This window comes from Micromonospora sp. NPDC005215 (assembly GCF_040607915.1).
GTDB lineage: Bacteria > Actinomycetota > Actinomycetes > Mycobacteriales > Micromonosporaceae > Micromonospora.
Map to the genome: position 1 here is coordinate 1 of NZ_JBEXHQ010000054.1, position 50,889 is coordinate 50,889.

Consider the following 50,889-nt stretch of genomic DNA (forward strand, 5'->3'; position numbering starts at 1 on the left):
TATGAATATGACTCAGAGGTATACCGCTCACTACCGCATCCGCCCCCGTGGAGGTGACCGACAGTCACCGCCCGCCGCCGGCTGCGTCCACAGCCTGAGCCAGGCCCAGGTGTCCCTGGGCAGCACAGTGAGGACTTACTCGTCTAGCCGGCGGGAGGTCGCCAGTCGGCGTACCGGGCCATGCGCGGGCGCCGCTTGTCGTCGTACGCCGCCAGGGCGGCCGGCACCCCGCCGGGCGCGGCCCCACCCCGGCGCACGGCCGGGCCGAGGCCGAGGGCGTCCAGCCCGCGCAGTGCGTTGGCCATCAGGGTCAGGCCGGCGCCGACCTCGCGCGGTTCGGTGGCACGTTCCAGCACTGCGGACCACCGGAAGGAGGGAGTGCCGTGACGGCCCGCACGAACCGGATCGCGCTGCTGACCGACGCGGCCATCGAGTTGATCGCCGAGGGCGGCATGCGAGCGCTTACCCACCGGGCGGTCGACGGCCGGGCCGCGGTGCCGCCCGGCACCACCTCCGCGTACCTGCGCACCCGACAGGCGCTGATCGAGGCCGTGGTGGGACGGCTCGCCGAACGGGACCGAGCCGACCTGGCGCAACACGACCTGCCGACCGGCCCGCGGCCCCCGACAGCCGCCCCCCGGCTCGACGGAAACGACCTCGCCGCCGGCGTCGCCGAGGTGCTCGACCGCTGGTTGAGCACCGGGCGCAGTCGGACCCTGGCCCGATACGCCTGCCTGCTGGAGGCGGTGCACCGGCCCGAGCTGCGCGGAATCCTGCAACACGGCACCGGCCTGCGGGCGCAGGCCCGGGACCTGCTGACCCGGGCCGGGGCCGCCGACCCCGATCGGCAGGGCGACCAGTTCGTCGCGTTCGTGGACGGGCTGCTCTTCGACCGGTTGGTCGGCGCGGGCGTGCTCAGCGCCCCGCAGCCCGGCAGCGCGGCCAGCCGTGCCGACCTGAGCGCCGCGGTCCGTACGCTGCTGCGTGCCCTCGCCGGGAAGTGACCCGCCGTCCCGGTCGGCGATAGCGCCCCGGCGGGTGAGAAGGAGGGTGGCGATGGTGCGGTTCAGTGGGCTGCGGACGGCCGGTGGGCGGCTGCGGCACGGTTGGCGGCCGGTGCTGGAGGCGACCGTCGCGGCGACCGTGGCGTGGCTGCTGGCCACCCGGTTGCTCGGGCACCCGCAGCCCTTCTTCGCGCCGGCCGCGGCGCTGATCGTTCTCGGTCAGGCCCGCGGTCAACGTATCCGCCGGGCCGTCGAGGTCGTGCTCGGGGTCGCCGCCGGGGTGCTCGTCGCGGACCTGGTGGTGCAGGCACTCGGCCCGGGCAGCACCTGGACGGTCGGCACCGTCATCCTGCTCACCGTCCTCCTCGCGGTGGCCTTCGGCGCCACCGGCGTGACGCTGGTGCAGGCCGCGGTCTCCGCCCTCTACCTGGTGGTGGTCGCACCGCCGGACGGGTCGTTGGTGCCGTTCCGCTTCGTCGACGCGCTGATCGGCGGCGCGGTCGCGCTCGCGACCAGCCTGCTCGTCGACGCCCGGCACCCCCTCGCGCCGCTGGTCGCCGAGGTGCGGCGGACCTTCGACGAACTCGCCGGGCTGCTGGGCGAGATCGCCGACGCGCTGGACCACGGCGACGAGGCCGCCGCCTTCGCGGCGCTGACGCAGGCCCGGGGGATGGACGCCCGGGTGGACGGGCTGCGGGACGGGGTGCTGGCCGCCGGTGAGGCACTGCGGCTCAACGTACGTCGACGCCGGCACATCGGTCGGCTGAGGTCGGTGGACGAGTCGATCCGGCAGATCGACTACGCGGTGCGCAACGTCCGGGTGCTGGCCCGCGCCGGCGTGACGCTCAGCCGGCTGCACACCCCGGCGCCGCCCGAGCTGGGTGCCGCCCTGCGGTCGCTGGCCGAGGCCGTCCGCCAGGCCGGTGCCGCCCTCGCCGCCGACCTCGACGGCCAGGACGAGCCCGCCGATCGGCACGGCACCCGGGCCGACGAGGCGGCGTTGGCCGCCGTGCACACCGCCGGGCAGCTGTTCGGCGCCACGCCGACCCTCCCCCTAGCCATGATCATCGGTCAGGTTCGGGCCACGGCCATCGACCTGTTGCGGGGCGTCAACCCGGAGGACGACGCCGCCGTCCTCGCCCGCGTCGACGAAGCCCTCGGCCTCCCCGCCGTCTGACGTCTCCACCAGCGTGCCCGCGGCGCGGGGTGTGCTGGTGAGCCAGGTGGTGGCGGAGTCGCGGATCGAGGCGGGGATCTCGTGGCCGCCGGGAAACTCCTCGTAGGCGACGTCGTAGCCGAGGCCGTGCAGGTGGGGAACGAGGCGGCGGCTGCACACGTCGATGGGCAGCACCCGGTCGTCGACACCGTGCGACACGAAGATCCGTGGTCGGCCGTGGGTGGTCGGTGGCGCGGCGAAACCGGGGGAGAAGGCCAGCACCCGGTCGACCAGATCCCCGTTGGCCAGGCCGAGCGAGAGCGCGTACGAGGCGCCGTCGGAGAAACCACCGAACGTCACGTCCCGCACCGGGTAGCCATCGAATACGGTCGCCAACAGTCCGTCGATACGCCGGACGTCCGCCCCGAAACCGCCGGCGATCAGGTCCCAACTGGCCGCCGACGACTCCGGGGCGACAAGCAGCAGGTGCTGCGCGTCCGCCACCGGCGACAGCAGGTCCAGCCCCTGTCGCGCGGAGCCGCCCGCGCCGTGCAGGAGCAGCACCAGCCGGTACGCCGAACCGTCGGGTGCCGGATCCGGGACGTACGCCAGCGCCAGCCGTTCCCCGTCGGGGCCGGTCAACCGCAGCAGCCCGGTGGGCCCCGGCGTCACCGGCGGGTGGGGGCGCGCGGTCAGCCGCCCGTGCCGGGGATCCGGGTACGGCGGCGCGGGGTCGGACACGGCCTGCGCTCCTCGCGGTCGACGCAACGTCCGACGCGGTTACCCGGGCGGCCGGGGCTTAACCGTCGGCGTCGGGCGGGAGGCGCAGCGACCCGCTGACGGTCGGGGCTCAGGCGCTGGACCGGGCCACCAGGGTGGACGGGAAGAGGGTCACCCGAGCGGCCGGACGCCCGTCCAGCAGGGCGGTGGCCGCGGCCACGGCGATCCGCCCGACCGGGTGGCTCGCCGTGGTCAGCGCCGGGGCGGTCATCCCGGCCAGCGGGATGTCGTCGAAGCCGGCCACCGCGACGTCGCTGGGCACCTGTACACCGGCGTCGCGCAGCCCCGCGATCACTCCGAGCGCGGTGTCGTCGCTGATCGCGTAGATCGCGTCGACGTCCGCCCAGCGGCGCAGTGCCTCGCCGGCCGCCACCCGGCCGCGCGCCGCAGTGAAGTCCCCGGTGATCTCCCACTCCGGCAGGCCGGCCTGGCGCATCAGCCGGCGGTACGTCTGCACGGGGCGTTGCGCGCAGGGCAGCCACCGGGGGCCGGTCACCATGGCGATCCGGCGGCGACCCGCGGCGTACAGGTGGCGCAGCACCGCGTCCGAGCCGGCGGCGTTGTCGACGTCGAACGACGGCACGGTCGCCGAGCCGACTCCGATCGAGACCACCCGGCCGCGCAGCGACCCGGGAACCACCGCCAGCAGGTCCTCGGTGGTGTTGACCAGGATCACCCCGCACACGGTGCGGTCCCACTCGAGCTGGTGCAGGCCGCGGGGGTCGCCGAGCGGCAGCCAGTGCAGCGCCACCCCGACACCGGCGGGTGTGCACACCCGGGCGGCCGAGCCGACCACCTGGTGGACGTACGGGTCGTCCAGCACCGCCGCGCTGGCCCCCTGCGCGGCCACGACCAGTCGTAAGCCGCCGCCGCCGCGCACCAGCGCCCGGGCGGCCGGATTCGGCACGTAACCGAGCTGGTCGACGGCTGCCGTGACCTGTTCCCGAGCTGCCGGCGAGGCGAACCCCGTGCCGGCGATCACCCGCGACGCGGTGGACCGCGACACCCCGGCCATCCGGGCGACGTCCTCGAGAGTGGCCGGTCGCTGTGCCGCTGCCGTCATCATCGCCTCCCCGCGGCAGCCCGTCCGGTCGGACAAACGCCTGTTCACATCATGCCCCGGCCGGTCCAACGGCGGTAAGGGGCGGTTGCCGGTTGTGGTGGTAGCGCTCTCAGGTGTGCGATCGTGCCAGGAGATCACCCCGAGAAAGAGGACCTGACCCCGTGAGCGCCCCCACCAGCAGACCCGTAGCCCCGGACACCGCACCGCCCTCGCGGGCGGTGCTGATCGCCCGCAACGGCGTCGCTGTCACCTTCACCCTCAACGGGCTGGCCGTCGGCAGCTGGTTCTCCCGCGTGCCGGCGGTCCGCGAGGCGTTGGACCTCTCCGCCGGCCGCCTCGGCCTGCTGCTGCTGGCGATGAGCGTCGGCGCGCTGCTCGCCATGCCCACCTCCGGCCTGCTCGCCCAGCGACTCGGCGCGGCCCGCACCGTGACCCTGGCCACCGTGCTGGTCGCGCTCGGCCTGACCGTGGCGGGGCTCGGCGCCACGATGACCGGGTCGTTCGCCGTCGTGGCCCTGGGGTTGGTCGCCTTCGGCTACGGCTCCGGTGCCTGCGACGTGGCGATGAACGTCGAGGGCGCGGCGGTGGAGCGGCGCCTGGGTCGGACGATCATGCCCCGTTTCCACGCGGGGTGGAGCCTCGGTTCGGTGGCCGGAGCGGCACTCGGCGCCGGCGCGGCCCGGTTCGACGTGGCGGTCGGCGCGCACCTCGTCGCGGTGGCGGTGGTCGTGTTGACCGGCACCGTGCTCGCCTCCCGGACGTTCCTGCCCGTCGCCAGCGATCACACCGGCGACCCGGCGGACGCCACCCCGGCGGGCCGCCGCCGTGCGCAGCTCGCCGCCTGGCGGGAGCCACGCACCCTGCTGATCGGGCTGTTCGTGCTGGTGGCGGCGTTCACCGAGGGTGCCGCCAACGACTGGCTGGCCGTCGCGTTCATCGACGGACGGGACCTGAGCGAGGCAGCCGGCGCGGCGGTCTTCGGCGTCTTCGTCGTGGGCATGACCGCCGGGCGCACCGCGGGCACCGTCGCGCTGGACCGGTGGGGTCGGGTGCCGGTGCTCACCGGCACCATCGGGCTCGCCGTGGTCGGCGCCGGCCTGGCCGTGCTGGCCGGTTCGGGGCCGCTGGCCATCGTCGGCGTCGCGCTGTGGGGCCTCGGCGCGTCGCTGGGCTTCCCGGTCGGGATGAGCGCTGCCGCCGACGAGGAGGCCCACGCGCCGGTACGGGTGAGCGTGGTCGCGGTGATCGGCTACACCGCGTTCCTGGGTGGGCCGCCGCTGCTGGGGCTGCTCGGTGACGAGGTCGGCACGCTGCGCGCGCTGCTGGTGGTGCCGCTGCTGCTGCTGCCGACCCTGCTGCTGGTGCGGGTGCTGCGCCCGCCGCACACCGCCGAGCCGGCTCCGGCAGCACACAAAAACTAACCCACTCCGCCGCCGAGCGGTATCGGGTGCGCGGCGGACTGCGCCGCGTACCCGCGCTGGTTAGGGTCGCCCGATGCCAACCGACGAGATCACCGCCGCCGCGGCGGGCACCTGGACCCTGGGCGACCGCACCGTACGCCGGATGGGCTTCGGCTCCATGCGGATCACCGCGAACCCGGACCGGGACCGGGCGGTCGCCCTGCTGCGCCGCGCCGTGGAACTGGGTGTCAACCACATCGACACCGCCGCGTTCTACGTCTCGCCCGGCGGGGCCCTCCGGGTCGGCACCGGCCCGGCCCGCTATGCCACCGAGCTGATCCGCGCGGCGCTCGCCCCGTACCCGGACGACCTGGTGATCGCGACCAAGGTCGGCTTCGGGTACGACCCGGAGGCGGGCTTCACCGAGGCGCTCACCCCGGCGCAGTTGCGCGCCCAGGTGGAGGAGAACCTGCGTCGGCTCGGCCGCGACCAGCTCGACGTGGTGAACCTGCGCCTCGGCCGGGGGCCGGGCGCGGTGCCGCTTGTCGATCGGTTCGGCGCCCTCGCCGAGTTGCGCGCCGCCGGGCTGATCCGGCACCTCGGGCTCTCCAACGTCCGGCCCGAGCAGGTGGACGAGGTGGCCGACATCGCGCCGGTGGTCTGCGTGCAGAACAACTACGGGGTGGACGCCTACCGGGAGCAGGACGAGTTCGTCCGGACCTGCGGCGAGCGGCGGATCGCCTACGTGCCGTTCTTCGCGTTGGCCGGCACCGGGCGGGAGGCGGGCGCGGGCGCCACGCAGAGCGAGGCCGTCGTGGCCGTCGCGCGCGCCCACGGCGTCACACCGCAGCAGGTACGCCTGGCCTGGACGCTGCACCGGGGCCCCCACGTGCTCGCCATCCCCGGCACCGCGGACCCCGACCACCTGGCGCAGAACGTGGCCGCCGGAGCCCTACGCCTGACGCCGCAGGACCTGACCCGGCTGCCGTGATCGGCCACCTCGGCACCGCTCAGGCCCGCACGACGTGCACCACGATCTCCTGACCGTCGCCCACGGTGCCGGAGAAACCCTCCGACAACGCGTCCACCACCGTTAACGTGAGCGCCAGGGTTTCGTGCGCGATGAGCATCCGATGCGCGGAGATCGCCGCCGCGACCGCCGCGGGCGCGGCGATCGACACCGTGATCCGGTCGGAGACCTCGAAGTCAGCGTCGCGGCGGGCCTGCTGGACGATGCGTACGACGTCGCGTGCGACGCCCTCGGCGGCCAGTTCGGGGGTGATCTCGGTGTCCACCGCGATCGTCACCCCGCGCTGGGACTCCACGACCCAGCCGGTCCGCGGCACCTCCGTGATCAGGATGTCGTCCAGGCCCACCTCGACCTGCGCCCCGTCGACAGTCAGCGGGAACGCCCCGTTCGCCCGGACACCGTCGACCAACTCCCGCGCGGCCACGGCGGCGATGGCCTTCGCGACGTGCTGCGTACGGTTGCCGAACCGGCGGCCCAGGGTCCGGAAGTTCGCCTTGACCCGCACGTCGATGACCCCGCTCTGCGCATCGAGCGGCTGGAGGTCCTTGACGTTCAACTCGTCGGCGATGTCGTCGAGCAACGCCGACGGGAGCACGGTGCCGGCCGGTAGCCCCACCAGCGCCCGGCTCAACGGCTGACGGATCCGCAGGCTGCTCGTCTTACGCGCCGACCGGCCGGCCTCGGCCAACGCCCGCGCCGTGGCCACCTGGGCCGACAACTCGGCGTTGATCACTGTGGTGTCGGGCGTGGGCCAGGTCGCCAGGTGCACCGACTCCGGGGCCGACCCGGCGCCACGCCGGATGACCTGCTGCCACACCTCCTCCGTCAGGAAGGGGATGAACGGCGCGAGCAGCCGGGTGAGGATGTCGAGGCACTCGTACAGGGTGGTGAGGGCGTCGGGGTCGCCCTCCCAGAAACGCTGCCGCGAGCGCCGCACGTACCAGTTCGACAGGTCGTCGATGAAGTCGGCGAGCAGCCGGCCGGCGCGGGCCGTGTCGTAGTTCTGCAAGCGTTCGTCCACGGCGGCGGCGAGGGCATGGACCTCGCCGACGATCCACCGGTCCAGCACCGGTCGTTTGGCGACCGGCTGCGCCAGCTGCGGCGCCCACGTCGAGTTCGCCGCGTAGAGCGAGAAGAACGCCGCGGTGTTCCAGTAGGTCATCAACACCTTGCGGACGATCTCGTCGAGGGGACCGGGCCCGATCCGGCGCGGCGACCACGGTGAGCCGGAGCAGGCCATGAACCAGCGCACCGCGTCGGCGCCGTGCGTGTCCATCAACGGGATCGGCAGCAGGATGTTGCCCAGGTGTTTGCTCATCTTGCGGCCGTCCTCGGCCAGGATGTGCCCGAGGCAGACGACGTTCTCGTACGGGGACCGGTCGAAGACCAGGGTGCCCACCGCCATCAGCGTGTAGAACCACCCCCGCGTCTGATCGATCGCCTCGCAGATGTACTGGGCCGGGTAGGTGCGCTCGAAGATCTCCTTGCTGCCCGGCACGTGGGGGTAGCCCAACGACGCGAACGGCATCGCTCCGGAGTCGTACCAGGCGTCGATCACCTCGGGTACCCGGGTGGCGATCCGGCCGCAGTCCGGGCAGGCGAAGGTGATCTCGTCGACGTACGGGCGGTGCGGGTCCAGCTCGGACAGATCGGCGCCGGCCAGCTCTCCGAGCTCCGTACGGGAGCCGACAGCTGTCACGTGGTTGTCCGGGCAGCGCCACAGCGGCAGCGGGGTGCCCCAGTACCGGGAGCGGGACACCGCCCAGTCGATGTTGTTCTTCAGCCAGTCGCCGTACCGGCCGTGTTTGATGTGCTCCGGGAACCAGTTCGTGTTCTCGTTCTCCCGGGTCAGCTCGTCGCGTACCTCGGTGGTCCGGATGTACCAGGACGGCTGCGCGTAGTACATCAGCGGGGTGTGGCACCGCCAGCAGTGCGGGTAGGGGTGCTCGAACGGCTCGTGCCGGAACAACCGACCGGACGTCCTGAGGCGGTCGATGAGCAACCCGTCGGCGTCCTTGAAGAACACCCCTCCGACCAGGTCGATGTCGTCGTTGAACCGCCCGTTCGGGGCCACCGGGTTCACCAGCGGCAACCCGTAGGCGCGGCAGACGGCGAGGTCGTCCGCGCCGAAGGCCGGCGCCTGGTGCACCAGGCCGGTGCCGTCCTCGGTCGTGACGTAGTCCGCGAGGACCACCCGATGCGCGTCCGGGATGTCCACCAGGTCGAACGGCCGCTCGTACCGCAACCCCTCCAGGGCCGACCCCGGTACGGTCGCCAGGATCTCCGCCTCGTCACCGAGCACCCGCCGGGTCAGCGGTTCGGCGACGACGAACGTGCCCTGCCCGGTGCGGGCGAGGGTGTACGTCACAGTGGGATGGACGGCGACGGCGGTGTTGGACACCAGGGTCCACGGGGTGGTGGTCCAGATCAGCAGCTCGACGCCGTGGTGTCCGGCCACCGCCCCGGGCACCGGAAACCGCACGTACACGGACGGGTCGGTGACGGTCTCGTACCCCTGCGCCACCTCGTGGTCGGACAGGGTCGTGCCGTCGCGGGTGCAGTACGGCGCGACCCGGAAGTCCTCCACCAGGCGTCCGCCGTCGTGGATCTGCTTCAGTGACCACCAGACACTGTCCACGTACTCCGGTGACATCGTCTGGTACGGGTGCTCCAGGTCGATCCAGTAACCCATCCGCTGGCTGAGCTGGACGAACTCGTCCACGTGCCGCAGCACGGAGGTGCGGCACAGGGCGTTGAACTCGGCGATGCCCATCTTCTCGATGTCGGGCTTGCCGCTGAGCCCCAGTTCCTTCTCGACCGCGAGCTCAACAGGCAGGCCGTGGCAGTCCCAGCCGGCACGGCGGGGCACCGAGAAGCCCCGCATCGTCCGGTACCGGGGAAAGAGGTCCTTGAAGACCCGCGCCTCGATGTGGTGGGTGCCCGGCGTGCCGTTGGCGGTCGGCGGCCCCTCGTAGAACACCCACGGCGGACCGTCGGCCGTCCGTTCCAGGCTCCGGTCGAACACGTTGTTGGTCTGCCACCACTCGATGACCGCACGGTCCATCCCACCAAGGTCGATCTTGGTGGGCAGTGGCACGAATGGCGACTTCGACGAACCGTCCGGCACCGAGGTTCTCCCTACACTCCACATCCGCTCACGCGGGCATCGGACTACTGCCCACGCGGGGACGAAGTGTCAGGCGTATGGCCAGGACTCCGCGGTACCACCCCGCTTGCGCCCCGGCAGTGCGGGCGCCGCTCCATTTCGCGACGTGACGTGCCGCTACGTCCGGTTCTACTGGGGCAGTCGAACTGCCCGTTCTTCCGGAGGCTCCCCGGTGATGGCCGGATCGGTGCCGATGCCGTGCAGCATAGCTGTCCGTGCGCGGAGCCGGTGGCCGGAGTGCTAGGCGCGCAGCCAGACGCGCAGCGGGCCGGTGGTGGTGAATCCGGCGGCGAGGGCCGCCGCCAGGTCCGGGGTGGTTTCGTAGCCGACAAGCGGCGCGTCGGGCGCGGTGGCGCACACCGCGCGCCAGATGTCGCGGGAGTCGTCGGTGCGGCTGAACAGGTTGGAGACGCCGTACGGGCCGTCGCCGCTGAGCACCGCTCCGCCGGTGAGCACACCCCGGTCGTCGTGGCGGGCGAGCACCCGTACCCGGGGGTCGGCCAGGAGCGCGGGGCGGAACAGCTCCCCACCGCCGTGGGCCGCCGCCCAGGCCGCCAGGTCGTCGGGGGTGGCGACCGGGGTGAGGGGTTCGCCGGCCGGTGGCGACGCCGGTTGCCGGTGGATCCACTGCGCGTCGAAGAGCACCCGGAACCCGTACCCGGACAGGTCGAGGTCGGCGAAGCTGTCCTTCACCGACGCGCCGGGTCCGGCGTCGATCCGGGCCAGCAGGGCCACGGCGTCGACGCCCGGCCGCAGGGTGACCGCGTCCGGATACCACGGAGGCGAGCGGTGGGGGACCGACCAGGCGTCGGCACCGGTACGGCCGGCCAGCCCGTGGCTGCCGCAGACGATGTCGCACCATTCGGCGTTGTTGCGGGCCGCCGTCCGCACGTCCTCCCACACGTCGGGCAGCCTAGCCAGGGTCAGCGGAGTCGAGTGAGCAGGATCCGGCCGCCCTCGTAGACGCCGCCGTCGATGGCGATGACTCTGTCGTCGGCGTACACCAGCGCGACTGTGACATCCTGCGGCGCCACGCCGAAGTGCTTGGTGAGGGTGCTGTGGCCGTGGACGAGTACGTTGCCCCCGAGCGTGCGCAGCATCATCGACACCCGGTCGTCGGGGTTCGCCAGCACGGCATCGCGAAAGGCACCCCGATCGCTCATCCGGCCACAGAAGTCCAGCCACGCCGCGGGGTCGCTGGAGCCGAGAGCCAGTGTGACCGCCGTGTTCACTGTGGCCACACTGGATCCCACGAACCGGGCCCAGCCACCTCGAAACCCGCCGGGCTCGTCCCACCCGGCACCGCCTGAACCCAATCGGGGGCTGGCTGCAGCATCGGATCCGCGAACACTGTCGCGCGGACCGCTCGCACCGCGAACGACCACGCGCTCAACTCTGCGGCCAGGTCGTCTGGCAACTCACCGAGGACCCGCTGCGCCCCACTCCGCCCGCTCCGGGTGATGCTCGGTGCCGACCAGCACATGCCACGCCCAGGCCAACTCCACAATTGGCGACACCGCGAACGTCACCGCCGCGGCCCGATCTGCGGAAAGCTGAAAGGTGATCGGCACGACCACACCATAGGCGGCGGTGGTGGCGAGGGCGGGCCAGGACGCAGCCGACCCCGCGTTGCTCGAGGTCATCGCGTAGACCGGGGTACCTCAGGGGGCGTAGACCAGGTCCACCGTGTCGGTGTGCCCGGACCAGCGCAGGTCGAGATGCCAGCACCCGGCCTGGGGCATGTCGATGATCGACGGACCCGGACCGCCGGCGACCTCCCGGGTCACCCGCGTGTCGGTGCCGTCCAGCGTCGCGGTGATCACCAGGGTCGCCGGTGCCGTCGGGTCGGGCGAGGTCGTGGCGGCGCGGGCCACCCATAGGATCTTGTTGTTGGAGCCGTCCTCGCGGACCTGCCGCAGCGGATGGGCGAACAGCACTGCCACGATGCCCCCCTGCGCGCCGAAGACGTGCGGAACCCGCGCGTCCCCGCTGAATCCGGCGTCCGCCCAGTCGGGCAGCGACGTCGTCTCGACCCGTGAGTCGCAGCCCGTCGCGGCGCTCGCCGTGGTGGCGGTGGTGGCGGGCGGCGGAGCCGACCCGCCGCTGGTCGCGGTCGTGCATCCCGCCAGCAGAACCACCGATGCTGCCAGCAGCAACCTGCCCGATGAACCCATCTCGACCCCTCCGGTACGCGTCGGCGACTCGTCGTACTCAGGACACCGGCCGCGCCCGTCAGGTTCCTACTGCAGTGAGCGGGCGATCTCGATCGCCTCGGCCCTGGTGACGGCGCCCTCAAGCCGGTAGCTCACGTCGGCGTCCTGCCAGATCAGGGTCGAGGCGGCAAGTCGGGCGCTCTCCTTGTGGACCTCTCCCGACCGGTCCACATACGACAGCACGTGCGGGCGGTCGACCCACACCGCGAAGTCGCCGTTGACCTGGACCCAGTCCACTCCCGGCGGCGTGACCTCCTTGTGGAAGGACAGGTTGAGGCGACCGTCGAACGCGTCGACGCGCAGCGCGCCGCCGTCGTAGAGCAGGGTCGCGACCCGGTAGATGCCCGTGGGATCGGGGTCGGCGACCAGCACCCGCTCGGGTGGACCCAGCTTCGCCGGTAGGCGGATCGGGAACCGCACCGCCCGTTGTGCCTCTTCCAGACCGGCGGCCCGCTGCGCGGGCAATGGCGACGCGACGCCACTGGGCACCGTCGGCGCGGGCGATACGGCGATGCTGACGCCGGCAAAGCGCAGCAGCCCGGTAACCGCGTCGGCGACGGCGGCACGGGTCGGCGGCAACACCGCCACGAGCAGGGCGACGAGCGCCGCCGCGGCGAGCGGACGCCACCGCCGCACCGGGCGGTGTAGCCGTCCGCGGACCTGGGCGCGCACGTCGGGCGGCTCGGGCGTCTCCAGCCAGGCGGACAGGTCGCGCAGTTCCCGTTCGAGGTCACCCATGCCGGACCTCCTCCCGGTCGAGCAGGCCGCGAAGCTTCGCCAGCGCCCGGGACGTGCGCGACTTCACCGTTCCCCGGGGCCAGCCCAGTGCCGCCACCGTCTCCTCCTCGCTGAGATCGAGGAAGAACCGGCAGACGATCACCTCGCGGTCCCGCACCGGGAGTTGCCGCAGGGCCCGCACCAGCGCGGCGCGGCGCTCCCCGGCGAGGACCGCACCCACCGCCGCGTCCTCGGCGATCTCCGACGTCGGGTTCGCCGCCGCGGCGCGCAGGACGAGCCCGTCGCGCCGGCCGCGGGACCGGTGCAGGTTGCGGGTCTCGTTGGCGACGATCGCGAGCAACCATGATCGAAAGGACGAATCACCCCGATAACGGGACAACTTGCGGTACGCCTTCACGAACGCCTCCTGGATGACGTCCTCGGAGTCCGAGCCCGCGCCGAGCAGCACCGCCGTCCGGTACGCGGACGCGGTGTGCCGAGCGACCAGGAGGTCGTACGCCTCCAGGTCGCCGGAGCGGGCGCGGGTGACGAGCACGTCGTCGTCCAGGGAAACCTCCGTTCGGGTCACACTCATGACACCGCCCACGCTTGGCGGGTTCCAGCCCTCGTCGGGTCAGCTTCCTCCCACCCGGCGTGCAGCGTATTGCCAGGATTCGGTGCTGCACTGGAGGGGCGTCGAGGGAAGGAGTGGGGCATGAGCTGGTTCAGTCGCCGGTCCCGGGGTGCCGAGGCGACCCCGACGAAGCTGGATCGGGAGGCGACCCGGGACGACCTCGCCGCGCTGGAGGCGTTCGTCCTGAGCCGGCGCGGGGTGGAGTTCTACCTGGAGCCGGAGACCACCGCGACGGACACCACCGTGGTGGCGATCGCCCACGACGGGGAGTGGATCCGTCGCCGTACCGGCACGCCCCGCGCGGCGGGGTCCATCGCCCGCAAGCACGCGGTGCCGCTGTACGAGGCGGGCCGCACCGGCTACCCGGAACGGATGCGGGTGTGGAACCGGGCGCACCCGGAACGGCACGCCCGCTGAGGCTCGTCTGCTCAGGCGTTCTCGACGGCCGAGCGGGCCTGCTGAACTTTGCGCCTGCCGGACCCGGCCTGTCCCTGCGGGTCAGGTTGCTGCGCGTGCGAGTGCTCGCTGAACGAGCGTGAGGATGGGCGGAAGGAGCAGGTCGTTGCCGGCGACGGTAGCGACAGCATCCACACTGTGGCGCGTGCCGTCGATGTCGACCACCAGCGCGCCAGCCTCTCGGGCGATCACGACGCCCGCGACAGTGTCCCAGGGCTTGTTGTTGAGCATGATGAACGCGTCAATCCTGCCGTGGGCCAACCAGGCGAGGTCGATCGCGGCGGAACCATGCATGCGTATCCGTTGGACGTGCTGGGCGAGCTGCTCAGTGACGGCAAGTCGTTCGGTGTTCTTCCGGCTGGCCTCGGTCCCGACCGCGTAGTCGCCGATGGCGACGACGGCGTCCTTGAGGTCGGTGACCCCGCTGGCGTGGATGCGTCGGTTGTTGGCGTAGGCACCGTGTCCCGTGGCGGCGTGGTATCGGGTGCCGAGGAACGGGAGGTCGATGACGCCGAGGACGGAATGGGTCCTGTGGATGAGGCCGAGGGAGATCGCGCACAGGGGTGAGCCGTGGATGAAGTTGACGGTGCCGTCGACCGGATCGAGTGCCCAGGTGAGTGTGCTGGCGTCGCCGCTACTGCCGTACTCCTCGCCGAGGAACCCGATGTGGGGCGCCTTGGCGGCCAGATGCTCGCGGACCGCTCGCTCGATGGCGTAGTCCAACTCGGAGGCCATGTCGCGGTCACCCTTGAAGGTCAGCGCACCGGGCTGGAGCGTCCGCATCAGGTCGCGCGCCAGGTCCACGGCCTCCTGTGCGAGGGGAAGAAGGCGGGCATAGTCGGTCATAGCTGGCGGCTGCGCTCCCACAGTGAGCTGAACATCCCGTCGAATATTGGGTAGAGGCCGGAGGGGGCAGCGTTGCGCTCGATGACCATCGTCGGGCAGTCGACCCCTCGCATCTGCGGTAGATAGTGCTGAACAACGCAGAGCCGGTCGTCGACCAGAAGGATGTTGGCCCGGACGGATTCGTCGTACACCCGAACGGCGAGGCGGTCACGCGCTTCCGCCGGGAGCCGGTTGCTGATTCGGCAAGCCAGGTTCTGGATGTTGAGTTCGGTGAGTGCGCTGAGATGTCCCTCTGGATAGTCGTCTTCGCGCTCCAGCTGCCGTATCGTCGCGCCGTCCGGATCAAGGAACAGGCAGCGGAGGCGACCGCCGGCGGCGAGGAGCTTCAGGAGGTGATTGTCGGCGTATTGCTGACAGATGAGGTTGAGTGACAAGCCCGCCGCGCGGATGTCCCTGGCCTGGTTGAAGAGGACATGCGGCGGCAACGCCGCGGTGAAGTCAGATCGGTTGGAATAGATCGCGGTGACGTCGCCCAGCCGGTCGCGATCAACCCTGCCGAGCTGGGGGTGCCTGAGGTCCTGTTCTGTTGAGGCCGAATGACGTTCGCCGAGGAGAAGCGTCATGCGTGCGTGGCTCGGCATGGACAGGCCGGCGCAGATGCGGGAGAGGACGTGGATGCTGCTGACCCGTCGGGCGCCGCTGGTGATCTCGCTGACCTGGGCCTGGCTGAGACCGGTGGCGATACCGAGATTGGTCTGGCTGGCGCGGGTGGCTCGTTGCACAAGCCGGAACACCTGAGCGATGTCCCGAGCGGTCAGGGCGTCGAGCATGTCGGAGGTCTCCCACAGCAGGTGCGGGATGGTGAACGGTGGGGCGGTTCGAATGCTCACGCCACGCGCCCTTCCCGCCTCTGGGGTGAGGGTCAGCTTATCCAGTGGGCAACCGGCGCGGCCCGGACGACATCCGGAGAGCGGGTAGAAAATATCCCCCGAGGAACCACCCGCCGTGATGGATGCCGGCGATTGCGGCGATCAGGCTCGGTACGTGAGACCTTCGTGCCGCCCGCACCTGCCGATGCGCCCAGCCTGGCTGTGCCGAAACTGCGCCGCCCCATGGCCGTGCTCCCGCGCGCAACTCGATCTCGTCGCCGAGTTCTACGGTCACTCCCTGGCCCTGGCGCTCTACCTGGCGTCCTGCATGAACGAGGCGATTCACGACCTGCTCAGCCTCGGCGGTCGCCCTGACCTTGCCAAGATGCACGCGCGCTTCCTCGGCTGGTTGTCGCTGACTCGTCGCCCTCGACGCGATGGAGCCGACTGATGCGCCTCGGCGGCGGGGCGTCGGTCGGGCGGCTTCGGCGCGCAGCAGTAGCACGGTCGTCTCGTGCCCGATGATCTCGACCCCGGGCCAGGCGCAGGCGCCCCAGACGTGGTCCCAGTGGTGGTGGGTGTAGACGAGCCAGCGCGGCTGCGGTAGCCCGGCGGCGGTCAGCGCGGCCTGGACCTCGCGGGCGTGCGCGGGGCTCTGCCCGGCGTCGATCATCACACTGCCGCGCTCGTCGGCCACGACGGCGACACCAGCCTGGACCGCCGCCGGGTCGGGATCGCCGGGAGAGAGTCAGACGCGGCCCGCCAGGTGGTGAAACTGCGGGGCGACCACCGTGATCGAACTCCGATATTGACCGCGGACACTGCCGGGGTGTCTGCCGATCCTAGGCGCGGGTGCCGCGTGTCACCGCCCCATCCGGCGATCGGCGCAGGCCAGAGTATGTGCGCCCAGCCTTTGCTCTGCTTACCTATGCGCACCGGGCACGGAGCGTCACTGGTGCACATAGGTAAGCAAAGCAAAGGGGGCGCGGCATTGATGTTGGGGGTATGCGAAGTGCGGGTTCGCGGTCACCGAAATCGGTCAAAGTCGATGGGTTGCGTTCGGCTGGCGGGGCCGGGCCTGCGTTGACCGGCGGCGCGGCGGTGTGGCAGCATTCGCGGCCTGACGGCAGTGAAGGAAGTCGGTGCGAATCCGACGCGGTCCCGCCACTGTCACCGGGGAGCGATCCCCCCTCGTGAGTCACGGCCGTGTGTCTGCGGCTGGAAGGCCGGGGGAGAGCGTCGATCCGGAAGCCAGGATACTTCGGCCGTCGGGATGTACCCCAGGGCGTGGACACCCGAGGAGGACCCGATGACGCACGGCGTCGCATGCACCGACGAACATCGCCATGACAGGTGTCGTGGGCGCCGCACCGCGCCCACGACCGGCCGCGCCCGCGTGCTCCGGGCCGGCCTCGTCGGCGTGCTCCAGGTCGACGCGGCCGGCCGCCGGTCCCGCTGAGCTGAGCGCCCGGCGCTGACCGGCCCGACGTCCGCGTCGGCGAGTCGGCCGCGCCGTCGTACCGGCTGACGCCGCACCCACCCGCTTCGTCCAGGTCGCCTCCGTGGCCGCCCGGGCGTCACTCTCCGGAGCCTGCCGTGCGCATCCTGCTGCTCTCCACCGCCGACACCGACCTGCTGGCCGCCCGCGCCAGCGGGGCCGACTACCGGCTCGCCAACCCCGCGCGGGTCGCCGCCGACGAGGTGCCCGCCCTGCTCGACGTGGTCGCCCTCGTCGTCGTACGCCTGCTCGGCGGTCGGCAGGCGTGGCCGGACGGCCTCGCTGCGGTGCTCGCCACCGGTGTGCCGACGGTCGTGCTCGGCGGCGAGGCGCTGCCCGACGCGGAGCTGATGGCGATCTCCACAGTGCCGTCCGGGGTCGTCACCCAGGCGCTGGCCTACCTGGTCGAGGGTGGGCCGGACAACCTCGGGCAGTTGGCCCGCTTCCTCTCCGACACGGTGCTGCTCACCGGCGAGGGGTTCGCCCCGCCCGCGCCCACCGCCGCGTACGGCGTGCACGGCCAGCACCCGACCGACCCGGAGCGGCCCACCGTGGGGATCGTCTTCTACCGGGCGCACGCCCTGGCCGGCAACACCGGCTTCGTCGACGTGTTGGCCGAGGCGGTGCGGGCGGCCGGCGGCAACCCGCTGCCGATCTTCTGCGGCTCGCTGCGGGGGCTGACCACTGGCGCGGGCCCGCTCGGGCTCTTCGCCCGCTGCGACGCGCTGCTGGTCACCGTGCTCGCGGCCGGCGGCGCGGTCGCCGCGGACGCCTCCGGGGGCGGCGACGAGGACGCCTGGGACGTCGGCGCCCTGGCCGCCCTGGACGTGCCGATCATCCAGGCGCTCTGCCTCACCAGCACCCGCGCGCAGTGGGCCGGCAGCGACGCCGGGCTGTCCCCGTTGGACGCGGCGATGCAGGTGGCCATCCCCGAGTTCGACGGCCGGATCGTCAGCGTGCCGTTCTCGTTCAAGCAGATCGACGCCGACGGGCTGTCGGTCTACGCCGCCGACGCCGACCGGGCCGCCCGGGTCGCCGGGATCGCCGTGCGCCACGCCCGGCTGCGGTACGTGCCCAACGCCGACAAGCGGATCGCCGTGGTGCTCAGCTCGTACCCCACCAAACACTCCCGGGTCGGCAACGCCGTCGGGCTGGACACCCCGGTCTCGGCGGTCCGGCTGCTCGCCGCGCTCGCCGAGGCCGGCTACCACCTGGGCGACGCGCCGGTGCCCGACGACGGTGACGCGCTGATCCACGCGCTGATCGCCGCCGGTGGTCACGACGTGGAATGGCTCACCCCGGAGCAGCTGGCCGCCGCCGAGGCCCGGATACCGGGGCCGACGTACCGGCGGTGGTTCGACAAGGTCCCCGCCGAGCTGCGCGAGCGGATGCGCGAACACTGGGGTGAGCCGCCCGGCCAGCTCTACACCGAGGGCGGGGACATCGTCCTCGCCGGGCTGCGCTTCGGCAACGTGGTGCTGCTGATCCAGCCGCCGCGCGGCTTCGGGGAGAACCCGATCGCCATCTACCACGACCCGGACCTGCCGCCCAGTCACCACTACCTGGCCGCGTACCGCTGGCTGGCCGCGCCGAGCGCGGACGGTGGCTTCGGCGCGGACGCCGTGGTGCACCTGGGCAAGCACGGCACCCTGGAGTGGCTGCCCGGCAAGGGCCTCGGCCTGGCCGCCGACTGCGCGCCGGACGCGGTCCTCGGCGACCTGCCGCTGGTCTACCCGTTCATCGTCAACGACCCCGGCGAGGGCACCCAGGCCAAGCGCCGCGCGCACGCCGTGGTGATCGACCACCTGGTGCCGCCGATGGCCCGCGCTGAAACCTACGGCGACCTGGCCAAACTGGAGCAACTGCTCGACGAGTACGCCACCGTGCAGGCCCTCGACCCGGCGAAGGTGCCCACCGTGCGGGCGCAGATCTGGGACCTCGTACGCGCCGCGGAACTGCACCACGACCTGCACGCCGAGGCGATGCCCGACGCGGACGACTTCGACGACTTCGTGCTGCACCTCGACGGGTACCTCTGCGAGGTCAAGGACGTGCAGATCCGCGACGGGCTGCACATCCTCGCCGACGCGCCGACCGGTGAGCCCCGGGTCAACCTGGTCCTCGCGGTGCTGCGCGCACCCCAGATCTGGGGCGGCGCCTACGCCCTGCCCGGCCTGCGGCAGGCCCTCGCCGTCGCGTACTCCCTCGACGAGCAGGCGCTGCTCGCCGCACCGGGAGAACGACTGACGGTGCCCACGACGCTGACCGACGTGGTGGACGGGCCGGCCGGCACCGCCGCCGACGCCGTCGACCTGATCGAGGCGCTCGCCCGGCGGTTGGTCCTCGGCATGGAGACGCTCGGCTGGGACGCCGGGGCCGTCGACGCGGTGGTCGCGGAGGTGACCGGCCAGCCGATGCCGGACGTCGCCGCCGTGCTGCTCTTCGCCGCCACCGAGCTGGTGCCCCGGCTGGATCGCACCACCGACGAGCTGACAAACACCCTCGGCGCGCTCGACGGCCGGTTCGTGCCGCCCGGCCCGTCCGGCTCACCCACCCGGGGCCTGGTCAACGTGCTGCCCACCGGCCGCAACTTCTACTCCGTCGACCCGAAGGCCATCCCCAGCCGCAACGCCTGGGACGTCGGGGTGGCCCTCGCGGACTCGCTGCTGGCCCGGCACCTCGCCGACACCGGCGCGTACCCCCGCTCGGTGGGGTTGACAGTGTGGGGCACCAGCGCCATGCGCACCCAGGGCGACGACATCGCCGAGGTGCTCGCCCTGCTGGGTTGCCGGCCGGTGTGGGACGAGCGGTCCCGGCGGGTCACCGGCATCGAGGTGGTGCCGACCGCCGAGCTGGGTCGACCGCGCGTCGATGTGACAGTGCGGATCTCCGGCTTCTTCCGGGACGCGTTTCCGCACGTGGTGGCGCTGCTCGACGACGCCGTCCGGCGCATCGCCGCCCTGGACGAGCCGGACGAGGAGAACTACCTGCGCGCGCACGTCGCCGCCGACCTCGCCGAGCACGGCGACGAGCGGCGGGCCACCGCCCGAATCTTCGGCTCGAAGCCCGGGGCGTACGGCGCGGGCCTGCTGCCCCTCATCGACGCCCGGACCTGGCGCAGCGACGCCGACCTGGCCGAGGTGTACGCGGTGTGGGGCGGCTACGCCTACGGCCGGGGCCTGGACGGGCGGGAGGCGCGCGCCGACATGGAACGCTCCTTCGCCCGGATCGCGGTGGCGGTGAAGAACCAGGACACCCGCGAGCACGACATCGTCGACTCCGACGACTACTTCCAGTACCACGGCGGGATGGTGGCGATGGTCCGCCACCTCACCGGCACCGCACCGCAGGCGTACGTGGGTGACTCGGCGATGCCGCACGACGTGCGTACCCGCACGCTGGGCGAGGAGACCCGGCGGGTGTTCCGGGCCCGGGTGGTCAACCCGAAGTGGATCGCCGCGATGCGCCGGCACGGCTACAAGGGCGCGTTCGAGCTGGCCGCCACAGTGGACTACCTGTTCGGCTACGACGCCACCGCCGGAGTGGTCGACGACTGGATGTACGAGCACCTGGCCGCCGCGTACCTCTTCGACGACACCACCCGCGAGTTCCTGGAGCAGTCCAACCCGTGGGCGCTGCGCGGCATCACCGAGCGGCTGTTGGAGGCCGCCGACCGAGGGCTGTGGGCCAAACCCGAGCCGGCCACCCTGGACCGGCTGCGCGACACGTACCTGGCCAGCGAGGGCGACCTGGAGGACCGGGCATGACAGTCACCTATCCGTTCAGCGCGGTGCTCGGCATGGCCGACATGCGGTTGGCGCTGCTGCTCAACGCGGTCTCCCCGGCGATCGGCGGCGTGCTGGTCCGGGGCGAGAAGGGCACCGCGAAGTCCACCGCCGTGCGGGCGCTCGCCGCGCTGCTGCCCCCGGTGCGCCGGGTCGCCGGCTGCCGCTTCGGCTGTGACCCGGCCGAGCCGGACCCGGCCTGCCCGGACGGGCCGCATCCGGTCGACGCCACCGCCGAGACCCGCCCCGCCCGCCTCGTCGAGCTGCCGGTCGGCGCCGCCGAGGACCGGGTGGTCGGCTCCCTGGACCTGGAGAAGGCCCTGGGCGAGGGGGTACGCGCCTTCGAGCCGGGTCTGCTCGCCGCCGCCCACCGGGGGGTGCTCTACGTCGACGAGGTCAACCTGCTGCACGACCACCTCGTCGACCTGTTGCTCGACGCGGCGGCAATGGGCCGTAGCCACGTCGAGCGGGAGGGCGTCTCGGTCAGCCACGCGGCCCGGTTCCTGCTGGTCGGCACGATGAACCCGGAGGAGGGGGAGCTGCGCCCGCAGTTGCTCGACCGGTTCGGGCTCACCGTCGAGGTGGGTGCCAGCCGGGACCCGGCGGTCCGCGTCGAGGTGGTCCGCCGTCGGCTCGACGCCGACGCCGACCCGGCCGGGTTCGCCGCCCGGTGGGCCGACGCCGACGCGGAGATCGCCGGCCAGGTGGCCGCCGCCCGCCGCCGGCTGCCCGGGGTACGCCTGCCGGACGCCGCGCTGCGGCAGATCGCCGAGGTGTGCGCCGCGTTCGACGTGGACGGCATGCGCGCCGACATCGTCACCGCCCGGACCGCCCTCGCCCACGCCGCCTGGCACGGTCGGGACCGGGTCAGCATCGACGACGTCCGGGTGGCCGCCCGGCTGGCCCTGCCGCATCGCCGCCGCCGCGACCCGTTCGACACCCCCGGGCTGGACGAGAAGCGCCTGGACGAGGCGTTGCAGCGCGCCCAGGACGCCCACCCCGACGACCCGGACGACAGTGGCCCGGACGACAGTGGCCCAGACGACCGTGGGCCGGACGGCGGTCCGGACGACGGCGGTCCGGACGACGACGGCGGATCCGACCGGCGTGGCCGGGACGGCGGTGGCCCGTCTGGCGGTGGCCCGTCTGGCGGTGGTGGCCCGCAGGGCGGTGCCGGCAGCGGCGTCGACCGCAGCGGCCCCGACGGTGGTGGCCGCTCCGACGGCAGCGGCGATGGAGTCGACAGCGGCGCATCCGGCTCGGTCGATCACCCGGCGTCCCGTGCCGACGCCGGCCCGGACGGGCGTACCGACGGGTCGCCCGGAATCGACGACGGGTGGCCGCAGCGCCCGACCGACGACCGGGGCGGACAGGGTCAGCACCCGGGGGCACACAGCGGTCGGGACGCGGCGGCCGGTGGTGACGACCCGGCCCGGAAGCGGGGCAGCGGCGGGGAAGGTCAGCCGGTGGCCGTACCCCGGGGTGGGTTGCGGGCGCGGGTGCTCACCGCGCCCGGGGTGGGTGACGGGGTGCCCGGCCGGCGTTCCCGGGCCCGCACCGGGCGGGGGCGCACCACCGGGGCGCGGGTGCCGACGGGCCGGGTCGCGGCCCTGCACCTGCCGGCGACGGTTCGTGCCGCCGCGCCACACCAGGCCTCCCGGGGGCGGCTGACCGGGCCGCTGCGGTTGCGGCCCGACGACGTGCGCGAGGCGGTCCGGGAGGGACGGGAGGGCAACCTGGTGCTGTTCGTTGTGGACGCGAGCGGCTCGATGGGAGCCCGGCAGCGGATGACCGCCGTGAAGGACGCGGTGCTCGCCCTGCTCACCGACGCCTACCAGCGGCGGGACAAGGTCGCGGTGATCGCCTTTCGGGGGGCCGCCGCTCGGACGTTGTTGCCGGCCACCTCGTCGGTGCTGGCCGCCTCGACCCGGCTGGCGGAGTTGCCCACCGGTGGGCGTACGCCGCTGGCCGAGGGGCTGCTCGCGGCCGCCGGCCTGCTGCGGGTGGAGCGTCTGCGCGACCCGTTGCGGCGAGCTCTGGTCCTCGTCGTCACCGACGGCCGAGCCACGGCGGGCACCCGCCCGCTGGACCGCGCCGCGGCAGCCGCCCAGGTGCTCGCGGCGACCGGCGCGCACTGCGTGGTCGTCGACTGCGAAACCGGCCCGGTCCGCCTGCACCTGGCCCGCCGACTGGCCACCCAGTTGGGTGCCTCGCACCACCCCCTGGCCGCCCTCACCCACCCCCACGGTTCCGCGCTTCCCGTCGCGGTGTGAGGGACGACCGGCACCGATGACAGACCGAGACCGCACGATCGCGCGAAGGGGAGACCGCTGATGCCGCAGGGACAACCGAGCGTGGTGCCCGCCGACGGGTTGACGACCCGGCAGCGGCGGCACCGGCCACTACTGATCGTCCACACCGGACAGATGAAGGGCAAGTCGACAGCGGCCTTCGGGCTGGCGTTGCGGGCCTGGACGGCCGGCCTGCCGATCGGCGTGTTCCAGTTCGTCAAGAGCGCCAAGTGGCGGGTGGGCGAGGAGAACGCCTTCCGGGCGCTCGGCGAGGTGCACGAGCGCACCGGCCAGGGCGCGCCGGTGGCCTGGCACAAGATGGGCGAGGGCTGGTCGTGGATTCAGCGCGGCGGCGAGGCCGACCACGCCGCCGACGCGCTGGAGGGTTGGCGGCAGATCCAACGTGACCTGGCCGCCGAGCGCTACGGGCTGTACGTGCTTGACGAGTTCACCTACCCGATGAAGTGGGGCTGGGTGGACGTCGACGAGGTGGTCGCCACCCTGGCCGACCGGCCCGGCTTCCAACACGTGGTCATCACCGGCCGGGACGCCGACCCCCGCCTGGTCGCCGCCGCCGACCTGGTGGCCGAGCTGACAAAGGTCAAGCACCCGATGGACGCCGGCCAGAAGGGCCAGAAGGGCATCGAGTGGTGAGCACATCCTGGGCGCTGCCCCGGCTGGTGGTCGCCGCGCCGGCCAGCGGCCACGGCAAGACGACAGTCGCCACCGGGCTGCTCGCCGCGCTGCGCCGTCGCGGCCTGACGGTCAGCCCGCACAAGGTGGGCCCCGACTACATCGACCCCGGCTACCACGCCCTCGCGGCCGGGCGACCCGGGCGCAACCTCGACCCGTTCCTGGTCGGGGCCGAACGGATCGCCCCGCTGCTGCGACACGGCGCGAGCGTCCCGACACCCGCCGACATCGCCGTCGTGGAGGGCGTCATGGGTCTGCACGACGGCGCGGTCGGCCGCCGCGACTACGCCTCCACGGCGCACGTCGCCCGGCTGATCGAGGCACCCGTGCTGCTGGTGCTGGACACCACCGCGCAGGGCCGCTCGGCCGCCGCGCTGACGCTGGGCATGGCCGCCTTCGACCCGGCGGTACGGATCGGTGGAGTGATCCTCAACCGGGTCGGCTCGCCCCGGCACGAGACGCTGCTGCGCGACGCCCTCGCCGAGGTGGGCGTACCGGTGCTCGGGGCGGTCACCCGCGCCGCCGAGGTGGCCGCGCCGGCCCGGCACCTCGGGCTGGTCCCGGTCGCCGAGCGGGCCCCCGAGTCCCTGGCGATCGTCAGCGCGCTCGCCGAGCTGGTCGAGGCCACAGTGGACCTCGACGCGGTGCTCGACCTGGCCCGCACCGCCGCACCGCTGACCACCCCCGCCTGGGACCCGGTCACCGCCGTCGGCGGGCCGGCCGACGCCGAACGGCCACTCGTCGCGCTCGCCGGTGGCCCGGCCTTCACCTTCTCGTACGCGGAGACCGCCGAACTGCTCACCGCGGCCGGCGCGGACGTCGTCACCGTCGACCCGCTGCGCGACCCGACGCTGCCCGCCGGCACCCGCGCGGTGGTCATCGGCGGCGGGTTCCCCGAGGCGTACGCCCAGGCGCTGGCCGGCAACGCCACGCTCCGCGCCGAGCTGGCCGACTTCGACGGGCCGATCGTGGCCGAGTGCGCCGGGCTGCTCTACCTCGGGCGGTCCCTGGACGGTGTGCCGATGTGCGGTCGGCTGGACCTGACCGCCCGGATGACCGGCCGGCTCACCCTCGGCTACCGCGAGGCCGTGGCCGTCACCGACTCCCCGGTGGCCCGCGCCGGCGAGCCGGTACGTGGCCACGAGTTCCACCGCACCACCACCGACCCGCAGCACGGTGACCGGTCGGCGTGGCGCTGGGACGACGCGGAGCACGGCTTCGTGAGCGGTCGGGTGCACGCCTCCTACCTGCACACCCACTGGGCCGGTCACCCCGCTGCGGCCCGCCGCCTCGTCCAGGCGTGCCGATGAGCGCCGACGCCACGCTGACCGGGGTGGGAGTCGGCCCGGGTGACCCGGAACTGCTCACCGTCAAGGCGGTGCGGGTGCTGCGCGAGGCCGACGTGGTCTTCGTACCCGTGCTGGCGGACCGGGTCGAGCCCACGGTGACCGCCGCCGCGACGCCGGCGGGTGCGGACGCCGGGCGGGCCGAGGCGACCATCCGGGAGTACGTGGCGGCGGACCGGCTGCGCCGGCTGCCGTTCGCCCTCGACGACCGGGGTGGGGTGACCGCCCGGCGGGCGGCGGCCTGGGACGACGCGGCCCGGGTGGTGGTCGAGGCGATCGACGCGGGCGCGCGGTCACTGGCGTTCGCGACAATCGGTGACCCCAACGTCTACTCCACCTTCGGCTACCTGGCGCAGAGCGTCCGGGCCCTGCGCCCGGCGGTGCGGGTGGCGACAGTGCCCGGCGTCACCGCCATGCAGGAGCTGGCGGCCCGCAGCGGCACCCCGCTCTGCGAGGGACGCGAACCGCTGACCCTGCTGCCGGCCACCGCCGGTCTGGCGCTGTTCGCCGACGCCCTCGCCGGGCCGGGCACCGTGGTCGCCTACAAGGGCTGGCGGCGGCATCCGGAGCTGCTCGCCGAGCTGCGCCGGCAGGGCCGGGTCGCCGACGCGGTGCTCGGGCGCAGCCTGGGGCTGCCCGGCGAACACGTCGGCCCGGTCGACGACACCACCCACGACCTGCCGTACCTGTCGACGCTGCTGGTCCCGGCCCGCCGAGACCGCCGAGGAGGAAAACTGTGACAAGCGACGGCACTGTGTGGTTCGTCGGCGCCGGCCCCGGGGCGGCCGACCTGCTGACCCTGCGGGCCGCCCGGGTGATCGCCGAGGCGGACATCGTGATCTGGGCGGCCAGCCTGGTGCACGTCGACGTGCTCGACCACGCCCGGCCCGGCGCGGAGATCGTCGACTCGTCGCAGCTGCCCATCGAGGGTGTGCTGCCGCTCTACCAGCGGGCCGCCGAGCAGGGGCTGACAGTGGCCCGGATCCACTCCGGCGACCCGGCGCTGTGGGGCGCGATGCAGGAGCAACTGGACGTGTGCCGGGCGCTCGACCTGGCCGTCGAGATCGTGCCCGGGGTCTCCTCGTTCACCGCCGTCGCGGCGATCGTCGGGCGGGAGCTGACAGTGCCCGAGGTGGCCCAGTCGGTGATCCTCACCCGCCTCGAAGGTGGCAAGACCCCGATGCCGCCCGGCGAGCGGGTCCGTGACTTCGCCCGGCACGGCACCACAATGGCGCTGTTCCTCTCCGCCGCCCGGTCCGGGCAGGTGCAGGCCGAGCTGCTGGCCGGCGGCTACCCGGCGGACACCCCGGCCGTGGTGGCGTACCAGGCGACCTGGCCGGACGAGCTGGTGGTGCGGTGCACGGTGGGCACCCTGGAGGCGACGGTCAAACAGCACAGGCTGTGGAAGCACACCCTCTTCCTGGTCGGGCCGGCACTGGCCGCCGAGGGCACCCGCTCGCACCTGTACCACCCCGGGCACTTCCACACCTTCCGTCGCGCCGAGCCGGCCGCCCGTGCGGAGCTGCGCCGCCAGGCCGGCGGTCGCGGCGGGGGAACAGGCACACAGTGACGTACGTCGAGCCGCCGCTGCGTGAGCCGGACCTGCCGCGGACGGCGAAGGTGCGGCCCGCCGCGCTGCGCACCGGCTGGACCACCGGCGCCTGCGCGACGGCGGCGGCCAAGGCGGCGGTCACCGCGCTGGTCAGCGGGGAGGTTCAGCCGGACGTGGAGATCGGTCTGCCCGCCGGGCGGCGGGTGCGTTTCCCGGTGGAGCGTTGCGAGCTGACCGGCACGCCGCCGGTCCGGGCCGAGGCGGTGGTGGTCAAGGACGCCGGGGACGACCCGGACGTCACCCACGGGGCCGAGCTGACCGCCACCGTGGACTGGACCGACGTCCCCGGTCTGCGGCTCACCGGCGGTGCCGGCGTCGGCACTGTCACCAAACCCGGCCTCGGACTCGCCGTCGGTGGTCCGGCGATCAACGACACCCCCCGCCGGATGATCGGCGAGGCGGTGGCCGAGGTCGTCGACCTCAGCGAGGTCGGCGTCCGGGTGGTGATCAGCGTGCCCCGGGGCGAGATCATGGCCCGCAAGACCACCAACCGGCGGCTCGGCATCCTCGGCGGCATCTCGATCCTCGGCACCACCGGGATCGTCCGTCCCTTCTCCACCGCCTCCTGGCGGGCCAGCGTCGTGCAGGCCGTGCACGTGATGGCCGCCCAGGGCGAGCGGACCGTGGTGCTGTGCACCGGCGGGCGTACCGAGCGGGCCGCCCGCGCGCTCCTGCCCGACCTGCCCGAGGTGTGCTTCGTCGAGGTCGGCGACTTCACCGGCGCCGCCGTCACCGCCGCCGTGGGCGACGCGATGACCGGGGTGGTCTTCGTCGGCATGGCCGGCAAGCTGGCCAAACTCGCGGCGGGCATCCTGATGACCCACTACACGCGCTCGACTGTCGACCTGTCCCTGCTCGGCGCGGTGACCGCCGAGGCCGGTGGTGACCCGACGCTGGTCGCCGCCGTGACCGAGGCGAACACCGGGCGGCACGCGTACGAGCTGTGGGAGGCCGCCGGGCTGCTCGGCCCGGCCGGCGACCTGCTCTGCCAGCGGGTCCGCCAGGTGCTGCGGCGCTTCGCCGGGCCGACGGTCACCGTGGACGTGGCGATGGTCGACTTCGCCGGCTCGCGCGTCGTCGCCTCGTCCGGCCGGTGGCCCCGATGACGCGGATGACGCCGACGGCCGGCGTGACAGTGGTCGGCCTGGACGCCGCCGGCGCACCGCCGCACCCGGCCCTCGCGCCGGTGCTGGCCGCCGCCGGGCTGGTCGTCGGGGCCGCCCGGCACCTGGCCGTGGTGCCCGTACCGGCCGGCGCGGACACCGTCGCCCTCGGCCCGCTCGCCCCCGCCCTGCACCGGCTGACCGAGGCCGTCGCCGGCGGGGTGCCGGCCGTGGTGCTGGCCAGCGGGGACCCCGGTCTGTTCGGCATCGTCCGGCGGCTGCGCGCGGCCGGGCTGCCACTGCGGGTGGTGCCGGCGGTGTCCAGTGTGGCCGCCGCGTTCGCCCGCGCCGGCCTGCCCTGGGACGGCGCCGCCGTGGTCACCGCGCACGGCCGTGATCCCCGACCGGCGGTGAACGCCTGCCGGGCGCTGCCGCTGGTCGCGGTGCTCACCGCGCCCGGCGCCGGTGCCGCCGAGCTGGGCGGGGGCCTGATCGGCTGGTCCCGCCACCTGCTTGTCGCCGAGCACCTGGGCACCGACGCCGAACGGATCCGCGCGGTGACTCCCGAGCAGGCCGCCACCGAGACCTGGGCCGACCCGCACGTCGTGCTCAGCCTCGCCGCACCCGACGCCGCGCCCGACCTCGTCGACCCCGCACCCGACCTCGTGGGCTCCGCCCGCGATCGGATCGTGGCGGGTGGGATGCGCGCCGACAACCAGCCGGCCGCCGCCCCGGCCGGGGGCTGGGCGTTGCCGGAGAGCCGGTACGCACACCGCGACTCCATGATCACCAAGTCGGAGGTGCGGGCCCTCGTCGTCGCCCGGCTGCGCCCCCGACTGGGCCGGCTGGTGTGGGACGTCGGTGCGGGCAGCGGCTCGGTCGGCGTCGAGTGTGCCCTGCTCGGCGCGGCCGTGCTCGCCGTCGAACAGGACCCCCGGGCCGGCGCGACCATCCGCGCCAACGCGACAGCGCACGCGGTGGACGTTCGGCTCGTCACCGGTCGAGCACCGCAGGCGCTGGCCGACCTGCCCGAGCCGGACGCGGTCTTCGTCGGCGGCGGCGGGTTCGACGTCCTCGCCGCCGTGGTGGCCCGCCAGCCCGAGCGGGTGGTGCTCACCCTTGCCGCGCTGGACCGGGTCGCACCGGCCGTGGGTCTCCTGCGCGCCGCCGGCTACACGGTCGAGGGCAGTCAGCTCTCCGCCGCCCGCCTCGCCGACCTGCCCGGCGGGTCGATCCGCCTCGCGGCCACCAACCCGGTGGTCGTCCTCACCGGGGAGCGCCAGTGAACCACCAGAACCCGCCCGCTCGCGTCGGGCTGGTGGCGGCCACCGCCGCCGGCCGCCGACACGCCCACACCGTCGTCGCCGCCTGGCCGCACGCGCGGCTGGTCGAGGGGGAGAGTGTCACCGACGCGCTGCGGACCGCCTGGGCGCAGTGCGACGCGTTGGTCGCGTTCCTGGCCACCGGGGCCGTGGTGCGCATCCTCGCGCCGCTGCTCGCGGACAAGCGCAGCGACCCGGCCGTGGTGGTCGTCGACGAGGCGGCCCGGCACGCCGTGGCGCTGCTCGGCGGGCATGCCGGCGGCGGCAACGATCTCGCCGAGCGGGTCGGCGCACTGCTGGACGCCCGACCGGTGATCACCACCGCCACCGACACGGTCGGCCTGCCGGGGCTGGACACCCTCGGCTGGCCCGTGCGGGGCGCGGTCGCCGCGGTGTCCCGGGCCATCCTGGACGGCGAGCCGGTCCAGTTGATCGCCGACGCCCACTGGCCGCTGCCCGCCCTGCCCCCGAACGTCCACCCACAGCCCATCGCCCCGCAGATCGGGGCCGACACCCGGACCGCCGACACCGGTCACGCGGTGGGCGTTGGTTACCGACTGCTTGTCACCGACCGGGTGGTGCCGCTGGACGGGCGGACCGCCGTGCTGCGACCACCGTCGCTTGTCGCCGGGGTCGGCGCGAGTCGGGGCGTACCGGCCGCCGAGGTGGCGGAGCTGCTGCACCGGGTGCTGGCCGAGGCCGGCCTCGACCCGGCGAGCCTGCGCTGCCTGGCCAGCGCCGACGTGAAAGCCGACGAGGCGGGCATCCTGAGCACCGCCGACACCCTCGGCGTACCCCTGGTGACCTGGCCGGCGACGCGGCTGGCGGCGGTCGACGTGCCGCACCCCAGCGAGGTGGTCCGCGCGGCGGTCGGCACACCGAGCGTGGCGGAGGCCGCGGCGCTGCTCGGCCCCGCGGGCCGTCCGGACGAGGCCACCCTGCTCGTGGGAAAGACCGCGACGGCGATGGCTACCGTGGCGGTGGCCCGGCACGCGCCACGCGGCCGGCTCGCCGTCGTCGGGCTCGGACCCGGCGCCGCCGACCTGCGCACCCCCCGCGCGGTGGCCGAGCTGCGTCGCGCGGCAGTGGTGGTCGGCCTGGACCAGTACCTCGACCAGGTCCGAGACGTGCTCCGGCCGGGCACCCGGGTGCTGTCCAGCGGGCTCGGCGCGGAGGAGGCACGGGCCCGCGCCGCCGTCGCCGAGGCCGCCGCCGGCCGGGCGGTCGCGCTTGTCGGCTCCGGCGACGCCGGGGTGTACGCGATGGCCAGCCCCGCCCTGGAGTACGCCGACGAGCGCATCGACGTGGTGGGTGTGCCCGGGGTGACCGCCGCGCTCGCCGCCGGCGCGCTGCTCGGCGCCCCGCTCGGCCACGACCACGCCTACGTGAGCCTGTCCGACCTGCACACCCCGTGGGAGGTCATCGAGCGGCGGGTGACCGCCGCCGCCGAGGGTGACTTCGTGACGGTGTTCTACAACCCGCGCAGCCGGGCCCGGGACTGGCAGCTCGGCAAGGCGCTCGGCATCCTCGCCGCGCACCGGCCGCCGGACACCCCGGTCGGTGTGGTGCGCAACGCCAGCCGCCCCGGGGAACGGGTGCACCTGGCCACAGTGGCCACCCTCGACCCGGCCGTTGTCGACATGTACAGCGTGGTGGTGGTCGGCAGCAGCGACACCAGGCTGGTCGCCGGCCGGATGGTCACACCCCGGGGGTACCGGTGGCGATCGTGACGATCGGCGCCTGCCAGGGCTGCGGCGCCTGCCTGCTCACCTGCCCCACGCACGCGATCCGGCCGGTCGCCGGCGGCCTGACGGTCCGCGCCGACCGCTGCACCGGCTGCCTGGAGTGCCTGGAGATCTGCCCCGTCGACGCCATCCGCGTCGTTTCCGACTCTGGTGAAGGAGCCCGATGAGCCGGGTGGTGCATCCGATCGAGGTCGAGTCCTACCGCATCCTGCGCGAGCGGGTCGACCTGTCGCACCTGCCGCCGCTGAGCCGCGCGGTGACCGAGCGGGTGGTCCACGCCAGCGCCGACCTCGCGTACGTCGACGAACTGGTCTGCGACGAGGCCGCCCTGGAGTCCGGGCTGACCGCGTTGCGTGCCGGTGCGCCGGTGGTCACCGACGTGGCGATGGTCGCCGCCGGCATCACCCGCGCCGGCCTGGAGCTGGTCTGCCCGGTCGCCGAGCCGGCCGCCGCCGAGCTGGGTCGCACGGCCGGGATCACCCGTTCGGCGGCGGCGGTGCGGATCGCGCTGGAGCGGGTCGGTCCGGGCGCGGTCTGGGTGGTCGGCTGCGCGCCGACCGCGCTTGTCGAACTTCTCACAGTGGACGCCGCGCCGGCCCTGGTCGTCGGTCTGCCGGTCGGCTTCGTGGGGGCCGCCGAGTCGAAGGCGGCGCTGCGGGCCAGCGGCCTGCCCGCCGTGTCCAACGTGGGGGAGAAGGGCGGTTCGGCGGTCGCCGCCGCCGCCCTCAACGCCCTGCTCTACATCGAGGAGAAGTCATGACCGGGTTGGTCATCGTCGGGCACGGTACGCGCAGCGCGGCCGGGGTCGACCAGTTCGCCGCCCTCGTCGAGCGGGTTCGCCGTCGCGGGAACGTCGGGGACGTCGAGGGTGGCTTCATCGAGCTGTCCCGCCCGCCACTGACCGACGCGGTCGGCGCGCTCGTCGCGCGCGGGCACCGGGCCCTCGTCGCGCTGCCGTTGGTGCTCACCGCCGCCGGGCACGGCAAGGGTGACATTCCCGCCGCGATGGCGCGGGAACAGCAGCGGCACCCCGGGCTGACCTACCGCTACGGTCGTCCGCTCGGCCCGCACCCACTGCTGCACGAAGCCCTCGAACAGCGCATCGACGCGGCGCTGGCCGGCGCCGATCGGGCCGGCACGTGGGTCGCGTTGATCGGGCGGGGCTCCACCGACCCGGACGCCAACGCGGAGGTCGCGAAGGTGGCCCGGCTGCTGTGGGAGGGGCGCGGCTACGCCGGAGTCGAGCCGGGCTTCGTCTCCCTCGCCCAGCCGTCGGTGCCGGCGGTGCTGGAACGACTGCGCCGGCTGGGCGCGCGGCGGATCGTCGTGGCGCCGTACTTCCTGTTCGCCGGGGTGCTGCCGGACCGGATCGTCGCCCAGTCGGCGGAGTTCGCCGCCGCCCACCCCGACCTCGACGTGCGGGTGGCCGAGGTGATCGGCGACTGCGACGCCCTCGCCGACCTGGTGCGGGAACGCCACGCCGAGGCGCTGGGCGGCGACATCCGGATGAACTGCGACACCTGCGCCTACCGGGTGTCGATGCCCGGCTTCGCCGACAAGGTGGGCCGCCCGCAACGCCCGCACGACCACCCCGACGACCCGGTCGGCCACCACCATCACCACCACCACGGGCACGGCCACGACCACGGCTCGGTCGCGGTGATCGGCGGCGGACCCGGACCCGACGACCTGATCACGGTACGCGGAAAGGCCCTGCTGGACGCCGCGGACGTCGTGGTGGTCGACCGGTTGGCTCCGCAGGGGTTGCTCGCCGGGCTGCGCCCCGACGTGCTGGTCGTCGACGCCGCCAAGGTGCCCCGTGGCCCGTCGATGGCCCAGGAGGCGATCAACGCGGCAGTGGTGTCGCACGCCCGCGCCGGTCGCCGGGTGGTCCGGCTCAAGGGCGGCGACCCGTACGTCTTCGGACGTGGCCACGAGGAGGTGCAGGCCTGCGCGGCGGCCGGTGTGCCGGTGACAGTGGTCCCCGGGGTGAGCAGCGCCTTCGCCGCACCGGCCCTCGCCGGCGTGCCGGTGACCCACCGGGGCGTGGCACACGACGTCACAGTCGTGTCCGGACACCTACCGCCCGGGCATCCCGACTCGCTCGTCGACTGGGTGGCGCTGGCCCGCGCCCGGGGCACCGTCGTGCTGCTGATGGCCGTCGACACCATCGCCAAGATCGCGGCCGTGCTGATCGAGCACGGCCGGGCCCCGGAGACTCCGGTGCTCGCCGTGCAGGACGCCGGGCTGCCCGACCAGCGGTCCGTGCCCGCGCGACTGGACGAGATCGGTGCCCTCGCCGCCCGGGAGGGCGTCGGCCCACCCGCCGTCTTCGTCCTCGGCCCGGTGGTCGCTCTCACCACCACCGGGCCGACGGCCTGACGACTACTCGCTGCGGGCGGTCTCCGGCCCGGTGACGCGTTCCAGCAGCGGCATCGTGGAGGCGATGACGCCGAGGCAGGCGGCCAACCCGACGACGACGATCACGTAGAAACGCGGCTCCGGAGCGACGAGCGTGTAGTCCATCTGTGCCCGCAGGAACAGGTGTGCGGCGAGCAGGCCCATGCCGATGGCGATGGCGGCGACGGCGAGCATCGGCACGGCGCTCTCCAACGCCACCACCCGGCGCAGGACCCGCACCGGCGCGCCGCTGAGGCGCAGCAGGCTGAACGGTCGTCTGCGCTCGGTGAGACCGCCGATCACGCTGACCGCGAGGCTGCACCCGCCGAGCGCCAGGCTGGCGATGATGATGACGTTTGCCAGTTGTTCCCAGCCGTGCAGCGTGTCGGCGAAGTCCGACTCGAAGTCGCCGGGCACGTTCGGCCCCACCCAGAAGGTCGGGTAGGCGACCTCCAGCACCGTGCGGGTGCGCTCGATGGCGGTGGCGGAGCCGTCAGTGCCGACGACGATCGACACCACAGGCAGCCGCTGGAGTTCGTCGAGCGTCAGCGATGCGGCGGGCCAGACCGTCGCGGGCGATGCTGACTCCCGCCAGCGGCTGAGGCCCATCGGCACCTCGATGACACTCGCGCCGTCGGCGCACCGGCCGTACGCGTTCGGGAGGTCGGCGCACGCGATCACCCCGGCCTCGCCGGAGTCGGTCACCACCGGGTTCTCGCGAATGGCGGTCGCGGACCGCACGCCGCCTGTCGCGCGCAGCTCGGCGAAGAGCGTGTCCGGCACCGACGGCGTCTTCTCGTCGAAGACGGTGGTGACCGTGCCCGCGTCGGTCGAGCCGACCGGGGCCGGGCCACGTTCGTCAACGATCGTGGTTATCACCCCGACGGCGACGCTCGTGACGAAGAGCGCGAGCATGATCCCGCTGATCGCCCGGAAGCCGGCCTTCGGGTTGTCGGCGAGGCGTCGCGCGGCGATGAGCGTGGCCGGGCGGTTGGCGTACCGGGCCATCAGCCGGGCGCCGACCATCGTCAACCAGGGGCCGGCGAGGACCAGGCCGGCCATGATGAGCAGCAGGCCGGGCAGGAACACCGCCGCCTGGCCGTCGGAGGTCTCGGGCCGAAAGCCGATGGCGAACACCAGCACGGCGACGCCGAGCACCATCGGGATCAGCCGGTACGCGCGCGGGGCGCGGGGGGTGACGCGCCGGGTGACGCCCAGCGGCGAGATCCGGACCCGGCGTAGCGAGATCTGGGCCGCCAGCGCCGCGCCGGCCGGCACGCCGAGCGCCACCAGCAGGACGTTCAGCAGGCCCAGGGACAGGTCGCCGGGAAAGAACGGCATGCCGGTGAACGGGATGCCCGCGAGCGGCTCGCGGAAGGCGTAGAACAGGCCGAAGCCGACGGCGGTGCCGGCGACGGCGGCGGCGGCCGCCTCCACCGCGGCTACCGTCGAGATCTGCCGGGGTGTCGCGCCGACCAGGCGCATCGCGGCGAAGCGCTGCTCCCGGCGGGCGGCGCTGAGCCGGGTGGCGGTGCCGATGAAGATCAGCACCGGGAAGAGCAGCCCGCCGGCGATCACGCCCAGGATGAGGTTCACAGTGGTCTCGGGAAGGGCGGGCTTGTCATCGAGGTTGTCGACCTGACGGGAGTTGGGCAGCGTGCCGACGCTGTCCGGCGTGCCGCCCACGATGGCGAGCAGTGTGTCCGGTGAGGTCAACCCGGACGGTCCGACGGTGCCCAGGTCACGCCCCGGGTATCGGTCGGCCAGGTGGTCGGCCGGCTGTGCCGCGAACAGGTCCCGCAGCGCCGGCGAGACGTAGAACTCGCCGGGGCCCGGAGTGGTCGGGATGCCGGCCGGGGTGGGCGCGGTCGATCCGGTGGCGGCGACGTCGATCCGGATGATCTGCTCGCCGTGGAAGTAGTCGTCCCGGGTCGACCACCACAGCGGGTCGGCGGCACCGGCGGTGGAGGCCTGGGGATAGATTGACGCGTACCGGGTGAGCTGGGCGTTGACCGCGTTGACCCCGGCGAGGGTGGTCAGCAGCAGCCCACTGCCGATCGCGACGGCGGCGGCGATGACGACCAGGCGGGTGAGCGCCTCACGACCGCCGGCCAGGGCGAGGCGGAGCCCGAAGCGGATCATGAGGCGACCCGGTCCGGCGCGTTGACGCGCCCGTCGCGGACCATGACCTCGCGGTCGGCGTACGCCGCGATCCTGGCCTCGTGGGTCACCAGGATGACAGTGGTGCCCTGCTCGCGGGCGGCGCCGACCAGCAGGTCCATCACCTGCTCGCCGGTGAGCGAGTCGAGCGCGCCGGTCGGTTCGTCGGCGAAGAGCACCTGCGGCTCGGCGACCAGGCCCCGGGCGAGGGCGACCCGTTGCGCCTGCCCGCCGGACAGCTCACCCGAGCGCCGCTGCTCCAGGCCGTCCAGGCCGAGGCGCGCGAACCAGGCTCTCGCCTTCGGCAGCGCCTGGGTCCGGCGTACGCCGCTGAGCAGCAACGGCAGGGCGACGTTCTCCACCGCGGTGAGCTCGGGAACGAGTTGACCGAACTGGAACACGAAGCCGAACCGGTCCCGGCGCAGGCTGCTGCGCCCGGCCTCGGCCATGGTGTCGACCCGGACGCCGTCGAGGAGGATCTCGCCGGAGTCGGGCACGAGGATGCCGGCCAGGCAGTGCAACAGGGTGGACTTGCCGGAGCCGCTGGGGCCCATGACGGCGAGGACCTCGCCGGCCTCCACGGCGACGCTGGCGCCGCGCAGGGCGGGTGTCTGGCTGAAGGAGAACGTCACGTCGCGTGCCTCGATCATGACGCTCATGGCCGCACCGCTTTCCGTAGGGCGTCCAGTCGGGCGCCGGTCATCTCGATCCACCGGAGGTCCGCCTCCAGGTGGTAGAGGCCGTGGTCGGCCAGCAGCGCGTCGACCAGGCTGCCCGCGCGCTTGATCTCGGTCAGCTCGCGCATCCGGTGCAGGTGCGCGCTGCGCTGGGTGTCGAGGTATTCGTCGGCCGGACGGTCCAGCATCAGCGCGAGCACGACCTTGGCGAAGAGCACCGTCTGCAGGTGCGGTTCCGGGTCGACCGGCTGGGTCAGCCACTGCTCGACCTCGGTCGCGCCGACGTCGGTGATGATGTAGCGCTTGCGGTCCGGGCCGGAGCCGGGGGCGACGTCGCTGATCACCACCTTGCCGTCGCGGGCCAGCCGGCTGAGGGTGGAGTAGACCTGGCCGAACGGCAGTGGCTTGCCCCGGCCGAAGAAGGCGTCGTAGTCGCGCTTCAGGTCGTAGCCGTGGCTGGGCTCCCGTTCGAGGAGGCCGAGAAGGGTCAGTGGCACGCTCATGGAAGGAGACTACACCGAGGGTATACCTCGCGTATATACCCCCCGTATCTGTGGACTTTCAGCCCACCAGAGCGCGGGCCAGGGCGTAGCCGGCGGTGGCCGCGGCGAGTCCGACGACGACGCTGCCCAGCACATTTGCCAGTGCCAGAAAGCGGTGACCGCCCCGGGCCAACCGCAGGGTCTCGTAGCTGAACGTGGAGTAGGTGGTCAGCGCGCCACAGAACCCGGTGCCGAGCAACGCGGTGACCTCCGGACCGGCCGGCCACCCGACGAGTACGCCGAGCAGCAACGACCCGATCGCGTTGACGGTCAGCGTGCCCCACGGGAATGCCGAGGCGTGCCGGGACTGCACGGCCCGGTCGGTGAGGTAGCGCAGCGGAGCGCCGACGGCCGCGCCCAGGGCGATCAGCAGCACGGTCATCGGGCCGACCCCCGTCTCAGCAGTGCAGCCGTGACGGCGTCACCCAGCCCGACCGCGACGAGCGCACCGAGCACCGTCGCGGCCAGGTACGCCAGCGCGGTGCCCGGCGCGCCCGCGACAATCGCCTGCTGGACGTCCACCGCGTAGGCGGAGAACGTGGTGAACCCGCCGAGCACCCCGACCCCGAGGAACGGGCGAGCCAGGGGGTGCCCGCCACCGAGGTGCCCGAGGGTCGCCATCAGCATGCCGATCAGCAGGCAGCCGGAGGTGTTGATGGCGAACGTGGCCCACGGGAAACCGGTCGGCGGGTGCGGGATGGCGTGTTGCAGGCCCGCCCGGGTCAGCGCCCCGAGCACCCCGCCGGCCGCGATCGTGCCGAGAACCGTCACGGGACGAACGGTCAGCTCGCGGCGGTCGGCGGGGACGCGCAGGTCGACGTCGGGATCGGTGCGCGGGTTGGGGGGTTCGGGTGGCTCGGACACGGGTCGTCAGCGTACTGCCGCGACGGCGGCGTCCGTGCCGCCCCGCCACACCGTGCCGACCTCGCTGAACCCGGCTGCGGTGAGGGCGGCGAGGTGCCAGGAGACCGGCGGGTTCCACTCGGGGCTGTGCCCGGTGGGGTAGATCGTCTGTCGCTCGGCGACAAGTGGCGCGAGCGCCGGGTCGGCGCCGGCCCGCTCCCACCAGTCCGACCAGGACAGCATCGAGCCGGCGGCGTACCGGGCGTTGCGCCGGTCCCGGGCCCGGTCCAGCAACCGCTTGGTCAGCTCCGGCACTGTGTCGTCCGGCATGTGGTCGGCGTTGACGAAGACCCCGCCCGGTCGCAGCACGTCGCGCAGTTCGGCGTAGAGCTGGCCGAGCCGGTCGGCCGGCAGCCAGTGCAGGGCGGTGGCGGTGAGCACGGCGTCGTATTCGCGGTGGGGGAGCGGGGCGCGCCACTCGGGGGTGCCGAGATCGGCCCGGACGAGGGTGGCCCGGCCGGCCAGCGAGGCGTCGGCAATGGCGAGTAGTGCCGGGTCGAGGTCCACCACTGTCGTTTCGGCGTCGGGGAAGCGCGCGAGCGTCCGCAGCGAGATGGTGCCGGTGCCACCGGCCAGGTCGAGCACGCGTGGCGGCTGACCGTCGAGGACCGCGTCGACGGTGTCGAGCATGGCGGTGAACCGGTGTTCCCGGTCCGGTAGGTAGGCCTCCTGCTGACGGTCCCAGCTCTCCTGCCAGGCCCAGGGCTCCGTGATGTAAGGACTCATGGCGATCAGGCTAGTTACGATACGAGCGCGTTGTCCAGAGCTTGTTGCACATCTTTTGCAATTGCGAGAAGATGGCAGGGCGATGATCAGAGCGATGCCGGGTCGGGCCTCCACTCGGCCCGGCGTCCTCACTTCCGGCGGGGTCAGACGGTCGTGTCCACCGGGATTGCCTCGGCCTCCACCGGTTCGCGGCGGCGGGCCAGCCGCAGCGCTCCGCCCAGGACGCCCAGGCCGGCCAGGGTGAGCGCCGCGCCGGCCCAGATCGGCGAGGTGTAGCCGAGCCCCGCGGCGATGGTCACCCCGCCGATCCAGGCGCCCAACGCGTTGCCGAGGTTGAACGCCGCGATGTTCGCCCCGGACGCCAGGGTCGGCGCCTGGTTGGCGTAGTGCATGATCCGCATCTGCAACGGCGGTACGGTGGCGAACCCGAACCCGCCCATCAGCACCAGTGAGACGACGGTCAGCACCGGGCTCGACGCGGTCAGCGCGAACCCGACGAGCACCACGGTGAGCACCGCCAGGACGGTGACCAGGGTGCGCGACAGCGACCTGTCCGCGGCCCGGCCGCCGAGCAGGTTGCCGGCGAAGAGCCCCACTCCGAAGAGGACGAGCAGCCACGGCACGGTGCTGGTGGCGAAGCCGCTGACCTCGGTGAGCGTGTACGCGATGTAGGTGAACGCGCCGAACATGCCACCGAAGCCCAGGACCGTGATGACCAGCGACAGCCAGACCTGTGCGTGGGTGAAGGCCCGCAGCTCGCCGCGTAGCCCACCGGCCGGCCGGTCGGCGTTCGCGGTGTCGCCGGCCGGGACGAGCAGGGCCAGCCCGATCAGCGCGACCACCCCGATGGCGGTGATCGCCCAGAACGTCGACCGCCAGCCGAAGTGCTGCCCGAGGAAGGTGCCGAAGGGCACGCCGAGCACGTTCGCGATGGTCAGGCCGGCGAACATCATGGCGATGGCGCCCGCCCGGCGGGCCGGTGCCACCAGGCCGGCGGCGACCACGGCGCCGATGCCGAAGAACGCGCCGTGGCAGAGCGCGGCGACGATCCGGCCGGCCATCAGCACGGCGTAGTCGCCGGCGACCGCGGAGAGCAGGTTGCCGATGATGAAGAGCACCATCAGGCCCAGGAGCACCGGCTTGCGCGGCAGTCGGGTGACCGCCGCGGTGAGGGCCACCCCGCCGACGGCCACGCTGAGCGCGTAGCCGGAGATCAGCCAGCCGGCGACCGGCTCGGTGACCGCGAAGTCGGCCGCCACCTCGGGCAGCAGCCCCATGATCACGAACTCGGTGAGCCCGATGCCGAAGGCGCCGATCGCCAGCGCGATCAGGCCGGGCGGCAGTGACTTCTGGCGTACGGACATGGCGTTCCCATCGGGGAGGGGGCAGATATGCGGCGCATGCAACTACACGCGCCGGCAACGAAATACTTGCACACGCTTTATATGGGCGCAAGCGTGGTAGCCTGGGGCCGTCGAGATCACACCCGAGGAGGGCCGGCATGGGCATCGCCGACGACGCGGTCGAGATCCGCGCGCAGGGCTGGCGTACCCTCGCCGCCCTGCACGGGCTGATCGAGACGTCGCTGGAACGGGCGTTGCAGGCCGACCACGACCTGTCCGTTGTCGAATACACGGTGCTCGACGCGCTCTCCCGCCAGGACGGCTGGCACATGCGGATGAGCCAGCTCGCCCGCGCCGCCGCGCTCTCCGGCAGCGCCACCACCCGCCTGGTCACCCGCCTGGAGCAGCGCGGCCTGCTCACCCGCATCCTCTGCGCCGACGACCGGCGCGGCATCTACACCGAGCTGACCCCGGCCGGCTCCGAGTTGCTCGCCCAGACCCGCCCCACCCACGACCGGGTGCTCACCGCGGCGCTCGCCGAGGCCGAGGCCACCCCCGAGCTGGCCCCGCTGGTCGACGCCCTGCACCGGCTGCCGGCCGCCCGCTGACCGCGCCACCAGGCCGGGCGACGGCCGGCGTACGGTACCCGCAGCCCGCACCGGGACCGGCCGCGCCAAGGGAGACACGCGATGCAGGACCGCACCCCTCGTCCCGAGGAGCTGGACCCGATCGAACGCGCCGGCGTCGACGAGCTGCGTGCCCTGCAACGTGAACGGCTGCGCTGGTCGCTGCGGCACGCGTACGACAACGTGCCGCACTACCGCCGGGCGTTCGACGCGGCCGGGGTGCACCCCGACGACTGCCGCGACCTCGACGACCTGGCCCGCTTCCCGTTCACCGGCAAGGCCGAGCTGCGGGCCAACTACCCGTTCGGGATGTTCGCCGTACCCCGGGAGCGGGTCGCCCGTCTGCACGCCTCCTCCGGCACCACCGGCCGGCCGACGGTGGTCGGCTACACCCGCGACGACCTGCGCACCTGGGCGCGCCTGATGGCCCGGTCGATCCGCGCCTCCGGCGGTCGTCCCGGCGACCGGGTGCACGTCGCGTACGGCTACGGGCTCTTCACCGGCGGCCTGGGCGCGCACTACGGCGCGGAGGAGCTGGGCTGCACTGTCATCCCGGTCTCCGGTGGCATGACCGAGCGTCAGGTCATGCTGATCCGCGACTTCGAACCCGAGGTCATCATGGTCACCCCCAGCTACATGCTCGCCATCGTGGACGAGATGCGGCGCCAGGGCGTCGACCCGCGCGCCACCTCGCTGCGGGTGGGCATCTTCGGGGCGGAGCCGTGGACCGAGGACATGCGCCGGGAGGTGGAGCAGCGGTTGGACATCCACGCGGTGGACATCTACGGGCTCTCCGAGGTGATGGGCCCCGGCGTGGCGACCGAGTGCGTCGAGACCAAGGACGGGCTGCACGTCTGGGAGGACCACTTCTACCCGGAGATCGTCGACCCGGTGACCGGGGCGGTGCTGCCCGACGGTGAGCGGGGCGAGCTGGTGTTGACCTCGCTGACCAAGGAGGCGATGCCGGTGGTGCGCTACCGCACCCGCGACCTGACCCGACTGCTGCCCGGCACCGCCCGTCCGATGCGCCGGATCGAGAAGATCACCGGTCGGACGGACGACATGATGATCGTGCGCGGGGTGAACATCTTCCCGACCCAGATCGAGGAGCTGATCCTGCGGACCCCGCAGCTGTCGCCGCACTTCCAGTGCGTACTCGATCGGCAGGGCCGGTTGGACACCCTCACGGTACGGGTGGAGCGGCGGGCCGGCGTCGCAGTGGACGCCGCCGAGCGGGCCGGCGCGGCGCTGGTGGAGCTGGTGAAGAACACCATCGGCGTGAGCGTGGCGGTCGACGTGCTCGCCCCGGACGCGGTGGAGCGGTCGGTGGGCAAGATGCGCCGCATCGTCGACCAGCGACGACCCGTCTGAACGCCGGCCGAGCAGCCGGTCTCGTCCTGGTCCGCCGCCCGCCACCTTGTCGGTGCTGTCTCCTGTAGAGCTGCCCCGGGTGTGGGGCAGCCGGGCTTCGTCCCGCGTCGTAGGGGTGTCCCGCGCGATGCTGACCTCGGCGTCGGCCGGGTCAGGCGCGGGGTGATCCAGGTGCCGTCGTCGACTTAGGATGCTGGTCATGCGAGTACTGGTGGTCTCCGCCCCGCTGGTCGGGCACGTCTTTCCGCTGGTGCCGCTCGCCGTCGCGCTGCGCGACGCCGGCCACGACGTGCTGCTGGCCACCGGCGGTGGTGGCCTGGCCGCCGCCAACGCGGGTCTGCCGGTGCACGACATCGCACCGGGCTTCGACTTCGGCCGGATCGCGCTGCGGGTCTTTCCCCGGCACCCCCTGGTCGCGCGCGCCGAGTTGGCCGGCACCGCCGGCACCCGGGGCGCCGGCCTGCTCTTCGGCGCGCTCAACGACCAGCTCACCGACCCGGTCGTCACGTTGGCCACCCAGTGGCGGCCGGATCTGGTGCTCCACGAGCCGTTCGCGGTCGCCGGCGCGATCGCCGCCGCCCGGCTGGGGGTGCCGGCCGTACGCCAGGAGAACTCCCTCTTCGATGGCCGGGACCTGGTCCGTGCCAGCAGCGCCCGACTCGGTGCCGCCCTGCGGCGGCACGGCCTGACCGAGCTGCCGCCGCCCGCAGCGGCCCTCGCCGTGGCCCCGCCGAGTGTGGCCGCGCAGGATGGGTGGCCGATGCGGTACGACTCCTACGTCGGCGGCGGCGAGCTGCCCGCGTGGCTGCGCGAGCCCGGTGAACGGCCCCGGATCATCGTCACCCGGAGCACCCTGACCGGCCCCGGCGACCGGGGGCCGATGCCCGCCGTGGTGGCCGCCGCCGCCCAGGTGGACGCCGAGATCGTGCTCGTCCGCCCGGATGAGCGGTCGGCTCGTTCGCTGCCCGGGAACGTGCGGGTGGTCGACTGGATTCCGCTCGACGAGGCGTTACCGGCGAGCGCGGCGCTGGTCCACCACGGCGGGGCGGGCAGCGCCTTTGGCGCCCTCGCCGCCGGGCTGCCCCAGCTCGCCACAGTGGGTCCGGGGGACCGGCGGCACAACGCCGAGCTGGTGGCCCGCCGGGGTGCCGGCCTGGCGCTGCGACCCCGGGACATCACCGCGCGGGCGCTGACCCAGCTGCTCACCGACGAGCGCCTGCGCACCACCGCGGGGCAGGTCAGCCGGGAGATCGCCGCGATGCCGCCGCCGAGCGACCTCGTCGCGCGGCTGGCGGCGTTGGTCTGACGTCCGTCCCGCGTGCCCACACCGGCGGGACCCTCGGCTGCGGCAGGATGACGTGATGCGACACGTCGTGCTGTTCCACTCCGTGTACGGGCTGCGGCCCGCCGTGCGCGCCGCCGCCGACCGGTTGCGCGCCGCCGGGCATCAGGTCAGCACCCCCGACCTGTACGGCGTACCCGCCACCGACACCGTCGAGGAGGGCTTCGCGCTGCTCGACAAGATCGGCCAGGAGGTGGTGCTCGACCGGGCCCGGACAGCGCTGCGTGACCTGCCACCGGAGACGGTGCTCGCCGGTTTCTCGATGGGCGCCGGTGTGGCCGGGGCGCTGCTGGCCGAGCGCCCCGACGCCGCCGGCCTGCTCCTGCTGCACGGCACCGGTGGCGCGCCGAACGCGGTCCGGCCCGGGTTGCCGGTGCAGCTGCACCTCGCCGATCCCGACCCGTACGACGCGCCGGACGAGGTCGACGAGTGGCAGCAGGCGCTCACCGACGCCGGCGCCGACCTGACGGTCTTCCGCTATCCCGGTGCGGGGCACCTGTTCACCGACCCGGACCTGGCCGAGCATTCCCCGGACGCCACCGCGGGGACCTGGCCACGGGTGCTGGCCTTCCTGGCCGCGTCCTGAGCCGGGTCGCGCGGTGGACGTCAACGCCCAGCAACCGGAACAGCTCCCCGAACGGCGGCGTCCCGCCAACGCGGGGCACCCCCGGACACCTCTCGTTCGATATCGTGGCGCCACCACCAAGATCCTTGAGCGGGATGTGGCAGTGACGACGACAGCTTTCGACGAGCACGAACGGTCGCGCTGGGCCGGGCGCGCGGCGGCGTTCGACAGCAGTCTCGCCGCCCTCTGTGCCCATCCCGCGCCGTCGTTGCTGGACGCCGCCCACGTCACCGCGGGCATGCGGGTGCTCGATGCCGGCACCGGCTCCGGGACCGTGGCCGGGCTGGCCAGCGCTCGTGGCGCCACCGTCGTGGCCGTCGACGCCGAACCCAGCATGGTCGAGCTGGTACGCAGCCGCGTCCCGTCCGCCGCCGAGGTTCGCCTCGCGGCCCTGCCCCACCTGCCGTTTCCCACCGGGCACTTCGACGCGGCCGTGGCGAACTTCGTGATCAACCATGTCGGCGATCCGCTGGCCGCGATCAGCGAACTGCGACGGGTCGTCCGGCCAACTGGTCGGATCGCGGTGACGATCTGGCCCGACCCGCCGCCCGAGGCGCAGCGGCTGTGGGGTGCGGTCTTCGACGCCGCTGGGGTCGACCGGCCGATCTCCGTGCCGAGGGTGGACGCGGAGCGGGACTTCCCGCGTACCCCCGACGGGTTCGCGGGCCTGCTCGACGCCGCCGGTCTGGCCGACGCGCGCTGCGACACGATCACCTGGGCGCATCGCACCCACCCCGAGGCCTGGTGGAGTGGCCCGGCCAACGGCATCAGCAAGCCGGGTCTGCTGATGGAGGCCCAGCCGCCGCACGTGATCACCCGGATTCGTGCCGCGTACGACGAGCTGACCGCCGCCTACCGCGACACGGACGGCCTGCTCGTTCTGCCGACCGCGGCGCTGCTGGCCTCGGCGTCCGTGCCGTAGCCGGGCTGGGCGACCGGCCCGTCGGCGCGAGCCCGGCCATCCGCGACCGCTGGGCGGACGCTCAGGCGGAGGCGGCCAGGCCGTCCGTCCGGCGGATCAACGGCGGACCGGGTACGGCGCGGATCCCGCCGGGCGGAGCGCCGACACCGGTGAGCGCATCCGGACCGGCTGACTCCGGCACGGCCGGCACGGCACGGATCACCACCGGGGTCCGGTCGACGTTCGAGGGCCAGTGACCGCCCGTGTTGGCCCGTGTCGCGGGCGCCGTCACCGCCGGGGTCGGCGGCACGTCACCGGCCGGCGCGACGGGTCGGAGCCGGTTGGCGCCCGGCGCCCGATTGGTTGCCCGGGGCAGCGCGGCCGGCGGGGTCGCCATCGTCGGGGTGGAAAGGCGCGGCGGGCCGGATCCTGGCGCGGGGGCCAACGCCACGAGCGGGGTGTCGCGACCGACCCGGGAGCGAACGGCATCGAGGCGCACGATCTCGGCGGGCCGGGTGGTCGCGCCACCGCCGACCGCACGAGCGGCACCTGTGGAGTTCGCGGCAGCGTGATCTGGCCGGAGGGCGTCGGAGCGGGTGGTGTCGTGGCGTGGGGCGTCGGCGGCCCGGCGGGCGAAGAGGGCCCGCAGCGCGCGGGGCAGCCGCTCGGCGGCGACCTGGCGCAGCGCGGGCGCGGCGAACGCGTACCCGTTGGCGTGGTGGAGGAGCAGTAGGCCGGCGGCGACCAGCCGGCGTAGTGCCGGCGCGGACCGGCCGGGCGTCCAGCCGAGCGCCCGGTCGACCGCCGCGCCGGAGATCACGCCGCCGAGGACACCGGCGGCCATCAGGACCGCTCGCCGCTCACCATCGAGGTGGTCCAGCTCGGCGCCGACGGCTCGGCGTACCGCCTCGGGCAGCGGGAGCGCCGCCGGGTCGGCCCCGGCCACTATCGACGCGACGTACGCCGCCGCGTGCCCGGGCCGACCGCCCATCAGTGGCAGCAGCCGGTCCACCAGGGCCACCGGCTGACCGGCCCGGGTCAGCAGGTGGCGCAGCAGCCGCCCGGACTGCACAGTGGCAAGCGGTCGGATCGCCACCCGACGGGCCGAGCCGGGCCGGGTGTCGGCCCACTGCGGTTGGTGCAGGGTGACCACGGCCAGTGGTAGCCCCCGTGCCGTTGCCGCGCCGAACAGCGCGTGCAGGAATCCGCTCACCACGGGCGCCGCGCGGTCCACGTCGTCCACGGCGACGATCAGCGGCGCCTGGGTGGCCAGGCGCAGCAGGACCTCCCGGCAGATCGCCGCGCCGGCCATCGCCGCGGCCGAGCCGTCCGGGTTGGACAGCATCCGCTCAAGCGCCGGGACCGCCGTGGCGACCCGAGCCGGTGGGAACAAGGCGGTCAGTGTGGCGACGAGCCGGTCGTGGACCGCCGCCGGGCCGTCGCCGCGACGCACCCCGGCGAAACCGCGGAGCAGCTCGGCGACCGGCTCCAGGACCTGATCGGGGTACGGCTGGCAGGCCGTCACACACCACCGCACGGCGGCCCCGTCCACGGTGGTCAATCCACGGGTCAGCTCGTGCAGCAACCGGCTGCGGCCACTGCCGGTGGGCCCGACCAGGGAGACCCAGCACGGGTTCTGCTCCCGGATGGCCACGGTCAGCTGGTCGCGGATGGTGGCCAGCTCGCGGCGGCGACCGATCAGCGGGCCGTCGTGTCGGTCGACGCCGGGACGCACCGGACCGACGGCGTGCCAGACCGGCATCGGCGGCACCCGGCCGGCGACCGGAACCGGCGGCAGCTGACGCTGGGTGATCAGGCCAGCGGTGGCCCGCGTGGTGGCCGCGCAGAGCGCGACGGCGCCCGGTGGCGCGTACTCCTGCAGGCGGGCCGCGGTGGTGATCACCGCGCCGCTGGCCACGCCGTGCCCGCCGCTGACCGCGCCGCCCAGGTCGACAACGACCTCACCGGTGGCGACACCGACGCGCACCCGGAGCCGGATGTCGCCGACCATCGGCCGGCAGTCCAGCGCGGCCTGGATCTCGAGTCCGGCGCGCACCGCCCGGTACGCGTCGAAGCCGTCGGAGTGCCGGGCGCCGAAGAGTGCCATCACCGCGTCGCCGACGTACTTCTCCACCACGCCCTGCCACCGGTGCAGCACGCCGGCGACGGTGTCGAAGTAGACCCGCTGCAACGCGCGGACGTCCTCCGGATCGAGTCGGTTCACCAACGCCGTGGAGCCGACGATGTCGGCGAAGAGCACCGTCACTGTGCGTCTCTCCTCCGGCACGGGCCAGTGCGGGGTCACGGTCCGCCGCGCGTCGCCGATGGTGATGCTGGTCGTGGTGGTGGTCATGGTTTCGCACCAACCCTTCTCCCCGCTGATGCCTGGTGACCTCCGGAGATTGGCATTCCTGGGCTGACGGGGGATCTGCAGAACGACGTATGTCGGCCACCTGCAACCTTTAGTCGCAAAGTCGACGCGAGGAGTACCACAAGCGGCAGATGGCCGTAGAACGGTTCGGGCACCTGTGATTAGGCTGCGTGCCATGGCCAGCGATGTGGACACCGCACCGCTCGTGGGCCGGACCGAGCTGGTGCAGACGGTTCGGTCCGCGTTGCTCGGTGACGCCGCGCACGGGCAGACCGCCGCCGTCTTCCTGACCGGTGAGAGCGGTGTGGGCAAGACCCGGCTGTTGGGTGAGGTCGGCGACCGGCTGCGTGCGCAGGGCGCCGTGGTGCTCACCGGCAGCTGCCTGGACATCGGCGACGCCTCCCCGCTGCACCCGCTGTTGCAGGCCCTGCGCCGCTTCGACGCCGATCTGTCCACCTCGCACGCGCGCACCTCCTCCGCGGTGCGTGGGTTGCTGCAGATGTTCGCCGACGAGACCGCCGCTCCGGACGGCGCGGGCGCGTTGCTGGAGCGGGTCAGCCGCGGGCTGCACCTGATCGCCGAGGGCAGACCACTGGTGTTGATCCTCGACGACCTGCAGTGGGTCGACCGGAGCACCCGACAGTTGCTGCTCTACCTGTTGGCCGGGCTCGGCGACCTCCAGCTCTCCGTGCTGGCGGCGGTGCGCGCCGAGTCGTTGCAGGGCGTGCACCCGCTGCGCCGGGTGCTGACCGAGCTGCGTCGGCTGCGGACGGTGCGGGTGCTCGACCTGGCGCCGCTGGACCGGGTCGACACCGAGAAGCTCGCTGCCGCCGTGGTCGGCCGGACGCTGCCCGCCGAGGCGGCCGAGCAGGTCTGGCAGCGCAGCGGCGGCAACCCGTTCGTCATCGAGGAGCTGGCTCGCGATCTCCGCGACGGCCGCGACGGTCTGTCCGAGACGGTGCGGGAGATCTTCCTCGACCGGGTCGACGCGCTGCCCCAGCACGCGCACGCGGTGGTGCACGCGGTCGCCGCCGGTGTCGAGCCGGTACAGCACTGGCTGCTGGCCCAGGTGCTGCGGTTGCCCGAGGACGAGCTGATCGACGCGGCCCGCGCGGCGGTGGCCCACCGGCTGCTTGTCGGTGCCGACGACGGTTACCGGCTGCGGCACCGCCTCGTCGCCGAGGTGCTCGCGCACGAGCTGCTGCCGGCCGAGCGTTCCGGGCTGCACCGCCGCTACGCCGAGGCGCTGACCGCCGCGCCGGGTGAGCTGCACCAGGCCCGGCTGGCGCACCACTGGCGGTTGGCCGGTGAGCCGGCGCGCGCGTTGCCGGCAACGGTGGCGGCGGCGCAGGAGGCCGAGCGGCTGCACGGTTACGCCGAGGCGCACCGGCACTGGTCGGCGGCGTTGCAGCTGGCCGGCGACTCCGGCTCGCTGGCAGTGGACCGGGTCGAGTTGCTCGGCAACGCCGCCGAGGCGGCCCACCACTGCGGGGAGCACGCCCGCGCGCTGGCCCTGCTGGAGGAGTTGGCCGCCGTACGTGGTGGCGAGCCGAGCTGCGCGCTGCACATCCGCCGGGCCCGCTACCTGGCCGCCGCCGGTCGCTCGGCGCTGGCCGAGGAGGAGTACCAGCGGGCGCTGGAGGCGGCCGACTGTTCCCCGCGTGACCGGGCCGCCGCCGCCGCCCGCCTCGCCGAGCTGCTCCTGCATCTGGGCCGCTACGCCGACGCCGGCCAGCGGGCCCGGGAGGCGCTGGCGTTGGCCGCCGACGTGGAGGGCTCCGCCACCGAGGTGGTGCTGGCCAGCTCGGCGCTGGGCTTCAGTGACGCCTACCTGGAGGACCCGGACGCGGGGCTGGCGGTGATGCGCGACGCCCTCGACACCGCCGAGCGCGCCGGCCAGCCCGAGGATGTGGCCTGCGCGTACCTGCACCTGGCGGAGCTGTTGACCGGGCCACTGAACATCCTCGAAGAGGGTGTGGTGGTGGCCCGGCGTGGCGCCGAGCGGGTCGCCGAGCTGGGGTTGGGCCGCACCTGGGAGACCCGGCTGCTGGCCGTCGCCATCAACGGGCTGTTCCGGGTGGGTCAGTGGGCCGAGGCGGAGAAGGTGGTTGCCGCCGCGCTGCGGCACCGACCGTCCGGTGCGGACGCCGTCGAGCTGCTGCTAGCCCGGTGCCGGCTCTCGGTGGGTTACGGCGACATCGACGCCGCCAGCCGGGACCTCGACGCGGTGGCGACTCTGCTCGCCGGCGGCGGGGCGCGGCACGTCATTCCGCTGCTCACCCTGCGCGCCGGGCTGGCCATGTGGGAGGGCCGGCACGATGTGGCGCGGTTGGCGGTGCAACGCGGCCTCACCGAGAGCCGTTCCGACGACGTGACGATCCTGTCGGCGCTCATCTGGCACGGCCTGCGGGCCGAGGCTGAGGCGCACACCAGCCGTACCGTGGCCGTGGATCCGACGGTGGTACGCCGGCTGCGCGACGTCGCGGACCGGGTGGCCCGCAAGAGCGTCGGCGCGGCCCGTCCGGTGCGGTCGGTGGTGGAGGGGTTCCTGGCCCTCTGCGCCGCCGAGGTGAGCCGCCTCGACAGCAGTGACCCGGACCTGTGGGCCGCGTCGGTCGCCGAGTGGGATCGACGCCACCACCCCTACCCGGCGGCGTACTCGCGGCTGCGGCAGGCCGAGGCGCTGCTGGCCCGCCGCAGCCGGCTGGCCACCGCCGGCAAGCTGTTGCGGGAGGCGTACCGGGTGGCGCAGGGGTTGGGCGCGGTGCCGCTGACCTCGGAGATCCGCGAGCTGGCCGGGCGGGCCCGGGTGTCGCTGGAGGAGCGCGAGGCCCTCAGCGGTACGCGGAGCGCACCGGCCGAGGCGTCCGACGACGAGTTGGCGGCGCTCACCGCACGGGAGCGGGAGGTGCTCGCGCTCGTCGCGGAGGGGCTGACCAACAAGGAGATCGGGCAGCGGCTGTTCATCAGCGAGCGGACCATCGGGGTGCACGTGTCGCACATCTTCGACAAGCTCCAGGTCCGTACCCGCGTCCAGGCCAGCGCGATCCAACTGCGCAACCTCCGAAGCTGACGTACCGCACCGCGCCGCGTGTGCGCGCCGGGATACGTCGTTCTACTGATTCGGCGGGTGGGTGTCGGCTGAGAGGCTGGGCCGCGTCGACGACGGCACGGGGGATGCCGCCGACCACTATGGAGGAGAGATGACCGAACCGGTCTGGGGGCCCGTGCACCGGGACATCGTCGATCTGCTCGCCGACCATCCCGCGGACGTGCCGGCCGTTGTCGATCACCTCACCAAGCTTCAGGACATGCTGGTGCGGTTGCCTCCGTTGGAGGCCAGCTGCCCGCTGGCGGACTTCAACAGGCTCTACCTGACCATCACCAGCAGCGTGTTGGACGGGTTGTACGACGACCGCTTCGTCGACCCGGCGTTTCTCTCCCGGCTCGACGTGGAGTTCGCGGCGCGGTATTTCGACGCGATGCGGCTCTGGACCGACTCCAGTCCGGGCACTCCGAAGGCGTGGTCGTGCCTCTTCGAGCGGATGCGTGGGCCGGACGCCCGCCCACTGCCGTCGGCGGCGGCCGGGGTCAACGCGCACATCAACTTCGACCTGCCCTTCGCGCTGGTGACCACGTTCGACCACCTGGAGTCGGAGCCGGTCGACGGCAGTGACCAGCACCACGACTATCTGGAGATCAACAAGATCTTCGCGGACAAGATCCCCGGCCTGCGCCGGGGCTATCTGGAGCGGTGGCAGCTGCTCATCGACATGCTCAACGGCGACATCGACGACTGGTACCAGGGGGAGCTGGTCGAGTACACCCGCGATGTCGCCTGGCGTAACGCGCAGAAGATCTGGCGGTGCCGGCACGACCCGGACGCCCGCGAGTGTGAGCGCACGCGGTTGGACGACAACGCCGCGGCGCTCGGCCGGCTACTGCTCTCTCCCCTGGGAGCGTTTCTGCAGTAGCCGGGACGGGGGGTCCCCGCGCTCCGCCCCGTGGGGGTGGCGGAGCGCGGGGGCGCGTTTCATCAGATCCGCCCCACCCCGGGTGGCCGGCCGGCAAGCGGTCGACCCGGGGGGGTGGTGCAGCCGGTCGGCCCCGGGGGGTGTGTTCTCCTCCCCGTGAAGCAGTCCGACCAGATCCTCGGCGCGCTCGGTGAAGATC

Annotated in this window: 43 protein-coding genes, 2 pseudogenes and 1 riboswitch; of the genes and pseudogenes, 24 read left to right on the plus strand and 21 right to left on the minus strand. The window is 73.6% G+C overall.

From position 1 onward, the window contains the following. Positions 1 to 143: 143 nt before the first annotated feature. Entirely contained in the window at positions 144 to 356 is a 213-nt protein-coding gene (locus tag ABZU25_RS29160; protein ID WP_355032565.1) for a hypothetical protein, read from the minus strand. Positions 357 to 383: 27 nt separating this feature from the next. Between ABZU25_RS29160 and ABZU25_RS29165 the strand changes: the two genes are divergently transcribed. Both ABZU25_RS29165 and ABZU25_RS29170 read left to right on the plus strand, forming a co-directional pair. After that, on the plus strand, positions 384 to 1,004 hold the full coding sequence (locus tag ABZU25_RS29165) for a TetR/AcrR family transcriptional regulator (RefSeq protein ID WP_355032566.1): 621 nt from the start codon (positions 384 to 386) through the stop codon (positions 1,002 to 1,004). A 52-nt stretch (positions 1,005 to 1,056) separates the two neighbouring features. Continuing rightward, entirely contained in the window at positions 1,057 to 2,181 is a 1,125-nt protein-coding gene (locus ABZU25_RS29170) for an FUSC family protein (RefSeq protein ID WP_355032567.1), read from the plus strand. A gap of 81 nt (positions 2,182 to 2,262) precedes the next feature. On the opposite strand, the pseudogene ABZU25_RS29175 reads toward ABZU25_RS29170, so the two are convergent. Together ABZU25_RS29175 and ABZU25_RS29180 are read right to left on the minus strand one after the other, a co-directional pair. After that, positions 2,263 to 2,901, minus strand: a pseudogene (locus tag ABZU25_RS29175) (phospholipase); the annotation flags it as partial. A gap of 109 nt (positions 2,902 to 3,010) precedes the next feature. Next, complete coding sequence (locus tag ABZU25_RS29180; RefSeq protein ID WP_355032568.1) at positions 3,011 to 4,003, minus strand: LacI family DNA-binding transcriptional regulator; 993 nt, start codon at positions 4,001 to 4,003, stop codon at positions 3,011 to 3,013. Positions 4,004 to 4,164: 161 nt separating this feature from the next. On the opposite strand from ABZU25_RS29180, the gene ABZU25_RS29185 reads away from it, so the two are divergent. Next, on the plus strand, positions 4,165 to 5,424 hold the full coding sequence (locus ABZU25_RS29185) for an MFS transporter (protein ID WP_355032569.1): 1,260 nt from the start codon (positions 4,165 to 4,167) through the stop codon (positions 5,422 to 5,424). A 73-nt stretch (positions 5,425 to 5,497) separates the two neighbouring features. Further along, entirely contained in the window at positions 5,498 to 6,394 is an 897-nt protein-coding gene (locus ABZU25_RS29190) for an aldo/keto reductase (protein ID WP_355032570.1), read from the plus strand. Positions 6,395 to 6,413: 19 nt separating this feature from the next. Here the strand turns inward: ABZU25_RS29190 and ileS are convergent, their stop codons facing one another. The 7 genes from ileS to ABZU25_RS29225 all read right to left on the minus strand — a co-directional run bounded on the left by ileS (position 6,414) and on the right by ABZU25_RS29225 (position 13,124). Further along, positions 6,414 to 9,560 (minus strand): isoleucine--tRNA ligase, encoded by a 3,147-nt coding sequence (gene ileS / locus ABZU25_RS29195; RefSeq protein WP_355032571.1) that lies wholly within the window; start codon positions 9,558 to 9,560, stop codon positions 6,414 to 6,416. Between the two features lie 279 nt (positions 9,561 to 9,839). Further along, a complete protein-coding gene (locus ABZU25_RS29200) occupies positions 9,840 to 10,502 on the minus strand; it encodes a hypothetical protein (RefSeq protein WP_355032572.1) in 663 nt (220 codons plus the stop codon). Between the two features lie 20 nt (positions 10,503 to 10,522). Beyond that, positions 10,523 to 10,840 (minus strand): hypothetical protein, encoded by a 318-nt coding sequence (locus tag ABZU25_RS29205; RefSeq protein ID WP_355032573.1) that lies wholly within the window; start codon positions 10,838 to 10,840, stop codon positions 10,523 to 10,525. A 177-nt stretch (positions 10,841 to 11,017) separates the two neighbouring features. Then, a complete protein-coding gene (locus tag ABZU25_RS29210) occupies positions 11,018 to 11,242 on the minus strand; it encodes a DUF5937 family protein (RefSeq protein WP_355032574.1) in 225 nt (74 codons plus the stop codon). Between the two features lie 18 nt (positions 11,243 to 11,260). Then, positions 11,261 to 11,773 (minus strand): hypothetical protein, encoded by a 513-nt coding sequence (locus tag ABZU25_RS29215; protein ID WP_355032575.1) that lies wholly within the window; start codon positions 11,771 to 11,773, stop codon positions 11,261 to 11,263. A gap of 66 nt (positions 11,774 to 11,839) precedes the next feature. Then, positions 11,840 to 12,550 carry a hypothetical protein gene (locus ABZU25_RS29220; RefSeq protein ID WP_355032576.1) on the minus strand — a complete coding sequence of 237 codons (711 nt, stop codon included), beginning with the start codon at positions 12,548 to 12,550 and terminating at the stop codon, positions 11,840 to 11,842. Then, the gene (locus tag ABZU25_RS29225) at positions 12,543 to 13,124 is read right to left on the minus strand and encodes an RNA polymerase sigma factor (RefSeq protein WP_355032577.1); all 582 of its coding nucleotides are present in this window, start codon (positions 13,122 to 13,124) and stop codon (positions 12,543 to 12,545) included. The genes ABZU25_RS29220 and ABZU25_RS29225 overlap by 8 nt, the downstream gene beginning before the upstream one ends. A gap of 120 nt (positions 13,125 to 13,244) precedes the next feature. Between ABZU25_RS29225 and ABZU25_RS29230 the strand changes: the two genes are divergently transcribed. Continuing rightward, the gene (locus tag ABZU25_RS29230; protein WP_355032578.1) at positions 13,245 to 13,580 is read left to right on the plus strand and encodes a hypothetical protein; all 336 of its coding nucleotides are present in this window, start codon (positions 13,245 to 13,247) and stop codon (positions 13,578 to 13,580) included. A gap of 81 nt (positions 13,581 to 13,661) precedes the next feature. Here ABZU25_RS29230 and ABZU25_RS29235 read toward each other — a convergent pair whose 3' ends face one another. Genes ABZU25_RS29235 through ABZU25_RS29245 form a run of 3 tightly spaced genes read right to left on the minus strand, consistent with a single transcriptional unit; the run spans position 13,662 to position 16,031 of the window. Then, positions 13,662 to 14,465: an inositol monophosphatase family protein gene (locus ABZU25_RS29235; RefSeq protein ID WP_355032579.1), complete on the minus strand. Its 804-nt coding sequence runs from the start codon at positions 14,463 to 14,465 to the stop codon at positions 13,662 to 13,664. Further along, positions 14,462 to 15,355, minus strand: a complete 894-nt coding sequence (locus ABZU25_RS29240) for a DUF5919 domain-containing protein (protein ID WP_355032580.1) — start codon at positions 15,353 to 15,355, stop codon at positions 14,462 to 14,464. Before ABZU25_RS29240 ends, ABZU25_RS29235 begins: the two co-directional genes overlap by 4 nt. Before the next feature lie 37 nt (positions 15,356 to 15,392). Then, positions 15,393 to 16,031, minus strand: coding sequence for an MBL fold metallo-hydrolase (locus ABZU25_RS29245; RefSeq protein WP_355032581.1), 639 nt, complete (start codon positions 16,029 to 16,031; stop codon positions 15,393 to 15,395). 435 nt (positions 16,032 to 16,466) lie between these two features. Beyond that, positions 16,467 to 16,596, plus strand: a riboswitch (cobalamin riboswitch). A 334-nt stretch (positions 16,597 to 16,930) separates the two neighbouring features. Here ABZU25_RS29245 and cobN point away from each other — a divergent pair. The 12 genes and pseudogenes from cobN to cobA all read left to right on the plus strand — a co-directional run bounded on the left by cobN (position 16,931) and on the right by cobA (position 33,111). Further along, positions 16,931 to 20,599 carry a cobaltochelatase subunit CobN gene (gene cobN, locus ABZU25_RS29250; RefSeq protein WP_355032582.1) on the plus strand — a complete coding sequence of 1,223 codons (3,669 nt, stop codon included), beginning with the start codon at positions 16,931 to 16,933 and terminating at the stop codon, positions 20,597 to 20,599. Further along, positions 20,596 to 22,890: a VWA domain-containing protein gene (locus tag ABZU25_RS29255; protein WP_355032583.1), complete on the plus strand. Its 2,295-nt coding sequence runs from the start codon at positions 20,596 to 20,598 to the stop codon at positions 22,888 to 22,890. The genes cobN and ABZU25_RS29255 overlap by 4 nt, the downstream gene beginning before the upstream one ends. A gap of 60 nt (positions 22,891 to 22,950) precedes the next feature. Further along, positions 22,951 to 23,562: a cob(I)yrinic acid a,c-diamide adenosyltransferase gene (cobO, locus tag ABZU25_RS29260; protein ID WP_355032584.1), complete on the plus strand. Its 612-nt coding sequence runs from the start codon at positions 22,951 to 22,953 to the stop codon at positions 23,560 to 23,562. Continuing rightward, positions 23,556 to 24,911, plus strand: a complete 1,356-nt coding sequence (locus ABZU25_RS29265; RefSeq protein ID WP_355032585.1) for a cobyrinate a,c-diamide synthase — start codon at positions 23,556 to 23,558, stop codon at positions 24,909 to 24,911. Before cobO ends, ABZU25_RS29265 begins: the two co-directional genes overlap by 7 nt. Then, positions 24,908 to 25,687 (plus strand): precorrin-2 C(20)-methyltransferase, encoded by a 780-nt coding sequence (gene cobI, locus ABZU25_RS29270; protein ID WP_355032586.1) that lies wholly within the window; start codon positions 24,908 to 24,910, stop codon positions 25,685 to 25,687. The genes ABZU25_RS29265 and cobI overlap by 4 nt, the downstream gene beginning before the upstream one ends. Continuing rightward, a complete protein-coding gene (gene cobM, locus ABZU25_RS29275) occupies positions 25,684 to 26,517 on the plus strand; it encodes a precorrin-4 C(11)-methyltransferase (RefSeq protein WP_355032587.1) in 834 nt (277 codons plus the stop codon). Before cobI ends, cobM begins: the two co-directional genes overlap by 4 nt. Continuing rightward, complete coding sequence (locus ABZU25_RS29280) at positions 26,514 to 27,665, plus strand: cobalt-precorrin-5B (C(1))-methyltransferase (RefSeq protein WP_355032588.1); 1,152 nt, start codon at positions 26,514 to 26,516, stop codon at positions 27,663 to 27,665. The genes cobM and ABZU25_RS29280 overlap by 4 nt, the downstream gene beginning before the upstream one ends. After that, positions 27,662 to 28,948 (plus strand): precorrin-6y C5,15-methyltransferase (decarboxylating) subunit CbiE, encoded by a 1,287-nt coding sequence (gene cbiE / locus ABZU25_RS29285; RefSeq protein ID WP_355032589.1) that lies wholly within the window; start codon positions 27,662 to 27,664, stop codon positions 28,946 to 28,948. Before ABZU25_RS29280 ends, cbiE begins: the two co-directional genes overlap by 4 nt. Continuing rightward, on the plus strand, positions 28,945 to 30,714 hold the full coding sequence (gene cobJ, locus ABZU25_RS29290) for a precorrin-3B C(17)-methyltransferase (protein WP_355032590.1): 1,770 nt from the start codon (positions 28,945 to 28,947) through the stop codon (positions 30,712 to 30,714). Before cbiE ends, cobJ begins: the two co-directional genes overlap by 4 nt. Beyond that, a pseudogene (locus ABZU25_RS29295) lies at positions 30,702 to 30,863 on the plus strand (4Fe-4S binding protein); the annotation flags it as partial. The gene cobJ and the pseudogene ABZU25_RS29295, both read left to right, overlap by 13 nt. 29 nt (positions 30,864 to 30,892) lie before the next feature. Continuing rightward, entirely contained in the window at positions 30,893 to 31,489 is a 597-nt protein-coding gene (locus tag ABZU25_RS29300; RefSeq protein ID WP_355032591.1) for a precorrin-8X methylmutase, read from the plus strand. Next, complete coding sequence (gene cobA, locus ABZU25_RS29305; RefSeq protein WP_355032592.1) at positions 31,486 to 33,111, plus strand: uroporphyrinogen-III C-methyltransferase; 1,626 nt, start codon at positions 31,486 to 31,488, stop codon at positions 33,109 to 33,111. Before ABZU25_RS29300 ends, cobA begins: the two co-directional genes overlap by 4 nt. Positions 33,112 to 33,114: 3 nt before the next feature. On the opposite strand, the gene ABZU25_RS29310 is transcribed toward cobA, so the two are convergent. The 7 genes from ABZU25_RS29310 to ABZU25_RS29340 form a co-directional block, all read right to left on the minus strand. Beyond that, entirely contained in the window at positions 33,115 to 35,271 is a 2,157-nt protein-coding gene (locus ABZU25_RS29310) for an FtsX-like permease family protein (RefSeq protein WP_355032593.1), read from the minus strand. Next, the gene (locus ABZU25_RS29315) at positions 35,268 to 35,948 is read right to left on the minus strand and encodes an ABC transporter ATP-binding protein (RefSeq protein ID WP_355032594.1); all 681 of its coding nucleotides are present in this window, start codon (positions 35,946 to 35,948) and stop codon (positions 35,268 to 35,270) included. The genes ABZU25_RS29310 and ABZU25_RS29315 overlap by 4 nt, the downstream gene beginning before the upstream one ends. Further along, on the minus strand, positions 35,945 to 36,469 hold the full coding sequence (locus tag ABZU25_RS29320; protein ID WP_355032595.1) for a PadR family transcriptional regulator: 525 nt from the start codon (positions 36,467 to 36,469) through the stop codon (positions 35,945 to 35,947). Before ABZU25_RS29320 ends, ABZU25_RS29315 begins: the two co-directional genes overlap by 4 nt. Positions 36,470 to 36,527: 58 nt before the next feature. Next, the gene (gene crcB, locus ABZU25_RS29325) at positions 36,528 to 36,890 is read right to left on the minus strand and encodes a fluoride efflux transporter CrcB (RefSeq protein ID WP_355032596.1); all 363 of its coding nucleotides are present in this window, start codon (positions 36,888 to 36,890) and stop codon (positions 36,528 to 36,530) included. After that, on the minus strand, positions 36,887 to 37,372 hold the full coding sequence (locus tag ABZU25_RS29330; RefSeq protein ID WP_355032597.1) for a CrcB family protein: 486 nt from the start codon (positions 37,370 to 37,372) through the stop codon (positions 36,887 to 36,889). The genes crcB and ABZU25_RS29330 overlap by 4 nt, the downstream gene beginning before the upstream one ends. Before the next feature lie 6 nt (positions 37,373 to 37,378). Then, the gene (locus ABZU25_RS29335; RefSeq protein WP_355032598.1) at positions 37,379 to 38,137 is read right to left on the minus strand and encodes a class I SAM-dependent methyltransferase; all 759 of its coding nucleotides are present in this window, start codon (positions 38,135 to 38,137) and stop codon (positions 37,379 to 37,381) included. Positions 38,138 to 38,280: 143 nt separating this feature from the next. Next, on the minus strand, positions 38,281 to 39,501 hold the full coding sequence (locus ABZU25_RS29340) for an MFS transporter (protein WP_355032599.1): 1,221 nt from the start codon (positions 39,499 to 39,501) through the stop codon (positions 38,281 to 38,283). A gap of 137 nt (positions 39,502 to 39,638) precedes the next feature. Between ABZU25_RS29340 and ABZU25_RS29345 the strand changes: the two genes are divergently transcribed. The 5 genes from ABZU25_RS29345 to ABZU25_RS29365 all read left to right on the plus strand — a co-directional run bounded on the left by ABZU25_RS29345 (position 39,639) and on the right by ABZU25_RS29365 (position 44,366). Then, a complete protein-coding gene (locus tag ABZU25_RS29345) occupies positions 39,639 to 40,088 on the plus strand; it encodes a MarR family transcriptional regulator (RefSeq protein WP_355032600.1) in 450 nt (149 codons plus the stop codon). Between the two features lie 81 nt (positions 40,089 to 40,169). Continuing rightward, on the plus strand, positions 40,170 to 41,477 hold the full coding sequence (gene paaK, locus ABZU25_RS29350; RefSeq protein WP_355032601.1) for a phenylacetate--CoA ligase PaaK: 1,308 nt from the start codon (positions 40,170 to 40,172) through the stop codon (positions 41,475 to 41,477). A 199-nt stretch (positions 41,478 to 41,676) separates the two neighbouring features. Then, positions 41,677 to 42,783, plus strand: coding sequence for a nucleotide disphospho-sugar-binding domain-containing protein (locus tag ABZU25_RS29355; RefSeq protein ID WP_355032602.1), 1,107 nt, complete (start codon positions 41,677 to 41,679; stop codon positions 42,781 to 42,783). Between the two features lie 55 nt (positions 42,784 to 42,838). Further along, positions 42,839 to 43,405, plus strand: a complete 567-nt coding sequence (locus ABZU25_RS29360; protein ID WP_355032603.1) for a dienelactone hydrolase family protein — start codon at positions 42,839 to 42,841, stop codon at positions 43,403 to 43,405. Between the two features lie 142 nt (positions 43,406 to 43,547). Continuing rightward, a complete protein-coding gene (locus ABZU25_RS29365; RefSeq protein WP_355032604.1) occupies positions 43,548 to 44,366 on the plus strand; it encodes a class I SAM-dependent methyltransferase in 819 nt (272 codons plus the stop codon). A 61-nt stretch (positions 44,367 to 44,427) separates the two neighbouring features. Here ABZU25_RS29365 and ABZU25_RS29370 read toward each other — a convergent pair whose 3' ends face one another. Continuing rightward, entirely contained in the window at positions 44,428 to 46,698 is a 2,271-nt protein-coding gene (locus ABZU25_RS29370; RefSeq protein ID WP_355032605.1) for an adenylate/guanylate cyclase domain-containing protein, read from the minus strand. A gap of 193 nt (positions 46,699 to 46,891) precedes the next feature. On the opposite strand from ABZU25_RS29370, the gene ABZU25_RS29375 reads away from it, so the two are divergent. Together ABZU25_RS29375 and ABZU25_RS29380 are read left to right on the plus strand one after the other, a co-directional pair. Next, positions 46,892 to 49,789, plus strand: coding sequence for an AAA family ATPase (locus ABZU25_RS29375; RefSeq protein ID WP_355032606.1), 2,898 nt, complete (start codon positions 46,892 to 46,894; stop codon positions 49,787 to 49,789). Positions 49,790 to 49,919: 130 nt separating this feature from the next. Then, on the plus strand, positions 49,920 to 50,690 hold the full coding sequence (locus ABZU25_RS29380; RefSeq protein WP_355032607.1) for a DUF5995 family protein: 771 nt from the start codon (positions 49,920 to 49,922) through the stop codon (positions 50,688 to 50,690). Positions 50,691 to 50,889 lie beyond the last annotated feature (199 nt).

Coding starts and splice junctions, on each gene's coding strand:
- ABZU25_RS29220 (WP_355032576.1), bottom strand. CDS start 12,550: ATGGGTGACCTCGAACGGGAACTGCGCGACCTGTCCGCCTGGCTGGAG.
- ABZU25_RS29210 (WP_355032574.1), bottom strand. CDS start 11,242: ATGACCTCGAGCAACGCGGGGTCGGCTGCGTCCTGGCCCGCCCTCGCC.
- ABZU25_RS29355 (WP_355032602.1), top strand. CDS start 41,677: ATGCGAGTACTGGTGGTCTCCGCCCCGCTGGTCGGGCACGTCTTTCCG.
- cobA (WP_355032592.1), top strand. CDS start 31,486: ATGACCGGGTTGGTCATCGTCGGGCACGGTACGCGCAGCGCGGCCGGG.
- cobO (WP_355032584.1), top strand. CDS start 22,951: ATGCCGCAGGGACAACCGAGCGTGGTGCCCGCCGACGGGTTGACGACC.
- ABZU25_RS29235 (WP_355032579.1), bottom strand. CDS start 14,465: ATGACCGACTATGCCCGCCTTCTTCCCCTCGCACAGGAGGCCGTGGAC.
- ABZU25_RS29380 (WP_355032607.1), top strand. CDS start 49,920: ATGACCGAACCGGTCTGGGGGCCCGTGCACCGGGACATCGTCGATCTG.
- ABZU25_RS29340 (WP_355032599.1), bottom strand. CDS start 39,501: ATGTCCGTACGCCAGAAGTCACTGCCGCCCGGCCTGATCGCGCTGGCG.
- ABZU25_RS29315 (WP_355032594.1), bottom strand. CDS start 35,948: ATGAGCGTCATGATCGAGGCACGCGACGTGACGTTCTCCTTCAGCCAG.
- cobI (WP_355032586.1), top strand. CDS start 24,908: ATGAGCGCCGACGCCACGCTGACCGGGGTGGGAGTCGGCCCGGGTGAC.
- ABZU25_RS29230 (WP_355032578.1), top strand. CDS start 13,245: ATGAGCTGGTTCAGTCGCCGGTCCCGGGGTGCCGAGGCGACCCCGACG.
- ABZU25_RS29255 (WP_355032583.1), top strand. CDS start 20,596: ATGACAGTCACCTATCCGTTCAGCGCGGTGCTCGGCATGGCCGACATG.
- ABZU25_RS29370 (WP_355032605.1), bottom strand. CDS start 46,698: ATGACCACCACCACGACCAGCATCACCATCGGCGACGCGCGGCGGACC.
- ABZU25_RS29225 (WP_355032577.1), bottom strand. CDS start 13,124: ATGAGTGTGACCCGAACGGAGGTTTCCCTGGACGACGACGTGCTCGTC.
- ABZU25_RS29335 (WP_355032598.1), bottom strand. CDS start 38,137: ATGAGTCCTTACATCACGGAGCCCTGGGCCTGGCAGGAGAGCTGGGAC.
- cbiE (WP_355032589.1), top strand. CDS start 27,662: ATGACGCGGATGACGCCGACGGCCGGCGTGACAGTGGTCGGCCTGGAC.
- ABZU25_RS29320 (WP_355032595.1), bottom strand. CDS start 36,469: ATGAGCGTGCCACTGACCCTTCTCGGCCTCCTCGAACGGGAGCCCAGC.
- ABZU25_RS29180 (WP_355032568.1), bottom strand. CDS start 4,003: ATGACGGCAGCGGCACAGCGACCGGCCACTCTCGAGGACGTCGCCCGG.
- ABZU25_RS29215 (WP_355032575.1), bottom strand. CDS start 11,773: ATGGGTTCATCGGGCAGGTTGCTGCTGGCAGCATCGGTGGTTCTGCTG.
- crcB (WP_355032596.1), bottom strand. CDS start 36,890: ATGACCGTGCTGCTGATCGCCCTGGGCGCGGCCGTCGGCGCTCCGCTG.
- ABZU25_RS29170 (WP_355032567.1), top strand. CDS start 1,057: ATGGTGCGGTTCAGTGGGCTGCGGACGGCCGGTGGGCGGCTGCGGCAC.
- ABZU25_RS29310 (WP_355032593.1), bottom strand. CDS start 35,271: ATGATCCGCTTCGGGCTCCGCCTCGCCCTGGCCGGCGGTCGTGAGGCG.
- ABZU25_RS29345 (WP_355032600.1), top strand. CDS start 39,639: ATGGGCATCGCCGACGACGCGGTCGAGATCCGCGCGCAGGGCTGGCGT.
- ABZU25_RS29190 (WP_355032570.1), top strand. CDS start 5,498: ATGCCAACCGACGAGATCACCGCCGCCGCGGCGGGCACCTGGACCCTG.
- ABZU25_RS29375 (WP_355032606.1), top strand. CDS start 46,892: ATGGCCAGCGATGTGGACACCGCACCGCTCGTGGGCCGGACCGAGCTG.
- paaK (WP_355032601.1), top strand. CDS start 40,170: ATGCAGGACCGCACCCCTCGTCCCGAGGAGCTGGACCCGATCGAACGC.
- ABZU25_RS29360 (WP_355032603.1), top strand. CDS start 42,839: ATGCGACACGTCGTGCTGTTCCACTCCGTGTACGGGCTGCGGCCCGCC.
- ABZU25_RS29300 (WP_355032591.1), top strand. CDS start 30,893: ATGAGCCGGGTGGTGCATCCGATCGAGGTCGAGTCCTACCGCATCCTG.